Here is a 57,671-nt window from a genome sequence, read left to right on the forward strand (position 1 = left end):
GAGCACGGCGATGCGTGGCTTCTCGAAGCCGAATTTCGTGCGCAGCTCGTTATGCACAATGCGCAGCGTTTGTTCCAGCGAGGCAGCGGTGATTGCAGAAGAAACGGCGTTCAACGGCAAATGCGTGGTCGCCAGGGCAACGCGCAACTCCGGGCTCGCCAGCATCATGACCACGTCAGCGTGGCTTCGCGCAGCAAAAAACTCGGTGTGGCCGCTGAAGGGGACACCTGCATCGTTGATCGAGGACTTTTGCAGCGGAGCGGTTACCACCGCGGCGTAACGCTCCTGCATGCATCCATCGGCAGCCTCGGCCAGCGTCGCCAGGACGTGCTGTGCGTTGCGTGGATCCGGATGCCCCGGCGTTTCTTCTGCGACAAGCGGGATATGGCGCACGCGCAGGCTGCCGGGCGGGCGCACGTCGATATCGCCGCCGTCGTCATCAACGAGGCGGATGGCCACGCCGCAGCGTGCCGCCGCGCGCTCGAGCAGATCTTTATCGGTTATCGCAACGAAATTGGCCGCCAGCGAGGTGGCGGCCAATCGGACGAGAAGCTCGGGACCGACACCCGCTGGCTCGCCTGCTGTCAGAGCGAGCCGGGGCAGGGCAGATCCGTTCACGGGCTGTTCGCGTGTCGTGCAGGGATCACGGGGACGGGGATGCCTTGATGCCGGCGCCGCCGTTGTCCGTATCGGTGGGCTCCTGCAGCTCAGGCGCCAGAATTTTCACATAGGCATCGGAACGCAGCTGGCGCAGGAAGTCGTCGTAGGCCTGGTCGGCTTTGCGGTTGCCGATGGCCTGACGAGCCTGGTCGCGGGCCACTTCCGTGGTCATATCGGTGTTGCGTGTACCGAGACGCTGCAGGATGTGCCAGCCGGCTTCGCTCTGGAACGGCTGCGAGATCTCGTTGTCCTTCAAATCCGCCACCTTCTGGCCGATCAGCGAGCCCCAGTCACCTTGCTGGAACCAGCCCATGTCGCCGCCGGCGTTGGCGGTCGTGTCGTCATTGGAATTGTCCTTCGCCAGCTTGGCGAAGTCTTCATGCTTGTTGACGATGCGGTTGTAGAGATCCTGCGCCTTCTGCTGAGCCTGGGTGGGTGAGAGCAGTTCGCTCGGGCGAATCAGGATCTGGCGGGCATGGAACTCAGGCACCATCTGCTTGGACGGCGCGCGCGTGCCGATCAGCTGGATGATGTGGAAGCCGGTGGGGCCATGCAGGATACCGCTGACTTCACCGGGCTTGAGCGAATCGATGGTGTCGACGAAGGCCGGCGGCACTTCGTCGATGCGGCGCCAGCCGAGGTCGCCGCCGTCCAGCGCATCGGGCGCATCGGAGAAGCGGATCGTGGCAGCCTTGAAGTTCATGCCGCCCTTGATGGCGGCCAGTGCCTGCTCGGCCTTGTTCTGTGCGGCCTGGATATCGGCTGCGGTGGCACCGCTGGGGATGCTGATCTGGATGTGGGCCAGATGCACCTCACCTGCCTTGTAGCTGGGGCTGTTGAGCAGGTTGTCGATTTCGCTGTTGGTCACCGAGACCGAATCGCGCACCACGTTCTGGTGCAGCTTCTGCACGACCAGCTGGTCGTGGAGCTGCTGGCGGAAGGAGGCATAGCTCAGGCCGCTCTGTTCCACGGCGGCGCGCAGCTGGTCGGGGCTCATTTTGTTCTGGGCCGCCACGTTCTGCACGGCCTGATCCACTTCGGCATCGGACACGCGGATGCCCTGGTCGTCGGCGCGCTGCAACTGCAGCTTCATCAGCACCAGACGGTCAAGCACTTGCCGGCGCAGCACGTCGATGGGCGGGAGCTGCCCCGGCTGGCTGGCGTACTGCTGCTGGATAGCGGCAACGGCGTCGTTCAGCTCGCTCTGCAGGATCACATCGTCTTCAACCACAGCAACGATCCGGTCGATAGGCTGCAGGCCTGAGCCGGCATCCTGCGGCGACAGGAGCTGAGCCTGGGCCAGCGACGGGATCGCCGAGACGATCGTCAGCAGGAACAACGCAAAAATCTGCTTCATCAGTGAACAGCCTTCTATCGCCGGTGGCGAGGGAAATGGTTGGTAATCCTGGACAGGAGCCTGGCCGGCCACCGCCTGGAGAGCGCCCGAACCAGCCTGGGCGCGGTTATTGATAGCCAAGGATATCACGCCGCAGGATGCTGTCCGTTTGGCCGCTGAAGGCACCCATACCCTTGAATTCCAGCTCGAACATGACGGCGGTATCGCTGCCTGGTGCTATCTGGCCGGCTGGCAAGGTCGAGATGACGCCGTCGTAACCTGTCACGTAGCGGCGGGCGACAACGCTCATTTTCACGCAGCAGCCCTCGTACTGCACGCCGGCCACCGCCTCCACCGTACGCTTGTCCATGACCGAATAAGTCCAGTCACCGATCAGGCGCCAGCGGGCGGTAAGCGGATAGACCGCCGAGATGTCATATTGTTCCAGCAGGTTCTGGCGGAAGCGGTAAGAGAAGTTGAGCACGCCGTCGAAACCCAGGCGCCGTTGCACCGTGAACGTACCTAGCTCGGTCTTGCGGGTGTTCGGGTTCCAGAGGTACTCAGTGCTCATGGTCCACTGATCGTTCAACTGGCTGCTCAGCTCGGCGACGTAGTCCGAGCCAGACCAGTCGGTAGCCTGTGTACCGGGTGTTTGGACCAACTGGGGCGTGAAATAACGGATTTGGCCGAAGGTTGCGGACAGCCGTTCCACGCCGCCGTCATCAAGCAGTCGAGTGGTTACTGCTGCGGTGAGGTTATTCGCATTCATCTGGCGGTCCGCGCCAGAGAACTGGTTTGGTGCGAACAGCATCCAATCGTCGAACGCCATCAGATTGGTATCGAACAGCGGCAGATTGGTCTGGTTGCGGTAGGGGGCATACAGGTAATACAGGCGTGGTTCTAGCGTCTGCGTGTAATCCGTACCGAACATTGATGCAACACGATCGAAAATCAGGCCTTGGTCCAGGCTGACGATCGGCAGCGAGCGGCTCGGATTAGCATCCGTGAATGGTGTGATCGTTGTGACTCCCGACAGCGAGGTGTAGGAAGTGGAATAGTTCCGGTAACCGCTGTCGAGCGAGTAAGTGGTATAGCGGTAGGCCACCTTGGGTCGAATGAACCACCACGGCCCCTGAAAGTCCGCGTCGATATACGGGTAAAGGTCCAGTCGGCTGCCTTCTACGGCTTCGGATTTATGGAACGAATCCGCCTCGCTGGTCAGGCCTATGTCATACCAGCGCCAGAATGGAATATCCATATTGAAGGTGGCGCGCGGCAGTCGCTTGTAAGGCTCTACGGCGTTCGATTCCGCTGGGTCGACGTTCTGCCACATGTCGCCACCCACCTGGGCGCTCCACCAGTTACCCGATCCATTCAAGTAAATGCTTGAGTACAAAAGTGCGGTGGAGATGTTGAAGATATCGTCGCCGAAATCGTGCAGATAGTTCTGATCCGATGCACGCATGATGTCGGTGCTGAGCCACCATCCCTTCCATAGCGTCGTGCTATTGGTGAATCTGAATAGGTAGCGCTGCGTACCTTGAGTGTCGAAAGAAGTTGGCGTGATCTTCTGGTCGTTGTACAAATCGTTGGGCAAGAATTCGAAATCGAAAGTGCCTTTCGTTTGAGGGAACAGATAGCGCGCTTCGCCCGAAAGCATGGAACCGCGCAAACTGTAATAACGCGGCGTAAGCGTCAAGTCGTAATTGGGTGCCAGATTGAAGTAGTACGGAATCCTGAACTGATAACCGGCCTCGCCCGTATGCTCGAAGTACGGATACAGGAAGCCGCTCTGGCGATCGTTGTTGAGCGGGAACGACATGTACGGCGTATAGAAAAACGGAACGCCGTACATGGACATGGTCGCGTCGTGCGCTATGCCGCGGCCGGTGTTTTGGTCGGTATCGATCTTCTTGGCGCGGATTTCCCAGATATGACGGCCGATATCGCAGGTCGAGTAGGTGGCGACGGAATAGCGGCTGCGATTGGCGTCGAACTGCTGTCCTCGCACGGCGGTGCCGTTGCCATGCGAATCGAGCATCTGAAAGCGCACGTTGCCGGTGGCCAGCGTCGTACTGTTGTCGGTATTACCGACCACATGATCGGCGGACACCAGTTGGTTGTATTCCTGGTAGTGGACATTGCCGCGTGCATCGTAATCGGAGGTGTCGCTGTTGTAGTCGGCGACATCGGCGTGCAATTCCTGGTCGGCGCGGATCGTTTTCACGTGGCCGGTCAGGTGATAGATGGTCTGGTCCGGGCTCTGCACGTGGTCGGCCCAGACATAGGTCTTGGCGGTCTGACGCAGCGACGAGTCCTTGCTCAGGAACGGGTCATAGAACTCGAGCTGGCCGTTGGGTCGGCACAGTGCGAAGTTGTCCGGCCTGGGTGCACAGATAAAGGTCCCCAACGGGCAAACCACCTCCGAGCCATCCAGCGAGGCCTTGGGCTTCTTGTTCTGGCTGCCGGCGTAAACGGCTGGGCTGCTGAGCAAGGCAGCAGAGGCAGCGATTGCCAGCAGACGGCGTGGAGGCAGGTGACGCAAGGGCGGCGTAGGCTTCACGGAGGGCGCAGTCAATCGGAGACGAAGGGGCGTTAAGCTATCAGAAAGGCCCTTCGGTCGGCACGCATCCCGCATAAGGATTCAGCATGAATGAGCACAAGCCTGAAAAATCCGACGAACAATGGCGTGCAAACCTGAGTCCGGAACAATATGCGGTGTGTCGCTGTTCGGCGACCGAGCCGCCTTTCAGCGGCAAGTGGTATCGGCACAAGGAGCCGGGCACCTACACCTGTGTGGCCTGCAAGGCCCCGCTTTTTGCTTCGGAGACCAAATACGACTCGGGTTCGGGCTGGCCCAGTTTTTTCCAGCCGGTGACCCGGTCGGCGGTGAGCCTGCTGCAAGACGACAGCCACGGCATGCATCGCACGGAAGTGCGATGCGCGGCCTGCGAGTCGCACCTGGGGCATGTTTTTCCGGATGGCCCCAAACCCACGGGGTTGCGCTATTGCATCAATTCGGTGGCGCTGGACTTCGTGCCGATGAAGTGATGGCTTTTTGCTTTCCCTTCCCGAAGGGGAGAGGCTTCACACGCGCGTGGTAGACCCAACCATCATGACTCTAAAAGCGCGCCGACATGCGCACTGACGCTTGCGGCCAGTGCGTTCAGTTCATACCCCCCTTCCAGCGTGGATACCAGCCTGTTGCCGGCATGTGCACGGGCCAGATCGGCAAGCCGCTCGGTGATCCAGGCGTAGTCCTCGGTTTGCAGGCGGATATCGGCCAACGGGTCATTGCGATGTGCATCGAAGCCTGCCGAAACGAGTACCAATTGCGGCTTGAACGCATGTAATCGCGGCAGTAGCGCGCCATCCCACCATTCGCGGAATTCGTAAGAACCATCGCCTGGAGAAAGCGGTGCGTTGACGATATTGCCCACGCCACGCTCGTCTTCCTGCCCGGTTCCCGGGTAGAGCGGCGACTGGTGGCTTGAAATGAACAGCACGCGTGGCTCGCGCTGGAAAATGTCCTGTGTGCCATTGCCGTGATGCACATCGAAATCAGCAATGGCCACCCGCTTCAGGCCGTGGGCTGCCAAGGCATGCGCTGCGCCGATGGCGATGTTGTTGAACAGGCAGAAGCCCATCGCCGTATCGGGTGTTGCGTGATGGCCCGGCGGGCGCACCGCACAGAAAGCGTGTGAGACGGTGCCCTGCATGACGGCATCGACGGCGGCGATGACGGCTCCGGCCGCACGCAACCCCGCTTCGGCCGATGCGGTAGACATCAAGGTGTCTTCGTCCAGGCGGACCGTTCCCGAATCGGGCGCTATAGCAAGGATGCGATCGACGTGCGCGGCCGTGTGTACACGCAGAAGTTGTTCGCGCGTCGCCCTCGGTGCCTCGATGCGATCGACAATCGCAAAGCGATCCTGATCCAAGGCTTGCAGCACGGCACGCAAGCGCGCGGGTGATTCGGCATGGCCTGGTCCGGGATCATGCTGCAGGCACACAGAATGGGTGTAGAGCTGCAGCATATCTACGCTTTGGGTTTGCGGCGGCGCTCGTGTTGCCAGAGTACTTCGCCGTGACCGCCAGCGCGGGCCAGGACGCGCCCCAGCACAAACAGCAGGTCGGACAGGCGATTGAGGTAGCGCTGCGCCTGTGGCCGTATCTCTTCTACGCGCCCCAGCGCGATCACTTGCCGCTCAGCCCGGCGGCAGACGGTGCGCGCCAGATGGCAGCAAGACGCCGCCATGCCGCCGCCCGGCAGGATGAAATCCTTCAGCGGCGGCAGGGGATCGTTGAAGCCATCAAGCGATGTTTCCAGCCGGGTAATGTCGGCATCCTCGATCATCGCCATGCCGGGGATGCACAGCTCGCCACCCAGGTCGAACAGCTCGTGCTGCACCTGGGTCAGCGTTTCACGCACGGCATCATCGACACCTTCGCACGCGAGCACCATGCCGATCGTGCTGTTGAGCTCGTCGACCGTGCCGTAGGCATCCACACGCAGCGAATCTTTGGGTACTCGCGAACCGTCACCGAGGCCAGTCGTGCCATCGTCGCCGGTGCGGGTGTAGATCTTTGAGAGCCGGTTACCCACGATCAGTTCTGCATCTGGCCGTGATGCTCGGACGTACGCGCCATTTGCACCGTCAGCACATGCAGCACGGCCCCGAGGCCTGCATACAGCGCGGTGGTTTGCAGGAATGGCAGGTACCAATCGCCCAGGTTCGCGAACCACGCGGTAAAGCTCTTTGGTGTGGGCACATGGCTGCTCAGCCAGTAGAAGCTGCCGTTGGAAATCACGTAACACGCCGCCTCGCTCACCAACAGAACGGCGACCGCCATGCCCAGCGTGGAAAGCGTAAGGCCGCGCTGGCGCTTCGCCAGCCAGCTGCCACCCATCCATAGCGAACCGTAGGCGGGAATCAGGAACCAGTAGCCAGCCGATACGCAGTAATGGCTCCAGAAGCTGATGCCCATATTGGTGATCACGATGTAATCAATCAGCACTGCCTCGGCCATCAGCAGCGGGAACGCCCAGCGGGCAGAGCCACGCAGCCAGAAGCCGGCCAGGAAAAAAATGCCCCATGACGCATCCCAGATGTCGTGATGGAACAGCGACAGGTGGATGCGGGTCGCCGCCATCACCAGGGCTAGCGCGGCAAAAACGCCGTAGCGCTGGGTCTGTGTCATAGCCATAAGAAACTCCCTGGAAACCGGCAACCGAAGGTAAGACCTCAAGTTTAGCTCAGCGCATCCTCGACATGCGAAGAATGGCGTTCCAGCGCGTATGATCTCGCGCATGAATCCCTCAGATCCCTTTAACCCCAACGGCAATGTTTTGATTGTTGGTGGCGGCTTGGTCGGCGCCAGCCTGGCCATTGCGCTGGATGCTGCCGGTTGCCCGGTGACATTGGTCGAAGCCGCTGCGCCGCGCGTAGATGCCCAGCCCAGTTATGACGAACGGAACCTCGCCCTGGCGCGGGCGACGGTCAATGGATTGACAGCTATTGGTGTCTGGCCGCAGGTTGCCGCACAAGCCACGCCAATCCGTCATATTCATGTGAGCCGCGCCGGTGAGTTTGGTACCGCCAGACTGGATGCGGCGCGCCATGGGGTGGATGCGCTCGGCTGGACTTTGCCAGCACGCGAACTTGGTGCAGGTCTGTTACGTGGGCTGGATGCCTGCACGCGGCTGGTGCGCCTGGCACCTGCCAGCCTTGTCGGGCTGGAAAAATATTCGGATGGCTGGCGCGCACGAATCAAGACACCGCAGGGTGAGCAGTTCATGGATGCCGCACTGCTGGTGGGCGCCGATGGCACCGAATCTTTCGTGCGTGCGCAACTCGGCATCGGCGTGGATACGCACGATTATCATCAGACCCTGTTTGTCAGCACGGTGACGCCGGAGCGTGATCCGGCCAACCGCGCCTGGGAGCGTTTCTCCGACGAAGGGCCGATTGCGATGCTGCCGCTGGCCGAGCGCCGTTGCGGATTAGTGTTGACCGTGCCGTCGGAGATGGCAGAAGAGGTGATTGGCCTGGATGATGCCGGTTTCATCGCGCTGGCTCAGCGGCGCTTTGGCTGGCGTCTCGGGCGGCTTCATCGGCCCGGCAAACGGCACCCTTATACAATTCGACGCGTGGCCGCGCAGCAACTGATGGGTACGCGCGCCGTGCTTGTCGGCAATGCCGCGCAGACGGTACATCCGATCGGTGCACAAGGTTTCAATCTTGGTTTGCGCGACGCGCTGACCCTTGCCGAATTGATTGCAGGTGCTGCCGATCCGGGTACACCGGCGCTGGTGGAGCGCTATGTTGCGCGACGTGCGCCCGATCGCGAAGGCACCATGGCGATGAGCCATGATCTGGTGCGTTTTGCCTGCATGCCGCAGCCGTGGCTGGCGCCGTTCCGTTCGCTGGCTCTGCTTGCGTACGATCGCGTACCGCCTTTGCAACACGTGCTGGCACGACGCGGCATGGGTTTTCGCGGCGAACCGCCGCGTGCCGTGTTGGAGCGTTTGCCATGAGAACTGTCCCGGCTATCCAGCGTCGCGGACCCGCTATAGATATCGCCGTCGTGGGCGGCGGCATGGTGGGTGCGGCCGCTGCACTGGCACTCAGTCGCGCCGGCTTTAGCACGGCCTTGCTGGAGGCGCGCGCTCCGCTGGAGTGGCAGGCGCAGGATGACGTGGATTTACGCGTCGTTGGTCTGGCTCCCTCGTCCATCGAGTTGTTGGACGGCTTGGGCGTCTGGACGTCCATACGAAAAGCTCGCGCCTGCCCCTATACGCACATGCATGTGTGGGATGCGGAAAGCGGAGCGGCGATCGATTTTGATGCGGCAGACGAAGGCCGCGATCTGCTCGGCTATATCGTCGAAAACAATCTGGTGCAGTGGGCGCTCTGGCAGGCACTGGAGCCGGCTGGCGTGCAACGCCTGTGTCCTGCCACGGTGAAGGATTTCGAGGTTCGTTCGGATCGCATCGTGCTGGACCTTGCTGATCAGGAAAGTCTCTCCGTGCGCCTGCTGGTCGCCGCCGATGGTGCGGGTTCACCGCTCCGCCAGCGCGCTGGAATCGCCACGCATGGGCATGATTACGGACAGCGCGCGATCGTTGCGCATGTCACGACCGAACGGGCGCATGAAGGCACCGCCTGGCAGCGTTTTCTACCCACCGGACCGTTGGCGTTACTTCCCTTGGCGGACGGCCGCAGTTCGGTGGTGTGGTCGTTGCCGGAAGCCGAAGCAAGGCGGGTGCAGGGGCTCGATGAAGCAGCATTTCTCGCCGAGCTGGGGCTTGCCAGCGACTTTCGGCTCGGCCGCATCATTGCAAGTACGCCACGCGCCGCGTTTCCACTGAAGCTGCAACTGGCAGACACCTATCAAGCCGATCGCTTCGTTCTGCTTGGTGATGCCGCGCATGCCGTACATCCGCTGGCCGGGCAGGGTGTGAATCTGGGCTTGCGCGATGTGGCCGAACTGCGCGACACGCTGGTTGCTGCGCGTGATGAAGGGCGCGATATCGCCGGTGCACATATCTTGCGCCGCTACGCACGCCGCCGTCGCAGCGCGGATACGCTGGATGCGTACGGCTTCGACGCGCTGGCACGAATCTACGCATGGCAATCCATGCCGCTGGTGACGGCGCGCGGATTCGGCGTGCGGCTGCTTGATCGTCTGACACCTTTGAAACGACGGATTGCCGCGCACGCTGCGGGCCACTGACGGCGTAGCGGCGAGGCGCTCCATCCATCCTTCAAACCTGAGGAATTACGCCATGCGCTTTGTTCGATTGGGTTGTCTTGCTTTGCTCGCTGTTTGCAGCTTTGCCGCACAGGCAAAGATGGTTCACCGCACCGTCGAATGGACCTTGGACGGTACGCATTTCAAAAGCGTTCTGGTTTACGACGATGCCACCAGCGCGAAACGTCCGGGTCTGGTGATGGTGCCAAACTGGTACGGTGTGAATGATGCGGCGGTACAGAAGGCGGACATGATTGCCGGTAAGGATTACGTGATCCTCCTCACCGATATGTACGGTGAAAACGTGCGCCCGCAGTTGGAAAACGCCGACCAGGCCAAGGCGGCCACTGCGCCGCTTTATACAGATCGCGCGCTTATGCGCAAACGTATCGACGAAGCCCTGGCGCAACTGAAAGCGCAAGCCGGCACGGCGCCGATTGATCTGACCAAGCTGGCAGCGATCGGTTTCTGTTTTGGCGGTACAGCCGTGCTCGATCTGGCGCGCAGCGGTGCCGATGTGGCAGCTGTGGTGTCATTCCATGGCGGCCTGACCACGGATAATCCGTCGCTGGCGAAGAACATCAAGGCGCGCGTGCTGGCCATGAACGGTGCCGATGACAAGGGCACCATGCCGGACGCGGATAAATTCCTGGATGAGATGCGTGACAGTCCGAGTGAATGGCAATTCGTGGTGATCGGCCACGCCGTCCATTGCTTTACGGAAGTAGGTGAAAATTCGCCCGGATGCAAATATGACGCCGTTGCGGCAGCACGCAGCTATCGTTTGATGCATGATTGGCTGCGCGCGGCGTTTGCCGGTCAGCCTTGATGCAAGGGGTTTGCGCTAATGGCCTGTGAGAGACATGGGGAAAGCTCCAGGCCAGTCTTATAAAACGCTGTTTGTGGTGCCTATTTTGCCGGCGTTGTGTGGTCTTGTCAGATTGGACAGACAGAGGGAGACACATGTCATGAACACGTATTCCAAGGCGATGCTTTGGTGTTTACTGCTGGTTTTGGTTTCATCGGGTGCATGGGCGGGGCCGTTTCCAGAAACGGCGAGTCATGGGGGAGAGCTCATGTACCGCACCGGTCAACCTGTTCCATCTCAGTACCTTGCCGATAACAATGTCATCCAGAACTATCATCACTACCATCTGGACAAACCCCTCGATGGCTACGAGTGGGTGCATGGCGTAGAGAACGAATATCTGCTGGTTTCAGCCAAGTCCGGCATTCTGCGGCGAATCGAGTATCGACTGAACATTCCGCGGGATCCATCAGAGAGCAAGTAGGCATAAAAAAAGACCCATGCAAGTGCATGGGTCTTTTTAAAGGATGCGCTCCGCCGCGTAATGCTTCGTCGTCAGAACGTACGCTGCACCGAATAATCCGCCAGCGTGGCCAACGCGTCGCGATACGAGGATGCCGGCAAACCGGTTAGAGCGTCGCGCGCAGCATAAGCATGCCGCAGTGCGCATTCACGTGTACTTTCGATGGCACCCGATTCACGAATGGCGGCCAGGATGTGATCAAGCGAGTCGAGCCCGCCGTGTTCAATGGCGTGGCGCATTTCGCGCGCCTGTTCCGCGCCGACGCGTTGCATGGCGTAGATCAGCGGCAGCGTGGGTTTGCCTTCAGCGAGGTCGTCGCCGATGTTCTTGCCAAGGGTGCCGGCATCGCTGACATAGTCGAGCAGGTCGTCGGCAATCTGGAAGGCGTAGCCGAGCTGCATGCCATAGCGGCGCAGCGCCGTGATCTGTGCTTCCGGCAGTCCGCCGAGGATGCCGCCCAATTCAGTGGCGGCGGCGAACAATACGGCCGTCTTGCGTTCGATCACGGCCAGATAGGCCGCCTCGTTGACGTCAGCGTTACCGATGTTGAGCAACTGTAGCACTTCGCCTTCGGCGATGGTGTTCGTGGTATCGGCAAGGATGCGCATGATGCGCATGTCGTCCAGTTCCACCATCAGCTGGAACGAACGGGAATAGAGAAAATCGCCGACCAACACGCTGGCGGCGTTGCCCCATAGCGCATTGGCAGTCTTGCGACCGCGGCGCAGATCTGATTCGTCCACCACGTCGTCATGCAGCAGGGTGGAGGTGTGAATGAACTCGATCACCGCCGCCAGCTTGAGGTGCTTGTCGCCGGCATAACCGGAGGTGCGGGCGGCCAGGGCGTGCAGCATGGGGCGCAGGCGCTTGCCGCCACCGGCGATGATGTGGTCGGCAATCTGGTTGATCAGCACCACGTCCGAGGCCAGCCGTTGGCGGATCAGGGCATCGATGCGCTGCATATCGCCTTCGGCTAGCGCGCGTACGCCGGCATAGTCGCGTACGGGATCGATGGTCTGGAGAACAGAAGAGTTCATGCGGCTGGAACTGGACATAGATCCCTGATTATAGAGGCGGAGGCCGCATCCCGTGTGGATTCCACCCGAATTTCAACCGATTCAGGCGTGGGGGAGGGGCCGGGCGGTACCTGCTGCGCTAAATGGGACGTTGCGCCATCGGGCCTGTCCGCGCTCACGCTACCATGTCGCCAGGTGTCCCGACGGAAGCAACAATGAGCGATCTGGTACTCAACCGCAGGCAGGAACAGCTCGTGGCGCGTGTGCGCGAGGAGGGCTTTGCCACGGTAGAGGATCTGGCCGGACACTTCGATGTCACCCAGCAGACGATCCGCCGCGACCTGGCGGCACTGTGCGATGCCGGCCTGCTGCGCCGCTATCACGGGGGTGTCAGCATGCCGTCCAGCGTGGAGAACCTCACCTACGCCAAGCGTCAGAGCTTGTGGCAGGAGGAAAAGATCCGCATCGCCAACCTGTTGGCCACCCACATTCCCGACGACGCCTCGCTCTTCATCAACCTCGGCACCACCAACGAGGACGTGGCACGTGCCCTGATGAACCACAAGGGCCTGCGGGTGATCACCAACAACCTCAATGTGGCGATCATGCTCAGTGAGAACCCGAGCTTCGAAGTGATCGTGGCTGGCGGGGTGGTGCGCGGACGCGATCATGGCGTCACCGGTCAGCCGACGATCGAGCTGATCCGCCAGTTCAAGGTCGATTTCGGGGTGATCGGCATTTCCGGCATCGATCCCGACGGCACCTTGCTCGATTTTGATCTGCATGAAGTGCGCGTGGCGCAGACCATCATCGAGCACTCCCGCCAGGTCTTTCTGGCTGCCGATCACAGCAAGCTTGGACGCAATGCCCTGGTGCGATTGGGCCCGGTTTCGCTGGTCCATGCCTGGTTTACCGATCGCGCGCCGCCCGCGGAGATGGAGGCGGTGTTGGCAGAGGCCGGCACCCAGGTCCATGTCGCCTCGGCCGACTGACCCCCTCGCTGCGCTGCAGCGTGCAATCATCGAAAATGTTCGAATACGCTCACGTCTCCGAGCGATATTGAGCAATTTATGTTGCTTTATGTTCGATTGTTCGGATCTGGTTTTGCATTAAGCGAAAACGAAAATTTTCGCTAAACCGAGAAGGATCGTAACGATGAAGTCTCCCAAGGTGGATTACGGGGCATCCGATGACTGAGCAGTTCGATCTGCTGGTGGTTGGCGGCGGCATCAATGGCGTCGGCATTGCCCGTGATGCGGCGGGGCGCGGGCTGTCAGTCTGCCTGTGCGAGCGGGACGATCTGGCCGCGCACACGTCGAGCGCCAGCACCAAGCTGATCCATGGCGGCCTGCGCTACCTGGAGCAATACGAGTTCGCCCTGGTGGGCAAGGCGCTGGCGGAGCGTGAAGTGTTGTTGCGCGCCGCGCCGCACATCATCTGGCCGCTGCGCTTCGTCCTGCCGCATCAATCGCACCTGCGTCCGGCGTGGATGATCCGCCTGGGCCTGTTCCTTTACGACAACCTCGGCCGCGGCCGTCGTACCTTGCCGGGTTCGCGGCGCGTGGCCTTGAAGCACCATGAGTCGGGTCCGCCGCTGCGGGATGAATTCGTCACCGGCTTCGTCTATTCCGATGCCTGGGTGCAAGACGCTCGCCTCGTCGTGCTCAATGCGATGGACGCGATGGAGCGCGGCGCAACGATTTTCACGCACACCAAGTGTCTGAGCGCCAGTCGCGACGCGGATGGCTGGACGGCGCAACTCGAATCAGCCCATGGTGAAGTTTCCACCATCCGCGCCAAGGCGCTGGTCAATGCCACAGGCCCGTGGGCCGTGCAATTTCTCGATCAGGTGGCCAAGGTCGGACACGATCACTCGCTGCGTTTGGTGAAAGGCAGTCATATCGTGGTGCCGCGCCTGTTCGAGCACCAGCACGCCTACATTTTCCAGCAGCCCGATCGCCGCATCGTGTTTGCGATTCCCTACGAGCACGACTTCACCTTGATCGGCACGACCGATCTGGACTATCGCAGCGATCCCTCTGCGCCGCATATCGACGAGGACGAAACGCGTTACCTCTGCGACGCGGTGAACCGTTACTTCAAGCGCAACATTGCACCTTCTGACGTGGTGTGGAGTTACAGCGGCGTGCGCCCGCTGCTCGACGACGAAGAAGGCAATGCCTCGGAGGTTACGCGCGATTACCTGTTGGAACTGGATCAGCAGGGCGCGCCGTTGCTCAATGTGTTCGGCGGCAAGCTGACCACCTATCGCAGGCTGGCGGAAGAAGCGATGGATCGGCTGGCACCTTTGTTTCCGAATGCGTCGGAAGCGTGGACATCCAAAGGTCATCCGCTGCCGGGTGGTGAGCGGAGGGATGTCGACACGTTGCAGCGCGAGTTGCAATCGGCGCATCCATGGCTGCCCGAAATGCTGGCGTGGCGTCTGGTGCACAGCTATGGTAGCCGGACCATGCGCATTCTCGGCCAGGCGCGTTCGCTGCAGGATCTGGGCGAACGCTTCGGCGCCGATCTGTATCAAGCCGAAGTCGATTACCTGCGCGCACTCGAGTGGGTGGTTGATGCGAAAGACGTCCTCTGGCGACGTAGCAAGCTCGGCTTGCGCTTCAAGCCGGAAGAGGTGGCACGCCTCACTGCGTATCTGGCCGATGCGCCACCACGCCGTGCGTCATTCACCTGAAACGAACCATTCTTTTGCATAAAGCAGGAGCGCAGTAAACAACACAACAGATGGCCAGTTGATCGGCCCATGACATCGTCACCGCGGGAGCAGAGTTATGTCGAACCATGCAGTCAGCGCATATGTCGCAACGCCAGTCATGTGGCAGATGCCGGAGGTACAACCATGAATCGGCAAGGGATTGGCGAGCTGATTTCCGAAGCGGTCGCCGTGTTCATCATCATCGCTTTCGGCGATTCGGTGGCCTGCATGTATGTGCTGTATGACCCCAGCCCCTATGTGAACGCCTATTGGGGCGTGTGTATCGCCTGGGGTCTTGCCGTGACGATTGCCATCTACGTAACGGGTTCTGTTTCTGGTACCCATGCCAATCCCGCGGTGACGTTCGCGCTGGCACTATTCCGAGGGTTCCCTTGGAAAAAAGTGATTCCCTACAGCATCGCGCAAGTGATTGGCGGGTTTATTGGCGCAGCAGTGGTCTACCTGCTGTTTTCGCCGGTCATCGATCATTACAACCAAGTGCATCAGCTCACGCGTGAAGCGGGCGGCGCCGCGGGTGTGTTCTTTACTCATCCTGGATTGGCCATCACGCCCATGCATGCGCTGATGGATCAGGTCGTGCTGACTGCTTTCCTGCTGTTCGGCATCTTCGCCATTACCGAGCAGTACAACGAAATGGCGCCGGGCGCCAATTCCGGTGCGCTCATGATCGGTTTTCTGGTGGCTACCATTGGCGCATCGATGGGCTATCTGGAAGCGTGGGCCATCAACCCCGCGCGCGATTTCGGTCCGCGCCTGTTCGCCTATTTTGCCGGTTGGGGTTCGTCGGCATTGCCTGCACCGGACAACTACTGGTGGATTCCCATCGTTGGTCCGCTGATTGGCGGTGTGATCGGCGGTGCGGCGTATCAATGGCTGATCTACCCGTTCTTGCCCGCGCGCCAGCGCGCGCTGCAAACACAAAGCGGGAAAGCTGTGTAGCGCGTCGTCGCCGATCCACCCGCTGAACTTATCGATAAGGCGGGTCGCGCACGAAGCGCCCGACCCGCAACTGACTTTCACAGGAGCCGTTTCATGGACAAGTCCTACATCCTGGCGATCGACCAGGGCACGACAAGCTCACGCGCGATCCTGTTCGATCGTGCAGGAAGCATTGTCGGCATCGCGCAGCGCGAATTCGGGCAGATCTTCCCGCAGCCGGGCTGGGTCGAGCACAACCCGCGCGAGATCATGACCAGCGTGCTCACTACCATTACCGAGGTGATGAACAACGCCCAGGTGGATGCGCGGTCGATTGCCGGCATCGGCATTACCAACCAGCGCGAAACCACCGTCGTATGGGATAAGGCCACCGGCCAGCCGATCTACAACGCCATCGTGTGGCAATCACGCCAGACGCGCGAGATTTGCGATGAACTGATTGCTGCCGGCCATGACAAGACGGTGCGCGCAAAAACCGGCTTGCTGATCGACGCTTATTTCTCCGGCACCAAGGTCAAATGGATACTCGATCATGTCGAAGGCGCACGTGAACGCGCCAAGCGTGGCGAACTGCTGTTTGGCACCATCGACACCTGGCTGATCTGGAACCTGACCGGCGGCAAGGTGCACGTTACCGATTACACCAACGCCTCGCGCACACTGATGTACAACATTCATGAGCAGCGCTGGGATGATGATTTGCTCGCGATGCTCGACGTACCAAAAGCTATGCTGCCCGAGGTGCGTTCCTGCAGTGAAATCTACGGTAAGACCTTGGGTCAGCACTTCTTCGGTCAGGAAGTGCCGATTGCGGGTGTGGCGGGCGATCAGCAAGCCGCGCTGTTCGGCCAGGCCTGCTATGAGCCGGGCATGGCGAAGAACACATACGGCACCGGTTGCTTCATGCTGATGAACACCGGCAGCAAGGCGGTGACATCGCACAACGGGTTGCTCACCACGATTGCTTGGGGCCTGGATGGCAAGGTGGAGTATGCGCTGGAAGGCAGTATTTTCGTCGCCGGTTCGGTGATCCAATGGTTGCGCGATGGTCTGCGTATGCTCGGCAAGTCCAGTGATTCGCAGGAATACGCCGAACGCGCAGGGACCAATGAAGGTGTCTACATGGTGCCGGCCTTTGTCGGCTTGGGCGCGCCTTATTGGCGCAGCGATGTGCGTGGCGCAGTGTTTGGTCTCACGCGCGGCACCACCAAGGAGCACTTCATCCGAGCGGCCCTTGAATCGATGGCCTATCAGACACGCGATGTACTGGCGGCGATGGAAAGCGATGCCGGTTTGAAGTTGAAAGAGCTACGTGCCGATGGCGGTGCAATTGCGAACGCATTCCTCGGTCAGTTTCAGAGCGACATTCTCAACGTGCCTGTGTTGCGACCCAAGGTGGCTGAAACCACGGCGCTTGGCGCTGCGTATCTGGCGGGTCTTGCCACGGGTTTTTGGCCAAGCCGCGAAGATATTGCACGCCATTGGGCGATCGATCATCGCTTCGAGCCAACCATGCCAGAGGCAAAGCGCGAATCGCTTTATGCAGGCTGGAAGCAGGCCGTGGAGGCAACCATGGCTTTCAAAATCTGAAATTTATTGAGTAGGTGAGCAGTCAGGGCTACCTCTCGTGTCATCTCGGCGAAGGCCGGGATGACTGACGTAGAACGAACTCCTCGCTGATTAGCTTTCACGCTGACCCGATAGCGCAACGGGCGGGCCTCCGCACGCCTGCAAGGCCCCCTTGTGCCTATCGCCAGCCATTCAAGTCGTTGCACCGACGTTCCAGGAGAATCAGCATGCGCCAGAAAATCATTGCCGCGATCGTGATGGCCGGATGCACCGCTGCGATCAGCGGGAACGCCGCCGCCGATAGCGCCCCCGACTATGCCAATACCACGCTCACCGGCGATTGGGGTGGTGCACGTCAGAACCTTTACGATCAGGGCGTTGATCTGGGGTTCGACTACCTTGGCGAATACGCGCACAACACCAGTGGCGGCGTGCGCCAAACCGATGCCTACGCGGACCAGATCCATCTGCATGCCGCCTTCGATTTCCAGAAGCTGTTTGGCTGGACCGGCGGCTCATTGCACGTCGACATCAACAACCGCAATGGCAGCCAGATCGACGAAAAGGCCAAGCTCGGCACCTTGCTGGAGTCCCAGGAAATCTACGGCGGCGGCAGCGTCACGCGCCTGACGCGTTTCTACCTGGAACAGTCGTTATGGAATGGCCTGGTCGATCTGAAGTTCGGCCGCATGGACATCGGCGTCGACTTCTTTCCGTTTTCCTGCAACTTCCAGAACCTGGGTTTCTGCGGCGCGTTGCCAGGCTGGATTTCCAAGGGTGTAGACGCCTGGCCGCTCGCGCAAACCGGCGGCGTCATCGCGATCAATCCTTCCGCGGCCTGGACCATCAAGTTTGGCGGCTTCGAGGTCAACCCGAACAACGCTTCCACCTCGCAAGGGCTGAAGCTATCCACATCCGGTCCCAACATCGGCACGCTGATGTTGGCCCAGGTGGATTGGCATACCAATCTGGCTGCCGGACAGGATGGACAGCCGTTGGCCGGCACCTGGCGCGTCGGCGGCTGGCGCAACACCGCGCAGTACAACGATGCGTACCTCAGTGTGGATGGCATCGAGGACGTCATTGGCGGCAATGCTCCCATGATGCAGAGCAGCGTGTCAGGCAGTTACTTCATGGGACAGCAGGAGATCACCCATAACGGTACCGGTGGTGGCCTCAGCGTGTTCGGCAATATCGTTCAGGCCGATCCCAATACCGATCTGATCGATCAGATGATCGACATTGGTCTGCTGTTCAACGGACCGTTTTCCTCGCGTCCGGACGACCGTCTTGGCTTCGCCATCGGGCGCAACCGGGTCAGCAGCCAGGTCGCGAACGCCGAGCGGTTGATCAATGCAACCGGGCTGGGGTCACTGCCGGTGCAGGGCTACGAATACGTTACCGAGCTGAACTACCAGTTCCAGCTCTGGCACGGCTTGGCGCTGATGCCCAACGTGCAGTACATCCGCCACCCGGGCGGTACCAGCGCCAACCACGACGCCACCGTGCTGGGGCTGCGGTTTGTAGCCAAATTCTGAGCCACCGGGCCTCGGCTGACAGGCATGGCTGGGACGAAGACGCCAGCCATGTATCATGGTGCCATGAGCCTGAGCTAGAAGGCTCTGCAGGAACCGGATCAGCACCTGACACCTGCCGTATTCTCCAGAGTCATCCCGGCACAGCCGGGACCGGCGGCTTTCCCGCCCTATGAGACGCTGGTGCGGCAAGATGGGAGCATGGCGCCATCCGGAACGCCTTTGTCCAGATTCAGTTTTTGAGGTCATTCATGCCACGCGGTATCAATAAAGTCATCCTGGTCGGCAACCTCGGCGCCGATCCCGAAGTCCGTTACACCGGCGGCGGCACCGCGATCGCCAGCCTGAGTATCGCCACCTCCGAGCAATGGACCGACAAACAGAGCGGCCAGAAGCAGGAGCGCACCGAATGGCATCGCGTGAAGCTGTTCGGCCGCCTGGCGGAAATCGCCGGCGAATACCTGAAGAAAGGCCGCCAGGTCTACGTCGAAGGTTCGCTGCGCACCGACAAATACACCGGCAAGGACGGCGTCGAACGCTACTCCACCGACATCATCGCCAGCGAACTGCAGATGCTCGGTGGCGGCGGTGAAGGTGGCGGCACAGGCGGTGGTGGCGGTAACTATCAGCGCTCGCAAGGTGGCGGCGCGCCACGCCGTGGCGGTGACGATTTTGGCGGTGGCGGCAACGCACCCCAGCGCCAGCAGCCCGCGCCCGCACAGGACAGCGGTCCTGCGTTCAACAACAATAACTTTGATGACGACGATATTCCGTTCTGATTTCTGCCACGGGATCAAAGTAATGAATGTCGGAAAGAAGCCCCCGATTCATCGGGGGCTTCTTCATTTCAAGGTCTGCTCATTAGTTTTTGAACGTGGGCGAGGGCCTGGCGAGATCGCAATTTGATCATGGGTATGTTTCGAAGCAGGCGCAATGCGACTGTCACTCGTCAAATCAGAACGAGTAGGTAAGGCTTAGATGCGCCGCCTGATCGTTGACACGGTGAGCGAACTGCCCGTTGTAGGTGGCATCCAATAAAAGGTTCGGCGTAACAAGGAAGCGGAAGCCTGCAGTGATGGCTGTGGCATCGCGTGCTACCGGTACGCCCTGCACAGTGAACGCATTGCTGCCGCTGATCAGCTGCATGGTGGCGGTGGCGTTCGCATTGTCCCATGCATGTTGCCAGCCCAGGCTGGCATGTGCCTGCACCCTGCCTTCCGGATCGATCTGCAAGGCGCCACGCAAACCCAGTGTGCCGTAAGTCTGGGTGCTGTCTTGCGCAAGACCACTGAGCGCCGCCGTCGAGCCGGACTCAGAGAAGGCGTCGGTATGTAGCTGCTGTGCTGCCACGTTCACGAATGGCGCCAGCGTGCCGCGGCCCATCGTGAATGCATAGCTGCCGTCCAGGTAGCCTTGCATGGTGTTGGCGTTGTAGCGAGTAGTGGTGGCGCCGCTCACGCCGCTGAAGGCAATGTTGCGGTCGGTGCTCAGGCTTTGCCAGCCGTAAAATGCACCGCCCATCAGATGGAAGTTGCCGGTCTGCAGGCTGGCGTAAAGGCCAGCATGGCGAGTGTGCGTGTGAGCCGATGAGTCCAGTGCGCCGATGCTGTCGGAAAGATTGCCTGAGCCGATCAATCCACCCACGCGGGCGACGTCGCCGATCGGCGTATCCACACCCAGCAGCGTGCCGCTGCCGTTGGCATCGAGCGTGGATGCATTGCCATCGTCCTGGTGACTACTGCTGCGGGCGGTTGCCGCTGTCCATACGGAGGTGCCGTTGTCCATCTTGCCTGTTTGGCCGCCGGTATCCTGCGTCCAGTCGAGCAGGTGATCGGTGACCGCGTCGCGCACATCCTGCTCGTCATCCATGATTGCGGTGCGGACCGACGCGTGGATTTCACCGCTGATCTGGTTGAGCGCCGTGCGCGCAGTATCTGCATTCGACAACAGCAACGCATCGTAAATGGCATTGCCATAGTGGAGCGCATTCAGGCTGGTAGCCACGGCAAACTGGTTGGGTGTCTGCGCCACGGTATTGAAGTTGATGTTGTTTCGTTGCAGCGTCAGCGTCACATCGTGGGCGCTGTAGCTGAGCGTTGGCGTCAGGAAGGTGAAGTTGCTGTTGGCGGAGGCGAACTGGCCGGCCACGCCGCCCACAGCACTGACAATGGTGTAGCTGCTGCGTGCTAGCCAGTTGCCGCTGTCGGCCAGCACCAATGCACTGCCGGCCAGATGGGCGGTGCCGCCCACGCTCAGCAGGCTGGCTTGTCCGTTTGGTGTTGCTTCTACTTCCAGCGTGCCGTTGGCGGTCTGTGTGTAGTTGCCTTCCACGGTGAGGGTGCCGATCGAGCCACCGGCCCACACCGTGCCGGCATTGCTCACGTTGCCACCGATGATGCCGTGGCCGCGCAGCGTGGCGCCGCCATTCACCACGACATTGCCGCCAAGGAATGCCGATGGCGTCGCAGCATCGCCGACTTCCAGCGTACCGTTCTGTACGGTGGTGGTGCCGGTGAACGCGCTACTCATGCCATCCAGAACCAACGTGCCTGTACCGTTCTGGCTGAGTGAGCCACTGCCGACGATCGCGCCGGAGAAAGTCACCGCATCGCCACGGTCGAACACCATCGCGGCGTTGTCGTTGACATTGCCATCGATCGAGCCGCTGGTACTGCCGTTACCTATCTGCAACGTTCCTGCGTTGATGATGGTGATGCCGGCATAACTGTTTGCACCCATCAGGGTGAGAGTGCCGGCGCCCTGTTTGGTTAGCGATCCGCTGCCGGAAATTACACCTTCGAAGCTCACTGCATCGCTGCGGTCGAAGACCAGCGTGCCATTGTTGGCGACATTGCCGGTTACCGCACCAGCGGTACCGCCGTTGCCGATCTGCAAGGTGCCTGCGCTGATCGTGGTGCCGCCGTCATAGCTGTTGTTGCCGGTAAGGACGACGGTGCCTGCGCCGGACTTGCCCAGCGCACCGCCGCCGCTGAGCGACTGGCCGAGGGTAAACGTGTTGGTGCTGTCGGCAATATCCAGCGTGCCGCCGTTGCTGCCCAGTGTGATCGCGCGTGCCGTGCCGGTGAATGTATTGCCGGTGACATTCAGCGTGCCGCCGCTGAGGCTCAACGCGCCGTTTGCCGCACCGAGATTGGCATCGCTGGAGACTGACAACGTGCCGTTGTCGATGGTGGTGCCGCCACTGTACGTATTGGTGCCGGCAAGCGTGGTGTTGCTACCCGACACAACCAGTCCGCCCGTGCCCGCGATGGTGCCGGCAAAGCTGCCGCCGCCCATGGTCAGCATGCTGCCCAGCACCACCACGCCGTCACCGCTGAGGTTGCGTATGGACACCCCCGTCGCGCTGGCGGCTACATCCAGCGTGCCGTGATCGATGCTGCTGCTCGATGCCAAGCTGCCTGCCAATGTCAACGTGGCGCTGCTGTCGATGGTGGTGACGCCCGTATAGGTGTTGGCACCGGACAGCACCTGGTTGCCGTTGACCAGCGTGATGCTGCCACTGCCGCTAATGACGCCGCTGAAGTTGCCGTTGGCCTGAGTGAGGGCTAGCGTCTGGTTGCCCAGGTTGACGCTGCCGTTGCCATTCAGTGAAGCAATCGATGCACCACTGGTGGCAGCGCTGATATCGAACGTTGCACCATTGGCTACGCTTACGCCGCTGGAATTGGCAATGCTGCCGTTGCCCGACAAGGCCAGCTTGCCGGCGCCGACCGCGGTGCTGCCGGTATAGGTCTCGGCGCTGGTAAGCGTCAGCGTGCCGGAGCCAGATTGGCTGAGCGAGCCGCTGCCGGAAATCACGCCGCCGAAGCTGACGGCATCGCTGCGATCGAACACCAGTGCGCCATTGTTCGCGACATTGCCGACGATCCAGCCGGTGTTGCCACCTTGGCCAATCTGCAAAGTGCCACCGCTGATCGTGGTGCCGCCGGTGTAGCTGTTGTTGCCGGCGAGCACCAGCGTGCCGAGATCGCTTTTCACCAATCCATCGCTGCCGGTGATTACGTTGTCGATGATGGCCGTCATGCTGGCGCTGGCACTGCTGCCATCGCCTACACGAATTACCGGCGCGTTGCCGTTGCTGCCGACCAATGTCAACGTATCTCCGGTGAGCGTGTAACCGCCAACATCGAACTGCAGGCCGGCAGCGCTGACATTGCCCGCACTGTTATCCACCGTCACCGTGCCGGGCGTGCCGCCGAACACGGCGAAGCCCGGCTGCGGCTGGATCACTACGTTCGGAGTATCAGCGTTGGCATCGGTCCACATCTGCGACGTGACCGACCAGGTACCGCTGCCGCCGCCCATCTGGCTGCTGGTGGCCTGGCCATTCGCATTCCAGATATCGAGCATGAGGCCGCTGGTGTCGATCAGATTGATCTGCTTGCTGTTGGCGAGGTTCTGCAACTGCAGCGTCTGGCCCGCAGGCGTGCTGCCCAGCGTGATGCCGCCGTTGCTTTCGCTCAGCGTGCCGCCGTAGCTGAAGACGTTGTAGATGCCCGGCCCCATGCCGCCGGCATCGGTCACATTGAGAATGACACCGTTGAGCGTCAGGTCGCCGCCCACAAGAACGCTGGTGCCGCTGCCATAGGTGTGGAAGTTGGCAGTGGGCGCGCCGAACGATTCGTTCAGGACACTGTTCTGCGCGGCAGTGAAGTTGCCGTTGACGGTAAGTGCACCGAACGCACTGCCGGGTGTGACGATGCCGCCGGACTGCACGTTCACGTCGCCGCTGATAGTGCCGAGACCGGACAGCGTGGCGCCGTTGTCCACCAGCACGTTGCCGCCCAGCGTGGCACCGTTGCCAATCACGCTGCCTACCACCAGGCTGCCGTTCGCTACTGTGGTAGTGCCGCTGAAGGCGCTGTTGTTGCCATCCAGCGTCAGGCTTCCGGCACCCTGCTGGATGATGGCGCCGCTGCCGGAGAGCGTACCGCCATAGTTCACAGCATTGCTGTGATTGAACACCAGCGTGGCGTCGTCTTCGATATTGCCGGCCACCGAGCCGGTGGTGCCGCCGTTGCCGAGCTGCAGGGTGCCGTTGCTGACAGTGGTGACGCCGGTGTAGGTATTGGTGTCGGTCAGGGTCAACGTGCCGGTACCGATCTTCGTCACGCTATCGCCGGCGCTTACTCCGCTGTTGATGGCGCTGTCATCGATGACGCCGCCGATGGTGTCGTTCTGGTTCAGGCCGCCAAGGGTCAAGGTCAGCGGAAGAGGATTGTTGTTGGCGTCGTAGTTAGTGCCCAGCAGTACGTCACCACCGCCGGACAATGAGCCCATCGAGAGCGCGCTGTTATCGCCGGCGATGCCGGTGACAAACACTGTACTGCCCGCGTTGTTAACCACCGTGGCACTGCTCATGTCGTTGTTACCCAAAAAGCCGAATATGCCGTTGCCGACATTGGTCAGCACAGCATGACCGGCGTTGGCGTCTTGCACGACTACTTCGCCACTGTTGTTGATCTGGGCATCGCCGATGGAAGCGCCACCGATGGTGCCCTGTGCACTGCTTGCCAGGTTGAGCGTGACGGAGCCGAGCGTACTGTCATTGCCGAAACTGATGTTGCCGCTATTGTCGACGGTGATTGTGCGGGAACCTGCACTGACGATGTTGCCACTCGTGCCGATGAAGTCGAGGGCACTGGATGCGCCCACCGTGACGTCCCCGCTGCCCAATGCCCCGGTCGCTTTCACTTCGAGCGTGGTTATGCCACCCAGCTGGTTGCTGATGGTCGTGCCGCCCTGATAGCTGTTGTTGCCGTTAGTCAAGATCAGGCTGCCGCCGCCGAGGCCGATGAGAGCGAGGCCGCCGCTGCCGCTGACCTGGCCATCCAGTTGCACGGTGTAGGGTGCAGCGACGCCGATGGTGTTGGTGCCGGCGCCCAGCGTCATCGCGGCGGAGGTGGTGAGGCTGCTGCTCATCACGTCCAGCTCGCCGCCGTTGAGCTGGAATGCCGTGGTACTGGTCAGCGCCTGCGCGTTCTCGGACGTCACATAAGCGCCGCCGTTGATAGTGGTGCTGCCGATATAAGTATTGGCGCCGTAGAGGAGCAGGTTGCCGGCATCCACAGTCAGGTTGCCGCCGCCGTTGATGCTGCCGTAGAACTGGCCGCTGGCGTTGGTGACGGTAAGCGTCTGGGCGCCTAGATTGACGTTGCCGCTGCCCGCCAGCGCAGTGACCGAAGCGCCATCGTTGGTGGCACTGATATCGAGAGTGCCGCCGCTGTTTATCGTCACGCTGTAGGAGCCGGCGATGCTGCCGTTGCCCGACAGTGCAAGGGTGCCACCATTGATCGTCGTGAGACCTGTGTAGGTATTGGCGCCGGTGAGTGTTTCCGTGCCGCTCGACACAGCGAGTGCGCCGTAGCCACCGATGATGCCGTTGAACGTGTCGGCCGCGTTGGCCAGCGTCAGCGTCTGCGAGGGCAGGCCGGTGTCCACGTAGCCGTTGCCTTGCAGCGAAACGATCGATGAGCCGGTGTTGGTCAGCGTGAGGCTGAAGATGCCTCCGGCAAGCACGTTGACGGTGGAGTCGACGATGCTGCCGTTATTGAGCAGGTCCAGCTCAGCCCCAGCGTCAATGGTGGTGGTTCCGGTGTATGCGTTAGAGCCGGTGAGCTGCGTAGTGCCGTTCGTGAGGGTCAATCCTCCAATTCCCTGGATGAAACCGTCAAAGCTGCCGGCGCTGGTCAACGTCAGGGTCTGGGTGCCCAAGCTGACCGTGCCGTTGCCCTGCAGCCAGGGAATCGACGCGCCATGCGCGGTATTGCTGATATCGAAGATCGCGCCGCTATCCACTTCCACATAAGTCGTATTGGCGATGCTGCCGCTACCGGCGAGTGCCAATGTACCTTGCTGGATGGCGGTATTGCCGGAGTAAGTGTCGACGCCGGCCAGGATCAGCGTGCCGTAGTCCGTCTTGACCAAGCCGGAGTTGCCCATCAGTACGTTATTGATGGTCGCCGTCGTGCTGGCACTGGCGGTGGTGCCATCGCCCACGTTGATGGTGGCTGGATTACTGCCGCTCTGCGCGATCAAAGTCAGCGCATCGCCGTTCAATACATAGCCGTTGGTAAAAAACTGCATGCCGGTAGCGATGACCTGACTACTGCTGTCATCCACCGTTACCGTGCCTGCCGTGCCGCCAAACACGGCGAAGCCGGGTTGCGGTTGCATGGCCACATTCGGCGTATCGCCCTTGGTGTCGGTCCACATTTGTGACGTGGTGGACCAGATGCCGCTGCCGCCACCCATCTGCGTCGCGGAGGCTTGGCCGTTCGCGTTCCACACATCCATAGTGAGACCGGTGGTGTCGATCAGGTTGATCTGCTTGCTTGCAGTGAGGTTTTGCAATGCCACCGTTTGACCGGCGGGTGTGCTGTCTAGCGTGATGCCGCCGTTGCTTTCGTTCAGTGTTCCACCATAGATGAACACGTTGTAGATACCTGCGCCCAGGTTGCCGACGTTGGTGACATTGAGCGTAAGACCGTTGAGCGTGAGGTTGCCGTTCACCTGCATGTTGGTGCCGGTGCCGAAGGTCTGGAAGTTGGCGCCGGGGGCGCCGAGAAACAGATTCAGCACACTGCTTGGCGCGGCAGTGAAGTTGCCATTCACCGTCAGCGTGCCCGTCGTGCTGCCGGGTGTCACGTTACCACCGGATTGCACCGTGACGTTGCCGCCGATCGTGCCGAAGCCGCCGAGCGTGGCGCCGGTGTTCACGATTACATTGCCGCCGAGCGTAGCGTTGTTGGCAGGGGAATCACCCACCTGCAGCGTACCGTTTGCCACGGTGGTGGTGCCGGTGAAAGCGCTGCTGTTGCTGCCGTATAAAATCAGCGTGCCGGCACCTTGCTGGATCAGGTTGCCGTTGCCGGAGATGGCATTGCTGTACTGCACTCCATTGCTTTCGTTGAACACCAGCGTGCCGTTATCGACGATGTCGCTCGTGATCGCACCGCTGCTGCCGCCATTGCCGATTTGCAGGCTGCCATTGTCGATGGTGATGCCGCCACCGAATCTATCGTTACCGGTAAGCAGCAGCGTGCCTGCGCCGGACACATCAAGGTGGCCGTTGCTGCTGATCGACTGACTCACAGTGAAGGCATTGGTTGCATCGGCAATGTCGATCACGCCGCCGTTGCTGGTGAGGTTGATCGTGCGGTTGGTGCCGGTATAAGTATTACCGTTGATCTGCAGCGTACCGCCGTCGAGCGTGACGGCGCCGGTGGCGGCACCGAGGTTGCCGTCGCTGGATACCGACAAGGCGCCGCCGCTGATGGTGGTGCCGCCGCTGTAGAGATTGGCGCCGGCAAGCACCAGCGTGCCGCCATCGGTTTTCTGCAAGAGACCAGCAGTACTGCCGTCGCTGATGACGCCAGTGATCGTACCGGTTTGGCCGTTGGCAACGTCGAAGTTCGCTGCGCTACTCAGGCTGAAGTTGTTGGCGACGGAAAGTCCCTGCGTGGCGAATGTCACCGTGGTGCCGGATGCCATGCTCACCGCGCCAGTACCCAGTGCGCCATTGCTGTCCAACGTCAGGGTGCCGGCATTGATTTGCACGCCGCCGCTGAAGGCATTGTTGCCGGTTAGGGTCAGCGTGCCACTGCCTTGTTGTACCAGCGAACCGCTGCCGGTGAGGTTATTGCTGAACGTGACGGTATCGCTGTGGTTAAAGACCAGCGTACCGTTATCGATGACGTCGCCAGTGATCGAACCCGCCGTGCCGCCGTTGCCGATCTGCAAGGTGCCGCCGGTGATCGTGGTGCCGCTAGCGTAAGCATCCGCGCCGGTGAGAATCAACGTGCCGCTACCTTGTTGCACCAGGTTGCCATTGCCGTCGATCGTGCCTGCGAAGGTAAGGGCATCGCTGCGATTGAACACCAGTGTACCGTTGTCGGTGATGTCGCCGACGACCGAACCGCTGGTTCCGCCACTGCCGAGTTGCAGCGTGCTGCCGCTGTCGATGGTCGTACCGCCGGTATAGGTGTTGGCACCGGCGAAAATCTCCGTTCCGCCCAACAGTACGAAACTGCCGGTGCCGCTCATGATGCCTTGGTAGGTGTCATCCTGGGCACTGGTGAGCGTCAGGGTCTGGCCGCCGAGCATCACATTGCCGCCGCCGGCGAGTGTGGTGATCGACGCGCCGCTATCGGTGCCGGAGATATCCAGTGTGCTCGAACTGCCGACCAGCACCGAGTTGGACATGGCGATGCTGCCGCTGCCCGACAGCACGAGATTGCCGCCGTTGAGCACGGTGGCGCCGGTATATGTGTTGACGCCCTGGAACGCGACGTTGCTGCCGCTTTGCAAGGTCACGTCGCCACCGCCGGAGATGACACCGGCCAGCGGGATGCTGGTGCTATTGACGAAGGAAATCCCACCGATGTTGGCAAGATTGCCGACGATCGCGCTGCCCGTTTCGACCTGCAACAAGCTGTTCGAGGTGATGGTGCCCGACGAACTCAGCGTGCCGAACAGATCGGTGAAGCCATTGGGCGAAAGCGTGATGTTGGCGCCGGTGACCGTGGCACCTTGATTGACGGAAATGTTGCCGCCGGTGGTTGAAAGCGACACGCCGCCCGCACCGCCATCGAGCGTGGAATCATTGATGACGGCCAGATTCTGACCATTGACGAGACTGAAGCCATTGGCGGAAAACGAACCGATCTGCTGAATGGCGTTGGTGTTGGTGTCGAGTGTTGTACTGCCCGTCGAGCTGCCAGAGAGCAGGTTGGCGGATAGCGCGGCGTTGGACGCTTCGGCAATTTCGCCGGAGCTGGTCAGCGTGGCGGTGCCGCTGATGTTCCATGACTGGTTCAAATCGATGCCGCCGCTTGTGACGGTGATGTTGTTCAGCGCTGCCGTGCTGCCTACCGCCCCTTCGAAAGTGCTCATGCCGGCGGTCGAGATCGTCAGATCATACGAACCATCGATCGTCGAGCCGAAACCGATGTTGCCGTTCTGGTTGTCGCTGAGCGTTACATTGTTGGTTATGCTAACTGCATTGTTGAAATTCTGGCCACCACCGTTACTGGTGACGTTGTTGTCGAGTGTTGTCGATACGTTGCTGTTCAACGCACCGATGTTCACCGCGCCCAGCGTGATCGCGTTTCCGGTGTCCGCAATAGTGAGTGTGCCGCTGCCGCTGATGTTTCCCGAGATGGTGAAGGTGGGCGTATTTACGTAGACATTGGCAGCGCCATTGACGATCAAAGCGTTGCTGCCGAGCGTGCCACCGGTGAGATCCAGCCCGGCAGCGTTAGCGTCGATGTTGGCGGTGCTGCCGCTGTCGATCTCCACCGCGCCGTTCAATACCGATCCGCTTAGGAGCGTGAGCGTGTTGCTGCCACCTGTGAAATGCACCGCATCGCCGCTGGTGCCAGGCTCACCTGGCGTCTTTTGGTTGGCACTGTTGCCGGCCGCGCCTGCCTGGCCGCCACTGATGCTGCCGACGTTGGTGATCGCCAGGTTGCTGCCCAAAATACCCGCGCCGCCTGTGCCACCGTTGCCGGACGTTCCGTTTACAAAGGCGTAGCCGCCTCTGCCACCCGCGCCGCCGGCAATGCTGCCCGCGTTGTAGAACACGAAGCCGCTGCCGGTAACGCCTGCACCGCCGGTGCCGCCAAGACCAATGCCGTTGTACCCCTCGCCGCCTAGGCCACCCGCGCCGCCGACGATGCTGCCGCTATTGAAGATATTGCTGGTGCCGGTGCTGTTGATGGCCGCGCCGCCTTGCCCCCCCGTGCCTGCATTACCCCAATGGGGGTCGTGGAAACCGGCATGACCACCCATGCCGCCCGCACCACCGGTAATGGTGCCGGTGGTGGTCAGAGTGAAGCCGGTGCCACTCAGCGCCGTACCGCCCGCACCGCCGTTACCACCATTCCCGCTGTAGCCGTGTACACCTTCGCCGCCACCGCCACCGTTGCCACCCGCTCCGCCGGTGATGCTCCCGTCATTGCCGAGCTGGAAGGCTCCTGTGCCACGGATGCCATAGCCACCGTTGCCCCCGTTGCCCCCGTTGCCACCAATGCCAGGGCCTCCTCCAGCGGTCCCCGAGCCGTCGCCACCAACGCCCGCAGTGCCGCCAATGCCGCCCACGACCTGGCTGCCGGTACTGATGCAAAGCGCCTGGCTGGAGCCGGCCGCCGCAGCGTCGCCACCGTTGGTGCCATCGCCCCCTTTGCCGCCATTGAGACTGTTGGTGCCAGCGCTACCCGCCGTTCCGGCCGTGCCGGTCACCGAAGCGATGAGAGTGCAGTTGGCGGCTGCCAGGACCGGTGTGAACGACAGTACCAGGCCTAATGCCGCGGCGCAGGCCATCGCCAGCGCGCGGTTGCGCGGTAGTGGGGTGTCCGACGTGCTTTGTGCGCCGCCGCGCGGTGCGTGTGCGAGTTCGGAGGCCACCTGCACGGTGCCCAGGGCACGGTTCCAGACCAAACGGTAGATGTGGTTCACGGTGTTGCCCCTGTCATGGATGGCGACGCGGATCGGTGCGTCGTTTGCTGGTTTGTTGATGTGCTGTGCGGGCGTTTGGCTTCAAACGATGCGAACGCCACGCGGATTGAGCTGCGGATCGCGCCAGAACGGATCGTTCTCGAAGCGGCGGAACACGTCCGGCGGCAAAATGGTTTGTCGCGCGGTCGCGCCGACACGCGGACGCACGTGATGCAAACCCGGCGTGCCGGCGCGTTTGTCGAAGCCCCTGTCGTCAAAGCTGACGTGCTCGAAGTCGTGCGCGTAGAGAGGCTCGCCGATGAAGTCGTACACCGCGGCTAGTGCACGCGCTGAATCGTTTACCAGCGTGTCGTACTGCAGCAGCATCAGGTTGCTGGTGTCTTCACTGAAGTACGCTTCTTTCAGCGCGTTGTAGGCATAGCCGACCATGCCATCACCATTGACGAGTGCTTCGGTGCGCGAATACACCGTGCCGCCGGTCTGATAGTTGAAAATCGAGGAAGGCTGGAAGGTGTTGCTGCGGATCAGCCGTTCGATGCTGTCGACGATCCAGGCGGTATCCCGCACGCAGGCGATGACGCGTGCATCGGGAAACAGGTTTTTTAGTGCAGGAAGCCGCGTGCACCACGCCCGGCTGGTGTCGAACACCACTTCGGCACCAACCTCGCCGTCGTAGTAATTGGCGAATAGCCCGCGCAGGACGCGCTTGCGTTGCGCATCGTTGATGAAAACCGAGAATTCGTTACGCTCGCTCAGCTCGCCGAGCATGGTGGTGAACATGCCGGCGACCGGGCTGCTCATGCTCGCGTGAAGGCGCGGGTTTTGGCTCAATATGGCCGACAGCAGCGTAGACCCGGACCTGGGCAGGCCCGAGATGAAGTGGATGCGGCGATCCATGTGTCCCCCCGTGGATAGCGGTAGAGCGTTAGTCGGTGACGGCTACCCACCCTTGCAGCAAGGCATTCCGGACCAGACGGTCGACGCGGTTCATGAGTTGCCCCTGCAAAAATGGGAGCGCAAAGTGGGAGCGCTCGGCCATGGCTGCGTATCGTGAGGACAGCGCGCTAAGCTGTCTGTAGAACAAAGACGCTACACGCGCCCTTGCCTATCGCGTTGCAAAATCACGTTCTTTTGGAATCCTGGACTTTTCATGGAATCACCGGCCGCCGGCCAGACGGCACCCTTGATCCACGTAGCCATCGTGGAGGACGACCTCGGTTTCAGGCGCGCCCTGACCGAGGCGATCGAGGGTGCGCAAGATATCCGGCTGGCCGGCATCGCTGGCACGCGCGCCGAAGGTCTGAAACTGCTGCAGGGTGCGCCGACTGATGTGCTGCTTGTGGATCTGGGTTTGCCGGATGGCTCCGGCATTGATGTCATCAAAGCCGCCGTGCAGCAATGGACCAGCTGCAGCGTCATGGTCGCCACCAACTTCGGCGACGAGACCCATGTCATCCGTTCGATCGAGGCCGGAGCATCGGGTTATCTGCTGAAGGACAGCTCCCCCGCAAAAATCGTCGATGAAATTCGCAACCTGGCCAGCGGCGGCAGCCCGATCAGCCCTATCATTGCGCGACAGGTGCTTGCACGGTTTCGGCAGATCGGGGTAGGGGGCGCAAGTCCACCGATCGCGCCGGACGAAACGCCGCAACTTCTGTCCGCTCGCGAGAAAGAAGTGCTTGAACTCATCACCAAAGGTTTTACGGCTAATGAAATCGCCAGGTTGATGTCGTTGTCGCCTTTCACCGTGCGAAGCTTTGTGCGGCGCATCTACAGCAAGTTGAACGTAACATCCAAGGCGGAAGCGATTTATGAAGCCAGGAATCAGGGGATTCTGGACGGCTAATTCGGTTCGAGCATCGACATCAGGGGAAGCGGCGAGCGAAAAGACGCCCCTTCGTCTTTTGAAAAACCTTCCCGCCATCGCCGCACTCGTTTTCTCGGTGGCGTTGCTGGCTGCCCTGAGCGTCTTCCTCTCGCTGGCGGTAAGCGGCATCCAGCGATCTGGCGAATGCCTGCACCTGACGCAGGCCCGCTGGCAGGAAGTGGAAACACCCGGCTTCAGTGCGCCACCGGCTTCGTTGGACAGCCGCAGCTTGCCGCAGACGTGGCATGCCGCGGCGTTGCCGTTGTCCCTGCATCCGTCCGCCAAGGCGCTGGCCACTCCTGCAGCCGTCATCACATGGGTCAGGCTCGATGTGGATGGAGCGCAGTCGGTTGCGGAATCGAGGGTGTTATATGGCGCGCGCCTTAAAACCGACGGCCCCATCGCCATCTATATCAACGGCAAGTTGATGTATCGGGCGCAGCAACGCGGCCAGCAATGGAACAGCCTGTTCACGCCACTATGGGTATCGCTGGAGCCTGGCATCAACGATGCACCGGTACGGGAAATTTTGATCAGGCTTGAACGTACACCGTCCTACGCGGTGGCAGTGTCCTCGCTATGGCTCGGGCCGGCGGATGCTTTGCGCGGCCGCTATCAGATCCGGCGATGGTTGCAGCAAGGATTGCCGGGCATGTTGAACGCGGCGTTTCTGGCGGTCGGCATTTTTGGCCTGTTTGTGTGGTTGAGGCGCCGCCATGATCCGGGTTACTTGTTGTTCTTCAATCTATCCGCCATCGCCTTTGCCGCACACCTGCACTACTACGTGGATTTGCCGATTGCCCACGATTGGTTCGGCTGGGTCGTGCTCAATTCCTTTTGCTGGTTGCTTACGACGGTGCATTTCTTCCTGCGGCTGTTGCACGGCCGTCCGTTGCGCTGGCTTGGTCGCGGCATGATTGCGGCGTCGCTGTTGATTGGCGTTGCAAGCTTGCCGCTGCCATGGGCCTTGCCCAACACCGCGCCCCTGCTGGCGATGTTCTACGCGGTGGAACTGCTGATGGCGATGGTCGTCGGCATCGTGGGCGGCATCTGTACCTGGCGTTCATCGCAGGAAGGACGGCTAATGGTCGTCGGACTCGCCATCTGCGTTCTGCTCGGCATATCAGACTGGGCGATGCACAACAATGTCGCCAGTCCGGAAGGCTGGTTCCTTGGTGCTTACACCAATGGCGTCACCTTCATCTTCTTTGGCTTGTTGATGTATCGGCGCTACGTGAACGCCATCGAAGAGGTGGAGCAGGTCAACGCCAGTCTCGCGGAACGCTTGCGCTTGCGTGAGGCCGAACTGGAACAAAGTCATCAGCGGCTACGCGAGATCGAGCAACGCCAGTTGCTGAGCGACGAACGCCAGCGCCTGATGCAGGATATGCATGACGGCCTCGGTTCCACCCTGATCAGCGCCATTCGCTCGGTAGAGCAGGGACGCATGCGCGATACCGAAGTGTCGCAACTACTCAAAGACTGCATGGATGATCTGAAGCTGGCGATCGACTCCATGGAGCCTGTCGAAGCGGATCTCCTGCTGTTGTTGGCCACATTGCGCTTCCGATTAGAGCCGCGCATGGAAAGCGCCAACGTCGCGTTGATCTGGGACGTGAAGGAGTTGCCCGCGCTGGACTGGCTGGACCCGTCGAGCGCGCTGAACATCCTTCGCATTGTCCAGGAAAGCGTGGCCAACATATTGCGTCACACGCGCGCCACTGCCATTCGGGTAGCCACTGCTGTCGACGGTACTGGCGTGCAAGTGGTCATTGACGATAACGGCCAGGGCTTCGATGTAGCAGCCACTCTTTGGCGAGGCGGCGGACGCGGTTTGCAGAATCAACAGCGCCGTGCGCAGGCTATTGATGGGCGGGTTGCGTGGGTGTCGGGAGAAACCGGCACGCGATTTACATTGTGGTTGCCGCTGCAACGTGGGGATTTGGTGTCGACGTGAGGGCACACATTGCTTCGTTGCGTTTTAGAGTATTTGATTGGGAAAACGCAACAATCTAGCCACTTGTTGTAAGTTTCCTCGGTGCTAGTTTGGCCTAAACGCTGGATTTGTCTCCGGTTTGATGGGCTCTCAGGTGGTAAGAACCGTTCTAGGACATATCTCTCAAAGCGTAGAGAAAAATTTGAAAGAGCCCTCGTTGCGAGGGCTTTTTCTTTTTCAACTGCTTGCCGCCGGTGGACTTCGCTACGTGATTCAGTTCAGCCGTCAGGCGCATCGATTTTGTGTGTTTACACCCCGAGGCCACCGTTTGCTTTGATATATCGACATATGTAGACTTAGTGCATGATGCAGTTCAGAGCCCCCTCAACGCAAACCAGGAAGCTTCTGGTGGCACTGCTGTCGCAGCGTGCTCAATGGCAGCACGGGTATGACTTGTCCGAGCAGACCGGACTTCCCTCAGGAACGCTTTATCCCATTCTCATGCGGTTGAGTGATAGAGGCATGGTTGAATCCAAGTGGGAGCCGTCTCCGCATCAAGGTCGTCCGCCTAGAAAGTTATATCGTCTCACTGCCGAAGGGGCGGTCTACGCCATCGAGCACTCGCGGCCAAGTGGCGCGAAATGGCGATCGTTGTCGCCGGGGCGAGTTTGATGGCCAACGGCGATGTGAAATCCGCAATCTTGACTGCCGCGGTTCGATTCGCGACTTGGATATTGCCGCCGCATCGTAAAGATTGGGCCAGAGCCATGCTCAACGAGATGGCTTATGTTGGATCGCGCCGGGCGGCATGGTGTTGGATGCTTGGGTGCACGTTATTTGCGATCAGAGAAAGAGCATCCTTCGAACTGATGAGGCCGTTTACGGCCCGAAGAATGCTGAAAGTGTTCATCGGGCTGAGTGCTGCGTCGGTCATTGGCATGGTTGGCGTATACACCATACAAAAGCCCTATCAGCGAGAGCGCATCCTGATAACTGTTTTTCACCGTGTCGGAACGACCGTTACGCGCCACATTGGAACCGTTCAATAACTGATTTATCGATGATCAAACATGGTGGGCTTCCGGAAACATGAGTCACGAACTGGTCGTTGAAACTCACAGCCTCACCAAGCGTTACGGCACAGTCGAGGCGGTGCGCGACCTGAGCCTGACAGTGGAGCGCGAGCGTATTACGGGATTTCTCGGGCGCAACGGCGCCGGCAAGAGCACCACGATCAAGATGTTGCTCGGCATGATCCGACCCACATCCGGTACGGGCCGAGTGTTGGGATACGACATCGCCGATCCCGCACAGAGTGTGGAGATTCGTCGGCGCATCGCGTATGTGGGCGAAGACAAAGGTTTGTACGGTTACATGACCGTCGCCGATCTCATTCGTTTCACACGCTCTTTCTATCCGGATTGGCAGCCAGACATCGAGGCGAGCCTGATCAGGGAATACCAGTTGCCGCTCGGGCGCAAGGTCAAGGCCATTTCCAAGGGCATGCGCACCAAGTTGGCACTGCTGCTGGCGCTGGCGCGGCGGCCCGAGCTCATCATTCTCGATGAGCCCACGGAAGGACTCGATCCGGTATCCATCGAAGAGCTGCTGCAGACATTGCAGGAAGTGCGTGCCGCAGGCACCAGCATCTTCTTTTCCTCGCATCATTTGAGCGAGGTGGAACAGATTGCCGATCGTGTGTTGATGATCGATAAGGGACAGCTGGTCATGGACACTCTGCTCAGTGACTTGCTGAACAACTATTGCAACATCACCTTGGAATTTTCCACGCAAAGCGCGATGCCGGCGTTCGATCTCGTCGGTATAGAACGCACTCGGGTCAAAGGACGTCAGGCCTGGGTACTCGCCAGCTCCAATGTCGAGGGCATCGTGGCCCATGCACGGTCGCTCGATGCCGTCGTGCAGGTGACGCCGGTGAATTTGCGCGATGTCTTTCTCGACATCGTCAGGGAAGCGTCCTGATGCTCTGGTACAAGATGTGGCGGGAGAGCCAGATCCGTTTTGTCATCAGTGCCGTGGCGTTGCTGTGGATGTGCGGCGCCGTGGTGGTGTTGCGGCAGCAAGTGCGTGCGCATGCCGATGAGCCGATGAGTTATGCGCACTACATTTGGAGCGCGGTCTATAAGGCCAATGTGCTGGATCTATATATCTTGCTCGTAATCGTGCTTGGACTCGGTGGCGTATTACAGGAACGTGCTCAGGGCACAGCGGGATTTACGCTGTCATTGCCGATGAGCCGATGGCGGCTGAGCGCCGTCAGAGCCGCAGTGGGATGTGCACAGGTTGCGATATTGGCATTGCTGCCGGCGCTGCTGATTCCGCTGTTGTCCCCCTTCGTCGGAGAAGCTTATCCGCTCCCGCGTGCTTTGCAGTTCAGTGTGTTGTGGGCTGGCTGCGGCATGGTGGTTTTTGCGCTGACGTTTTTCTTTTCCGTCGTTTTGCCGGGAGCCTACTCACCGGCGATCGCTTCCGTGGCAGGGCTGACCGCTTGCTCGATGGTTGCCAGGCTGCCGTTGTTCGAACACCAACCGGCATTCAATTTGCTCGAGACCATGCATGGCGAGCGGCTTTCGACCATTCATGGAGGGGCATCACTGGCCACCATCGCAGCTCCGTTACCTTGGTTGCCGTTGGGCGTATACGCTCTGGTGGCGCTGTGTCTGGTGGGGGCGGCGAGTGCAGTCATGGCACGCAGGGATTTTTCATGAATGCCATGGTTCCATTACTGTACAAAGCGTGGTGTGAGAGCCGCGGACGATTCCTGATCAGCGCCGCGCTATTGTCAGCGCTCTGCGTGTTCGGCGTGTTCTGCCGCGACAGCCTGATGAAGGTGATCGTGCCGGATGGATTGTTTATCGGCGACCGCTATATCGGCTACATCTATGAGCTGGTGTATGCCGGAAAGGGGCGTGGTTTGTTCGCCATTATGGTCATGGTGCTTGCACTGGGCGGCCTGCAGCGCGAGCGCTTGCACCGAACCGTCGGATTCACTTTGGCGCTCCCCGTGAGCCGCGCGCAGCTGGTGTCGGCACAGGCGCTGCTCGGCTTGGTGCTGGTTGCGGTGCTGTCGGCGCTACCTTTGCTGTTGCTGACGGTGTGCTCGCCGTTGACACACGTTTCGTATCCTCTGGAACAGATGACTCGCTTTGGTTTGTTGTGGTTCGTCAGTGGCGCGGTGTTCTTCGCCGTAGCTTTCCTGGCGTCGACGCTGTTCGGCAGCGAATATGCAGCGCTGGCCGTTTCGTTCGTCTTCATGATTTTCTATCCCATCGCGACGCTCTTTCCTCCGTTGAACCGGCTCCCGCTGAATATCCACCACATCATGAGCGGCATGGCGATGCCGTATTTCGATGGGCCTCACGCGCTCTTGGTGGGAACGCCACCTTGGACGCTACTCGCTTCAATGCTGGCTATTGCAGGCCTGTTAATCGCTACGGCTGTTCAAATCACCAAGCGCCGGGACTATCCATAACGATGGATGTGCTGTACGAAGCGCTAAATGCGCGCACGACGTCTGTGCGAGATTGAGTATCAAGCAGCTTTAGCGTCCCACTCCAGCAAGAAGCCGATTCCCGGTAAGTGATTTGTGCAAGCAGACGGTCTCGCTGGCCAAATGCCCGCGCATCCTGTTAGTCCACTTACTATTATAAATTCACTACTTTACTAATAAGGCTCGCACGACCACATTTTGCTCCAGCGAAACCTGGAGATGTTGCTCATGCGCGTGTTTGTTACTGGTGCCACTGGATTCATCGGCTCGGCCGTCGTCAAGGACTTGATCGCGGCTGGTCATCAAGTGCTTGGCCTTTGTCGTTCGAACGACAAGGCGGCAGCTCTGGCGGCTGCGGGTGCTGAGGTCTATCACGGGTCCATCGATGACGCGGACAGCTTAAAGAAGGGGGTGGCTCAAGCCGATGGTGTCATCCATCTGGCTTTCAAGCACGACTTCTCGACATTCGTGGCGAACTGTGAGGACGATCGCCGTGTGATCAAGGCGCTAGGCGCGGCGCTCGCCGGCTCTGACCGACCTTTGATCGTGACTTCCGGAACGGGACTGGCCAACACCGTGCCGGGTCAGCCGGCCGAGGAAGACAATGCAATTGTCGGTTGCGACGTGCATCCCCGCGCAGCCACGGAGGAGACGGCAGTCTCCGTCGCGGCGGATGGGGTGAATGTGTCTGTGGTGCGACTTCCGCAAGTTCACGACCCGGTAAAGCAAGGTCTCATCACGCCTCTGATCGGGATGTATCGCGAAAAGGGCGTGTGCGCGTATATGGGAGATGGGCACAACCGCTGGCCGTCGGCGTACGTTCTCGACGTGGCCCGCCTCTATAGGTTGGCGATCGAAAAGGCTGAGCCGAATGCCAAGTATCACGCGGTCGCGGAAGAAGGTGTGTCGATACGTGCTATTGCCGAAGCGCTTGGTCGACGCCTGAAACTGCCGGTCAAATCCATCACTCCGGAAGAGGCTCCCACCTATTTCGGTTGGCTCGCCAGATTTGCCGGGCACGATGTACCTGCCTCCAGCGCGCAGACGCGGAAAAAGCTGGGATGGGAACCGACTGGCCCTGGGTTGATCGCCGATCTCGAAGCGTTGCAGATCTCCGCCACTTGAAAATCTCTGCCGAATGCCCCGCCGTCGTTGATCAACGATTGCGGGGCACTCGAATGGATCCATCACGCAGCAGCTTTGAGCTTGCCGGGGGCCTTCCATTCGGCACCCTTCATGAATCCATCGAGCGGCGTTTCAGCAAGGTGATTGGTGTAGTTGGAGATGAGCTTGGTGGCGGCAAGCACGAGTACATCCAGTACAGAGCGGTTGTCATAACCGGCTGCCTTGAACGCTTCTACATCGGCCTGGCTCACAACGCCGCGGTTGCGCGTCACCAAGGCCGCAAAATGGCGAAGGGCTTCCAGCTTGACATCAGCGATCGGACGGTCCTCGCGCACGGCAGCAATCGCTTCGTCCTCCACCTTGGCCATCCGTGACAAGTTGGTGTGGCCTGCCATGCAGTAGACGCACTCATTCTCATAGATGATCGACAGATAAGCGATGTTGCGCTCCACCGGCGTAAAGCTGGTCTTTTCGGCAATGCTCCACAGCGTTGCGTAGGCCTCAAGGGCCGCGGGGCTTTCAGCGAGAACACGATGCAGGTTGGGAACAAACCCCCATGCTTCCTGGACGCTTTTCAAAATGTCCGCTGAGCCGGCGGGGGCTGTCGCGACGTCATGAACCTGGAATGCATTGATAGTCATGAGACTTCTCCTTGGATGTGCAGATGGGTACTGAAAGAGGGTGAGTGTTGTTTTCGGTACTGCAAAACGGGGCGCTTCACTGCGCCGTATAGCCGCCATCCACGGCAATGCTTTGGCCGGTGAGATAGCGGGCCTTATCGCTGGCGAGGAAAAGAATGGTCTGGGCGATTTCGTCGACCGTTGCGGCACGCTTGGCTGGCATGGAGCTGAGAAAATTGGCTTTCGCCTCCTCATTGCCACCGGAAAATCGATCCAGCATCTCTGTGGCGACGGGGCCGGGTGCCACCGCATTCACACGTACGCCTGCTGCGGCGCCTTCGAGCGCGACACTTTTGGTGAGACCTTCGACCGCGTGCTTGCTGGCCGCGTAGATCGAAGCACCAGGAATACCCACCTGACCGGCGATGGATGAGAGGTTGATGATGGAGCCGGAGCCCTGTGGCAGCATGACGCGCATTTCGTGCTTGAGCGACAGCAAGGTGCCAAGCACGTTGGTGGAAAAGGTGTTTTCGTATGCCTCGGGGGTTTGGTCCACGACTGGGCCGAGTTCACCTTCGGTACCAGCGTTATTCACGGCAACGTCGATGCGGCCAAAACGTTTGATTGTGCGCTCGATGAGATGCTGCACATCGGTTTCAAAGCGCACATCGGCCCGAACGAATTCGGCATCTGCACCGAGGGCGCGCAATTCATCGGCAAGTGCATGACCGGCCTCTTCACGACGGCCGCTCACGACCAGATGGGCGCCTTCTTTGGCGAATGCTATGGCGGTGGCACGGCCAATACCTGCGAGGGCACCTGTGATCAGGACGACTTTGGTGTTCATGTTGTGACTCCGTCAAAGTAGGAAAGGGGACGGAACGCACTTTGGCCGAGTCGTTGCGCTTCAACTAGAAAGCAGCGGGGAATACCAATTAGTCCCGAAGGGAATGGGGATGCTTGGCTGGCTGTTCTCTTGCCTTATCCCGTCCTCGTGGAAGCCACCGGGCGGCATTCGGATGTCCAGGGATCGGATATGCGCCGGGAATTCCCCACAGGAATGGCAGATATGCATACGTCACGGGTTCCGCCTTCGGTAACCCATCACGAAGATGGATGCCCCCGAACTCAAAAAAGGTGCCTAAGCCATGTCTCTGCAAGCCACTCTCGATGCCTTCAAGGCGGATTTTCGCGCGGGCAAACCGCCGTATAACGCGCCGCCTGACATTCATCCCATCATGGAGCGCGCGACGCAGGAGTTGATCGCCTCCGGCCAAGCCACCCGCGCGCTGAAAGCTGGCGAAAGGGCGCCTCATTTCGTCTTGAATGACGCACATGGCCAGCCCGTTTCCTCACGCGAATTGCTCGCGCAAGGGCCGCTCGTCATCAGCTTCTATCGCGGTGTGTGGTGTCCTTACTGCAATTTCGAATTGCAGGCGCTGGAAGCTGCGCTGCCTGCCATTCGCGAGGCCGGTGCCAACCTCGTGGCGATATCACCGCAGATCGCGGCGAACAGCCTCAAGTCCATGCGCAACAATCATCTGACGTTTCCGATTCTCAGCGATACGCACAATGAGGTCGCCGCTGCGTTCGGTATTCGCTACGCATTGCCGAATTATTTGGTTGAGCTGTACAAGCGGCTGAAGAACCATCTGCCGGCATTCAATGGCGATGATAGCTGGACCTTGCCTATTCCAGCCCGCTACGTGATCGCGTCGAACGGCACTATCGCGTATGCCGAAGTGAATCCGGACTATACCCATCGTCCGGAGCCGGAAGAGCTGTTGCCAGTGTTGAGGCCATACAGCGTTGCATAGTGCTTCACCGCTTATGTCGAGGCGGTATCTTTCAGTATCGCCTCGACGAAATCAGCAAATGTGCGCGCCTTGGCACTGACCATGCGCCCGGTGGGGAACACCGCCCATAGATCGATGACGGGAAGCTCCCAGCCCGCGAGCAATATCTTCACCGCGCCCTTTTTTATTTCTTCGGCAAACATCCATTCCGAAGCAATGGCGATGCCCATATCCGCCAGCACCGCTGCGCGCACGCCCTCCGCTGCGGTGACCTGCAAGCGGCCGGAAACGGCTACAGAAACTTCCGTTTCACCACGCCGGAAATTCCAGGCGGCCTGACTGTTGCCGGGGTTGTAGACGATCGCCTGATGCTGGGCGAGATCCGCCGGTGTTTTCGGTTCGCCATGCATCTTCAGATACGCAGGTGTGGCGAGAACAAAGCGCTGTGACTGCGCCAGGCGACGAGCAGTCATGTTCGAATCGGCCAATGTGCCCATGCGCAGGGCCACGTCAATGCCATGCTCCAGCAAGTCGATCTGCCGGTCGTCCAGCACGATGTCGATGTTCAGATCGGGATGCGCCTCGAGAAACGTTTTGAGCTGCGGCACCACGTGCAGGCGGGCGAAGGTGACGGCGCCGCATATACGCAACTTGCCCGAAAGCCCCTTACCGGCTCCGCGTGCGACCAGTTCGGCTCCGTTGGCTTCCTCGATGGAGAGCTTGGCGCGCTCGTAGTAATGCTGCCCGGCCTCGGTAGGCGTGAGTCCGCGCGTCGACCGCAGCAGAAGGCGTACGCCAAGATGGTCCTCAAGCTGTGCAATGGATTTGGAGACCGCCGGCTGACCGACGTTCAGACGTCTTGCCGCCGCCGAGAATGAGCCCGTCTCCACCACACAGATAAAGGTTTCCATGACTGCGAATCGGTCCATAGTCCTCGTTCTCGTGCAGAGGGATGTGGGCGACATCAACCTTTTGAGCGCTGCCTTGCGATTGAAAACGGATATATCCGTGTCGATGCCATGGGACGCTTCTCGGCATCGCCCACGCCATAGTGTCGCGCCGGTTGCGCGAAAGAATACACCTTACGGCTATCGCACTCACCGACATTGCCTTCGTCGGTGCCACGGCTTGGGAGCGATTGGAGGACGTGTTTAGCTTATAAGCTCGCGCTGAAACGTTGCCCTGTGCCGGTAGCTGAAAGGAAGATCGGCAAGAGCAACCCAATTCATGTTTCGGGTTTTCCGGCATGGGCGACCTTGCTCGGGCGTAGCGCAGCATCAATGGTATTCAACAACGTGCCGGAGGCGTCGTCGCCAGAATATTCCCAGAACATGACGCCGGCGAGGTGATGGTCGATCACATATTTGCCTTTCAGGGCGAGAGACTGCGGATCTTCGTAGGAGACAAAGATCTGCTTGTCGGCGTTGTAGAGATAAGGCACGGACGAGGCATTGTCCCAGTAGCGTGTGTAGCCTTGCTGGCCGAGCATGGTGCGGGTGATAACTCCATAATCGGCAAAGGCGTTCGGCACAGGTTGGCCGGTCTGGAAAAGTCCGTGGTTTTTGGGTGGTACCTGACCCCATACGTGTCCGTAAAACGGCACGCCAAGGATGATCTTTGTCGCGGGGACACCCGCACGTTCGTACTCATGCACAGAGCGGTCGATGGAAATGCCCTGTGGGTCGGCGGAGTTGGTGAATAGCGGGGCGTGATTGCCAGTGATCTTTTCGTCACCCGGCTCGTAGTAGTCGTAGGCCATCAGATTGACATCGTCGACGTATTTCTGGACTTCTCTCATCTCTGTGTGATCGAGGAAATCTGTCGTCGCACCAACGGCGACGGTGAGGTAGAGGTGGCGATGAAGTGACTTCTGCATGGTATCGAAGCGGATGCGCAGCTCTTTAATCAGCAGGGTGTAGTTCTGCTGGTCCTCGTGGCGAAAGGCATGTCCGGCACCGGCCTGACCGGGGAACTCCCAATCGATGTCGAGACCGTCGAGGTTGTAACGCGTAAGAAATGCCGCAGCGCTGTCGATAAATGCGGCACGGCTGGCCTGGGTGAGAGCCATGTCGGAGAAGCCTCCGGACCACAGCCAGCCACCGACGGAAATGAGCACCTTCAGATCGGGGTTGTCGTGTTTAAGCGCGGCCAGCATGGCGAGATTTTTCGCAGTTTCGGGTGCGCCCTCCACCATGCGACCTTGTTCGATGTTGGCGAAGGCGTAGTTCACACAAGTCAGTTTATGCGGGTCGACCTGGCCCTGAGTGAGGGTTGCTCCGTGAGTGAAAACGTACGCGCAAATGACGGGTGTAGTGGTCCTGCAAAAAGCGTTTGACCCGAAGGCGAGTAAAGCGAGTGCAATGAGCGTCTTAGCCGATGTTTTCATCATCCGTATTACCCCTTCGATGGGTGCGGGCTTCGCTTCAGGCAGCATCACGGGACCAAGCACTAAAGCTGCAGGCGTATACGCCACCGGGTGAGCAGGGCGGACACGGCGAGAATCAAGGCAGTAAAGCAGACAGCACGTAGTACGCCCGGAATTCCGAACGTCAGGTGGTTGTCGAAATAGGTGAAACCGATAAAGGCGGCAAGAGCGTAATAGATATCCGGTAGCAGGTACGTCAACAGCGTGTTCTCGCCTGCGGATTTCACGAACGCCGCCCAGCGCGTGCGGCCCTTCATGTCGCAGGTCCAATAAAGCAGCAGGAATGCGAGGACTGCCGCCCCCGCGCTTGCAAGCACCCACGTGGGCGTTGCCCGGATTTTGGAAATGCCGAGCGGTGCAAGTAACCAAGCCGCAGCGAACATGGATGCCGCAAAGGTCAACGCTAACAGGATTCGGCGGTTGGTCGTTCGACTGGGATCGGAACGCAGGAAGAGAGTGGATGTGACGATGCCCGCCATGGTGATCGCCGGATGAGCTCCATTACTGAATGGCCACACATAAAGTGGAAGCTTCGCAGGCCAGTCGATGACGTGCGCAACTGCAAGTGCGCAGAAGGCGATGAGCACGGCAAACCAAGCGAGGGGAGCCCACGTCCAATGCCGGCTTGGAATGTAGAGCAGCGCGACGGCGAAATAGGTGTATCCGATCAAACCGAGGATTTCAGGATACGAACCGTCGATCCACGCCGTGCCGCCACTGTCGGTGGCGCGACGGAAGATGGTGTAGACGAAGATCAGTAGGAGTAGGCCGACGCCTCGAAGAGCGAGATAGACCCGGCGGTGCTGAGGGTTGCGGCTGGGAACGAGCCAAAACAGTATGCCGCCGACGAGTCCCATGAGCGTCCACGCCGCGCCTGAAACCGGTACGAGCATGAGCTTGGGGTCGACACTGTCGGCGTTGGCGAGGATCAACCCCAGCACGACCAGGCCGCATGAGCGTGATGCCACGTGTAGCCATAGCGAAGCGCGGGACGGATTCTGCTGCAGTCTCCGCTCCACTGCCAGCGGCATCGACATGCCGACGATGAACAGGAAGAACGGAAAGACCATGTCGACGTAGGTCATCACGTCCTGCTCCGCATGCGCGTGATACGTCCACCAGGGAAGTCCGTGCACGCCGGCGAGCTCGTTGACGAAGATCATGACCGCCATCGTAAGTCCGCGAAAAATGTCGATGGAGGCGACACGCTGCGCTGTGGATATCGTCGCCATCGTTCGTTGCTCCAGTCTTTGAAGGGATGTTTATGCCGAGAAACCCCTCTCTCGTCGGACACAAGAGAGGGGGCGTCTCAAATCAATATTTTCAGAACTTCTGGGAGTAGCGGATATACACCATCCGACCGTAATCGTAGGCCGGGTTGTAGACGTAGTTGGCGTCGAATCCGTTATAGCTACCGTAGGCATACGGACCAATGCGATTGAAAATATTGTTCGCACCCACCGAGATCGTCGCGTGCCACGGTGCATTCCAGTACACCTGCAAATCATTGAAGGTGACCGATGGAACCTGCTGCATCGGATTCACGCCGACGCCGGGAGCGTAATAGTTCGGCAGTTGGCACGGAACAGCCGTATCCAGCACGTTGTAGCATGCGTCCTTAAGGGGCGAGAAATAGCGCATCGTCCATTGCGCGCCGACGTTATGGTATGACCATGACACCGTGAAGTTGGAACGTAGGCGCCAGTTGGACAACATGCCCGCTTCGTTGCTGACGGGAACGCCCTCATACTGGAGCACGTTGTACTTCGTCATGTAGGTAGAGTGCGAGTCAACCTTGAATTGCCCGAACGAAAAGCCGGGAAGCGTGTAGGAAAGATCGACGTCGTAACCGGCGGTGTCCAGATAGCCTTGGTTTTCCTCGCCCATGAACAGGCCGCTCACCTGGAAGTTGTTGGCAGCCGATCGCTGAAACAGCGCGCAATCAGCTGCGATGCCAAGTTCGTAGCAATTATCCAATACCTCGTTGGGCTGGATGCTCGAAATGACATTCCGTACGATGTATTTGTACCAGTCAATCGTTGCGTTGAAGCCCGTGAGATAGCTGGGACTGTAGACAAAACCGATCTGCGTGCTGCTGGACGTTTCCGGCTTAAGCTTCGGATTGCCGCCCTGTATGAACGGCCCGTACACGGGGATGTTGCCTGGCGTCGTGATCAACTGGCCCGGTGATTGTTCTTGCCCAAAGCCATTGGCGTATTCGGTACCGAGGCCTGCCGCAGTCAACGCGGCGATACTCAATGGCGGCTTTCCGCCGACGCCGTTGGCACAGTTTTTTGCCACCGTGCTGTTGTAGCGAGCCAAGCCATAGGTGACATCGCAAGGGTCGGTGAAGTAGGGATAAGTGGTCGTATCGCCCGCGTACAAATCGCCAATCGTCGGCGCACGGAAGCCGGTGCCGTAGCTGGCGCGAACCAGCAGGTCGTCAATCGGCTTCCAGGTGAGCTTGAAAGAGCTGTTGTTCGTATTACCGAAGTTGTTGTAGTGCGAGAAGCGCTTCGCGATATCCAGATTCAGCGATTGTGCCCCGGGAAGATCCTTCAGCAGAGGCAGATTGATTTCGCCGTACGCCTCGCTGACGTTATACCCGCCGCTTGTCGGCTGCCCCGCCAGGTTGGTGGTGTAGCCCTCCGATGAGGGAATGTCGGGCGTGTCGTAGCCCGACACACTGCGATGAGACAAACCCATCGCCACATTCACGTCACCCGCCGGCAATTGGTAGACATCACCGCTGATATCCACCTGTGGACCTTTTTCCTGACTGCCATACACCTCGTGACCGAACGCTTCGATGTAGTTAAGCATGGCGGGGGTGTAGCCGCCGGGCCCGGCTAGCGCGTTCAAGGGTACGCAGCCCGCGATGACATTGCCCGGCGTGCCGCACTGCACGGCACCGTTGGATCCCATGAACGATGGGCCCAGTGCATTCATCAGGTTCGGCAGATAGATATTGCCGCTGGTGTAAATGTTGCCTTCGTATTTGGTCTCGTAATAGTAGGCGTCCCAATTGAACATGTGCTCGCCTACGTTGAAGAACCCTTCCAGGCCAAGGCTGTAACGGAAGTTCGTGACCTTGTTGGCGGTAATGCGCGGCATTTCGATCAGATAGCGCTGAAAGGACACGTCCTGCGGCGTTTGTCCCGGCGTGTTGTACGGGTTGTAATAGCTCTGCGCCGACAACATGGGGTTCGTGAATTGCGGCTGCTGCGGATCGACGATACCCGGCGTAGACAAGGGCAGGCCGCCCAGCATCGATGTGTTGCCTTGCTGGTTATAGCTAGCACTGAAGGTGGCGGTAAGGTTGTTCTCGATATCGTAATGCCCCTGCGAGAACAGGTTCTTCATGCTGGTCGCGCTAAGCAATGAATATTGATTGTTGTAGTTGTACGTGTCGCCCGGTGCGATCACGTCGCCGTTGGCGCCGATGGTCGGCGCTACCTGCACATGGTAGTCGTTGTAGTTGCGCGGATTGCCGCCGTTGTTGAGTACCAGCGTATTACCGCTGGGATCATTGAGGATTTGTCCAAATGCGCCCTGCGTTTGCCAGGCGTCATAAGGAAATTTACAACTCAAAGGACAGGCGCTGTAGTTGCGGTCAGCCGCGTTGATCGCGTCCTGATTCTGGTACTGCCCGGTGAAGACGATCGAACCGTGCTGGGTGGTCTTGCCGAGCGTTAGGGCATACTGCTGCTGCGTGCCGTCGCTGCCAGGCTGATATTGGCCGTCGTAAGTGTCCAGTTGCGCGCCGTTGAAATCTTTTTTGGTGATGATGTTGACGACGCCGGCGATAGCGTCTGAGCCGTAGACCGCCGACGCACCGTCCGCCAGTACGTCGACATGGTCGATGATGGCGACAGGAATGGTGTCGAGGTTGGTGAGGCCATCATAAGAAGTGCCGACGCGCTTGCCATCGATCAACACCAGGGTGCGCTGCGCCCCGAGGCCGCGCAAGTCGACGAAGCTCCCTCCGGCATCTGGGCCTGAGTCATAGGGGTCGGATTTGCTCATATCCGAAGAGCTATTGCCGGACGTCACGTTCTGCAGAAACTGACCGACCGTGGCAAAGCCCTGCTTCTGAATGTCCTGCGCCGTGATGGTTACGACGGGCTGTGCCATTTCTACATCCACACTGCGTATCAGCGAGCCGGTAACCTGCACACCCTGCAAGGTCTTGGCATTTTTGGAGCTGCCCTGTGTCGATGACTGATCCGTGCTCGACGTTTGCGGCGATGACGCTGTGGATTGTGATGCTGCATCCTGCGCCACTGCTGCGCCCGAATACCATGCTGCAGCGCTGAGCACTGCGCAGATCAAAACCGACAATGGCTTCTTTTGTTGCTTATACATGTCTTCCCCCATCCAGGCTCTTAGGCATGCCTGACGCGTTCGTTGTGATGACACCGGGACGGGATTGCCCGATGCTCCTCCCCTTTTGCAGATAACTCTTATGCGTCAGAGCTTTGCATACCAACCCTGACGATCCATTGCCCAAACGATGACCCACCAAACCGCAACAAACGCGACGGCAAAAGCCAGCGACGCGATGTAGGGACCCGCCATCGGCGTGATCCAGTTGGAGAACAGATGCTGATAGAGCGGATCCTGCCAACCCAGCGCGGGCAGGATGACTTGCAGCAATTCCGAACCCGCGTACGCGGCGATGGCATTGACGCCAAAGCGTCGCCCGATGGCCGGCCAGCCACGTTGATCAATGCACACGTGGAACAGCACCAGAGCCAGGGTGGACCAGCCAGCGCACCAGAGCACAAACGATGAAGTCCACAAATTTTTATTGAGTGGCAACACCATCGACCACAGGGCACCGGCAAGCAGCATGATGACGCCTGCAACCAGCAGCGCCTTTTGATTGCCTGCGCGCAGCCAGCTCCCCATGCGCAAGCCAAGTAACGCCGTACCGATGGATGGAAGGGTGCTGAGCAGGCCTTCCGGATCGTGCCCGCGACCGGTAGCCGGATCGATGAGATAGACGAAGTGACCGAACACCGCCGTATCGGTGCGGCTGACGATGTTCACCCAACGGTCCAGCGAGCCGCCCAGTATGAGGAGCCCCCAATAGCCCAGTAGCAGTACAGCGATCGCGCTCCATTGCGTGCGCGGCTTCGTGTACAGCGCAAACAGAGCCGTTGCCGCGAAGCACACGCCAATGCGCTGCAACACACCCGGGAAGCGCATGTGCTCACCGGGATCCCACCACCATGCCAAGACATGCAACAGCAAGCCCAGGCCGATGATACGCAACGCGCGCCACAGTGCTGTACGCGCCAGTTCGCCTGCTGCCACGCCCTGTTCGTGACGCGGCACCAGCGAAAAGGCCGTCGATACACCGACGACAAAAAGGAAGAACGGAAATATCAGATCAGTAGGCGTGCATCCGTTCCATGGCGAATGATCCAGCGGTGCAAAAACATGATCCCAGTCACCTGGATCATTGACCAGCAACATGGCAGCGACGGTGCAGCCACGCAGGGCGTCGAGAGAGGCTAGGCGTTTGGATGGCACGGTCATGGGTTCACCTGTGTTGCGTGGATATGCCGACGCTGTTTCCATTTCTCGCAAGCAAGAAGGGATGAAGATGCGTGGTGTTGCTGTTTGCGTTGTTCGCTGGTCATTTTTCAGGCAGCCATTGAATGCGATCCAGCGCGTAAAACGATCCTTCGGTCGGAGCGGTGAAGATCAAGCACAGGCCGTGTGTGCCTTGTTGCGGTGGCACACTTGCGTCAAGTGAAAAACGTCGCTCGCTGCGTGCGGGATCAGGCAACGGCATGCTGGCGATGACAGCGCCAGTGCAAGTGTCTCGGTGGATGACCAGTTCGCCGTAAGGCGTAGCGTGAGGATGTGACACCACCAGCTTCTGGTCGTGTGCCAAGGCATAGTTGCGTTCCAGCCTGACAACGTCAGCGTGGACCTTGCCGATACCATTCAATCGTGTCGCCGGATAAAGCTGGCAAGCGTTGAAGCTGTTGGTGAGGAAGACCGGCGCCAGGCTGTTCGCATCGGGCATCGGTTGCATGCGCATCAGGTCTTGGTCACCCGGGCACTGCGGTAGCTCCACGCCTTTGTGGCTTAGCAGGGTGGTGCGATCCAATACGCGTGTTTCCATCGCGCCGAGCAGACTGCCATCGTCGGCGTACGTGGCGGCACGCAACGTGGCAGGTAGCTTGACGTTGATGGGCTTGGTATACAGCGTCGCGTTCGGGTTGGGCGCGCCGCCATCGAGTGTGTAGCGGATATGACCGTATTGCGCCTGGTTTTGTAGCGTTACCTGTGCGCTCCCGCTATCCAATGCAGCGTTAATGTCCAATACGGCTGATGGTGCAAAGGCGCTATTGGAATAACTGATGTGCTGTGTCGAGTAACGCGCGAATTGGGCTGGTATGCGAACCAGGAAGCCTTGCCAGTTCCGCGTTGCGGCGGGGGACCACACTGCTTCGCTTAAAGCGTCCAGGCGAGGAAAGATCGCTTGCTGCACGTGCTGCATGCTGGGCAGGTGCTCGGTCCATACGTTGGCTTGTGCGCCCAATACGTGCGCAGCCTGTGATGGATTCAGAGCCTTCGGTACGGGATCAAACGCGTAGACGTTGGTGAGATCGAGTTCGGGGGCGCGCCCGGCGATCTCCTGTGGCAAGTCGCTTTGCACGTTATCGAAATACACGTCGGGCGAGGGCGACATCACCACGTCGTGATTCATCTTTGCGGCTTTGATGGCGCCATCGGCACCGCGCCAGGACATGACGGTGGCATCAGCCGGTACGCCGCCATCGAGGATTTCATCCCAACCAATCAGCCGGCGTCCGTGGCTGGTCAGATACGCGCCCAGCCGGCCCATGAACCAGCCCTGCAAAGCGTCTTCGTCTTTCAGATGCAAGGCGTGCATCTTCGCCTGCACGGCTGGTGATGCTTGCCACTGATCCTTGATCGCTTCGTCGCCACCAAGATGGATGTAGTGCGATGGGAACAACGCCATCACCTCATCCAGTACGTTTTCAATGAACTGGAAGCTCGCATCGTCGACGTTGTAGAGATAGGGATTGATGCCCCAATCGGCTGACACATTGGGTCGACCGCCAGTCACGCCAACGTCGGGATACGAGGCGATGACCGCTTGCGCGTGGCCAGGCATGTCCAGTTCCGGCACGATGGTGATCTGGCGCGCGGCGGCATACGCCACCACTTCACGGATCTGCTCCTGCGTATAGAACCCGCCGTAACGCTGCGGCTCGCCATCGTGCCCAGCATCGGGTGGCGTGCGCCAAGCACCGATACGCGTCAGCTCGGGATAACGCTTGATTTCGATGCGCCAGCCTTGATCATCCGTAAGATGCCAATGAAACACGTTGAGCTTGTGCTGGGCCATTTGATCCAGCAGTTGTTTCACGTCCGCGACGGACTGCATGTGTCTTGAGGAATCCAGCATCAGTCCACGCCAGGTGAAACGTGGTTGGTCCTGGATGTTCAATTGCGGCACGTTCACCGCGCCCTTTTGCGCGTTCGGTGTAAGTAGTTGCCACAGTGTGATCGCGCCGTAAAACACGCCAGCTTCGTCGCGGGCATTGATGCGTATACCCTTGCTGGTGATGACCAACGCATAGCCTTCGTGCGCGAGCACCGGGGCCTGTGGATCGCGACGAAGCACAATGGCGTTGATTGGCGTGGTGCCGTCGGCGTCTTTCACCGTCAGTGACAAACCGCGCGTGCGACGAAGCAGATCCGCCAGATAGTTGGCCGTGAGCCGTGTTGCGGGATCATGGTCGGCGATCACGATGGGCGTATGGGCACTCACCGGGAACTCGCCCTTGCCGATATCCACCTGCGATGGCCATGGCATGAGTGGCAGCATCGGCTCGGGAGTTGTTTGGGCGGCAACGATGACATCGCTCAGCACCAGGCACACGAGCAAGCTTGTCAGGCGCGCAACGCAACGCCATCGCCTGGCAAAGGCCGTCGCGCTGGGTGTCTTGCGGTGCTGCATGATGTGTTCTCCCCTCCAGTAATGAACCTTCAATCCCGGTTGTTGGTGGCAAGTACGGCTCCCCAGCCGCGGCTTGCCCAATCCGGATTGCTATGGGTATTGCGTAGCTTTGTGTAGCCCTTTCGGCGATGGATCCTCATTTCTGTCAGCGTCATCGCTGGATGCTTCGAACATCGTTGAAGGCAGTGCCGGGGTACCTGCTGCGCGACGCGCCAGTTCCAATGCACCCCACAGTGGCGCGTCGTTGACGAATCGCGCGCTCACCAATGTCGGCGGGAAAGGCACCAGCCGCTGAAGCAGCTTGGTCAAATCGGGTTCCAAAACCGGGTATTGCTGGCTGACACCGCCGCCGATGGCGATGCGTTCCACATCCAAGGCGATCGACAGATTTACTAACTGCGATGCCAGCGCATGAAGTCTGCGCTGGAGTTCAAGCGTGGCTTTAGGGTCGGTGCTGCGAAACAGATCTCTGGCATCCCGTTCGGGACCCCAAAGATCGCGCGCCAGGATATCCAGCGAGGTGCCGGAGAACATCGCTTCCATCGGCGCGACACCTTCGCGCAGACCGCGCCAGTCCGTCGGTGCAAGGTGATCCAGAAACGGTGTCAGCTGATAGCCAATTTCCAGCGCAGCGCCGTTGCGTCCGCGGTACACCTCGCCGTGGATGATGGCTGCGGCGGAAAGCCCCGTGCCGATATTCACGTAGAGCGCATGGTCTGCGCCATGCAGACTGCCCCAGGTGTGTTCGGCAAGAGCACCGGCTTTTACATCGTTGTCCAAGGTGATGACAGGCGTGGCAAACGCTGCGGCGAGTTGTCCATACAGATCCAACCCTTCCAAGCCCGGGGTGTTGGGCGCCATCAACAAGTGGTTATCACGCACCACGCCGGGAAAGACTGCCGCTACCCCGCGCAGGTGAGGAACGTTATCGAGCTGAGCACATTGTTTCGCCGCCACGATGATTCGGTGCAAGGCGGCAGCGCCCGTCAGTCCGGGAGCGTGTGTATCCAACAGGGTACGATTCAATTGCCCTGTGGACGTGTCGTAGCACGCTATTTGCGTCTTGGTTCCACCGACATCGATCGCGATAAGCACGCCATGCGACGGAGTGGATGAGTTGAGGGGGGCGAGTCGGCTCATGCGTGCTTCACTCGCAGGTGATGGGTACGCGACCACCACAGATAGGCAATGGATCCGAGCAGCAGCCACGCCAGCGACCACTGGATCGGGTACGCACCCGGTGCGTTTTGATTCGACGCGACGTAGATGTAGATCCAGCCGATCAGTGCGATCAGCGCCGGCACGGGATAGAGCCACATTTTGTACGGCCTTTCGAGATCGGGTCGCTTGCGGCGCAGTACGAGCAAGGCGCCGATTTGCGCGATCGACTGCACCAGGATCATGACTGTCGTGAGCAACTGGATGAGTGTCGTTAACGACGTGAGGCGGCCAATGGCGAAGCCGAGTGATGTCAGCACGCCCATCGACAGCAAGCCCCAGGTCGGAAAGCCCAGGCGCGGATGGATCTGCGAGAACGCACGAAAGAACACGCCGTCACGGGCGGCTTCATAAGGCACCCGCGAACCGCCGAGCAGGCCGGCGAACACCGATGCGGCCGCCGTGATCAGGATCAAAACGGTGACTATGCCAGCGGCCTTCGCGCCCCAGGATTCATTGAGAACCACGGACGCCACGGAGGTGAAGGCGGCGGAATTCTGGTCCAGCATGCGATGCCAGTCGACAACGCCGAGCACGCCGACCTGCATGGTGAAATACACCACGCACATGCCGAGGATCGACAGCACGATGGATGCCGGAATGACTTTGCCCGGATTTTCCACTTCGGCCGCGACGTACGCGGAGGTGTTGTAGCCGAGGTAATCGTAGGTGCCGATGGTCAGGCTTCCCGCCAGCCCAAACCAGAACGCGCTGCTGCCCAGATCGAACGCGTTTGCCGGAAAACTGAAGGCGCGTGCGGCGTTGAAGTGCGACAGCGATGCAGCGATCAGGCAGATGATGCTGACCAGCATGACGATCCACAACACGATGCCGAGGCGGCCGATCGACCGGGTCGTGCGCCACAGCAGGCCGATGGTGATCCATATCAGCGCCAACCCGGCAAGATTCCCCTGCAGCGCGGTCATTTGCGGAAGGAACCAGCCCAGATACTGGATAAAACCCATAACCCCGGTAGCCATGGTCATCGGGATGAAGAGCATGGCTGTCCAGACAAACAGGAAGGGCAGCAAGGCCCCGGTCCGCTTGCCAAAAGCTTCGCGCAGATAGATGTAGGTGCCGCCGGCGCCGGGCAGGGAGGCACCCAGTTCGGCCCACACCAGGCCATCGCACAACGCCAGAAGCGCACCCAGCAACCATCCGAGGTACGCCTGCGGGCCACCCATCACCACGATCATCGCGGGGATGGTGATGAAAGGGCCGGCGCCGCACATCTGGCTCATATTGAGCGCAACGGCAGACGCCAATCCCAGCCGTCGCTTCAGCTGAGGCGCGTCGCGTGTTGCCTGCGTCTGGTTTTGCATACCCCTGGTAGTCTCCGGAAACCGCGCGATCGGGCGGACTGGACTGGTGGGGCAAGAAAACCACAAGTTTTATATTAATTCAAGTTGAAGAAATTAACTAAAGCGGTGGTAGGGTATGTCACGGGGCTCGGGCATGCGTCCTGTGGGTGTGGTCGTCGATGACGGCCGGCGATGCCAGGGCTGGTCAATAGGCCGTCGAGGTGGGACATATAGAATCCGGGCGCGTTTCGATTTCAGGCAGGCCATTCGCGGTGGCCAGCGCATCATTAAGATTCCAGCGGCTTCCTCCCCGCCGCATGTCCCACCTCTGACCCATTCCAAGTAGCAAACGGCCAGCAATGCAGACCTCATCGAAGTCGAACAAGCCAACGACGGGTACCAATCTCGAGCACGCACGTTTGCACAACCGACGCGTTGTGCTGGAGGCCATTCGGCAGGCCGGACGCCTGACCCGCGCGGATCTCACGCGGCTTACGTCACTCACGGCACAGACGATTTCCAACATCGTGGCCGAGCTGCTCAGCGAATCGAAACTGTCGGTGCATGCGCCGGAGAAAACGGCGCGTGGACAGCCACCCATTCCGCTGTCGATCAATCCGGATGGCGGTTTTTCGATCGGCTTTCATGTGGAGCAGCATCAGATCGTCGCCGTGCTGTTGGATCTCAAGGGTGTTACGCGAGGACGGCGTGTCCATGCTGTGAGCTATCCGACGTTCGCCGAGGCGTTGCCGCTGCTCCTCAAATGCATCGAGTGGTTCCGACGCAAAGTCTCAGCAGAGCGACTGCTTGGCATCGGCATCGCCTTGCCGGGTCCCTTTGGCGTCGCGGGCATGAGTGCCGTGGGCCCCACCAGCATGCCGGGTTGGGATGACGAGCAGAGCCTGGCCTTGCTGCGTGAGCGAACGGGGCTCCCGGTATTGATGGAGAACGATGCCACGGCGGCTGCGATGGGCGAGCGTTTGTATGGCGTCGCGGGTGGACTGCGGGATTTCGCCTACCTGTTCGTGGGACATGGCCTGGGTTCGGGCTTGTACCTCGACAACCGGCTTTATTCGGGTCACTGGCGCAACGCCGGTGAAATCGGGCACGTCATCGTCGTCCCTAACGGCAAGACCTGTTACTGCGGCAAACGAGGGTGTCTGGAACGTTACGTTTCTGGCGCATCCCTGTTGGAGCATCTGGGAGTTGGCGCAGATCAGAATCTGAGCGATCTGGACTTGACCGATAACCAGCACGCTGCCGGCATCGAACGCTGGTTGGCCGAAGCGGTGCCCGCACTACGTCATGCGATCAACGTCTTGGAATCGCTGCTTGATCCAGAAACCATGTTGGTGGGTGGCATGCTTTCCAACGACATTCTCGCGCGTCTGATCGATCAGTCGTTTCCGTTGTACCCATCTGTGAGCGGCAGAGAGGATCGCGCCCATGCACGATTGCAGCTGGGTACCGCAGGTCCGGACTGCGTTGCGCTTGGTGCCGCAGCCCTGGTGGTGCTCGCCGAACTCAGTCCCGATTATCAGGCGTTGCTGAAAGCCTGATATTGGCAGGAAGGGAATCGTTAGTCATTTGCTGCATTTGCAGTTTCTCGCAATGCGCGCCAGCGCGCTGAGCCCCGAGTGGAGGGCTCAGCACGAATGCCACAAGAGCAGAGTATTCGTCGTATTTCAGGCAACGGTCGGGATGGACATCGCCGAATTACCACGTGGCGTCAAAATGCTTCTGTACCTCTTGCGGCTGAGTAATGCCGTTGGCAATCAGAAGTTGAAGCAGGACCCTCGCCTTTTGCGGATTAAGGTCCAGGGAAACGACGAAGCCGCGTTTGTCGTCATCCACTTCGACATTGCGATTGACAAAGCCAGACCCAACGCGCGTGGAACGTACGACCACAATGCCTGCCTTTGCGGCGGCCTGCAGCGCATCGATGGCTTCCTTGGACGTGTTGCCGTCACCAACGCCTGCAAGCACGATGCCCTTGGCACCACGCTTTACCGCATCCTCTACCGGAAGGCCATCCATGTTGGCGTGCGCATACACGATATCCACGCGCGGCAGAGGTGGAGCGTCCGGAAGCTTCAATTTGGAGCCGTTGTAGGGACTCGCTGCCCGAAGGAAGCGTACCGGGCCCATGTCGACGTAACCGACGGGACCGGCATCGCGCGACTCGAAGGTCTGGACATTCGTGGTATTGGTTTTTTGTACCCAGCGAGCGCCATGAATGGCGTCATCGAGCACGACCAACACGCCGCGGCCACGCGCATCCGGTGACGCTGCAACCTTCACCGCTTCGTAAAGATTAGCGGGGCCATCCGCACCAATCGCCGTGGAGGGACGCATGGAGCCCACCAACACGACGGGTATCCTGGTATCAAGCACGGTCTGAAGGAAGAAGGCCGTCTCCTCCATCGTGTCCGTGCCATGGGTAATCACGATGCCGTCTGCTTCCTTGTTCCTGATGGCGAGCTGGATGCGTTTCACAAGATCGAACCAGACCTTGTCATTCATGTCCTGGGAGCCGATCGAGGCAACCTGGTCGGTGGAAATCTGCGCGATCTTGTCTATGCCGGGAACTGCGGCGATGAGATCGGCAGCACTGACCTTGCCGGCGTTGTACGCGCCGCTTCCGCGTGTGCTGGCTTGGCCGGCGATCGTGCCGCCGGTGCCAAGCACCAGTACGCGCGCGGCAGGGGCTGGAGCATTTTGCGTTGTGTTCGCCGCGGTTTGGGCGCTGGCGGGGACTGCTGCAACGGCAAGAGCCATGGCAAGACCGAAGTACCCAAGTACAAGGCGGCTGGTTTCGAAAAGGGAAGTCGGCTTCATCTTTGTTCCTTTATGGGCTGGAATGAGGCTGTCAAAGCTCATGACAAAGCTGGAACGGTGTTTGAGCCAGAGGCAGTCAAGTGGCCTACTTCTTTCCCTTCTTGAATTGTTCGTAATATTCAGCGGCAAGCTTGCGCAGCGCGGTGCCGATCGCGGCGTACTGATACTCGTTGAGGTTGGCTAGTGATGCGCGTCCGGAGGGATGTAGTACGCCGAAGCCGCTACCCGGGAGCAGAACAATACCGGTGTCATTGGCAATGCGGAAAAGAATATCCGTCGGGTTTTGCGTCTTCAGAACCCATTGCGCGAAGGCATCACCATAGAGGTTTCTGGAAACCTCTTCGAGATTGATCAGGGTGTAATAGTCAACACTGTTGGTGTCTTCCTTCTCTGGCATGCCGAGCTTGTTGTAGAGCTCCGCATCCCTTCGGCGGACGAGTGCCTTGAGTGCCTTGTTGTAGTCCTGGCGGGAGTCCATCAGATTGAACAGCGCAAACAACACCATCTGTGCCTGTTGCGGTGTGGAAAGACCGGCGGTGTGGTTGAGTGCGACGGCGCGGCTGTCGGCAACCAGCCGGTCAATAAATTTGACCTTTCGGGGTTCGGTGGTCAGTGAGGAGTAGCGTGTGTCCAACTCCTTCTTGGCTTTTTCCGGCAGTTTGCTAAT

42 protein-coding genes (2 of these 42 only partly in view) are annotated in these 57,671 nt (G+C 59.9%); 21 read left to right on the plus strand and 21 right to left on the minus strand.

Going from position 1 to position 57,671, the window contains the following annotated elements; translation table 11 throughout:
- The 3 genes from pdxA to ISN74_RS02475 form a co-directional block, all read right to left on the minus strand.
- Positions 1-618, minus strand: partial view of a 4-hydroxythreonine-4-phosphate dehydrogenase PdxA gene (gene pdxA, locus ISN74_RS02465; RefSeq protein WP_188797077.1) — the 5' portion only. The gene continues 390 nt to the left of window position 1, outside the view; 618 of the gene's 1,008 nt are visible here — the first part of the coding sequence; it begins with the start codon at positions 616-618; its stop codon lies off the left edge, out of view.
- A 25-nt stretch (positions 619-643) separates the two neighbouring features.
- Positions 644-2,017: a peptidylprolyl isomerase gene (locus tag ISN74_RS02470; RefSeq protein ID WP_188799463.1), complete on the minus strand. Its 1,374-nt coding sequence runs from the start codon at positions 2,015-2,017 to the stop codon at positions 644-646.
- Between the two features lie 106 nt (positions 2,018-2,123).
- Positions 2,124-4,559 carry an LPS-assembly protein LptD gene (locus ISN74_RS02475; protein ID WP_229678957.1) on the minus strand — a complete coding sequence of 812 codons (2,436 nt, stop codon included), beginning with the start codon at positions 4,557-4,559 and terminating at the stop codon, positions 2,124-2,126.
- An 86-nt stretch (positions 4,560-4,645) separates the two neighbouring features.
- Here ISN74_RS02475 and msrB point away from each other — a divergent pair, with 86 nt between their 5' ends.
- A complete protein-coding gene (gene msrB, locus ISN74_RS02480; RefSeq protein ID WP_188797088.1) occupies positions 4,646-5,047 on the plus strand; it encodes a peptide-methionine (R)-S-oxide reductase MsrB in 402 nt (133 codons plus the stop codon).
- A gap of 62 nt (positions 5,048-5,109) precedes the next feature.
- On the opposite strand, the gene ISN74_RS02485 is transcribed toward msrB, so the two are convergent.
- From ISN74_RS02485 to ISN74_RS02495, 3 genes are read right to left on the minus strand one after another with little or no spacing between them, the layout of a single operon-like run.
- A complete protein-coding gene (locus ISN74_RS02485) occupies positions 5,110-6,033 on the minus strand; it encodes a histone deacetylase family protein (protein WP_188797089.1) in 924 nt (307 codons plus the stop codon).
- A 2-nt stretch (positions 6,034-6,035) separates the two neighbouring features.
- Positions 6,036-6,602 (minus strand): cob(I)yrinic acid a,c-diamide adenosyltransferase, encoded by a 567-nt coding sequence (locus ISN74_RS02490; RefSeq protein ID WP_188797091.1) that lies wholly within the window; start codon positions 6,600-6,602, stop codon positions 6,036-6,038.
- Positions 6,603-6,604: 2 nt separating this feature from the next.
- A complete protein-coding gene (locus ISN74_RS02495) occupies positions 6,605-7,204 on the minus strand; it encodes a hypothetical protein (RefSeq protein WP_188797093.1) in 600 nt (199 codons plus the stop codon).
- 103 nt (positions 7,205-7,307) lie between these two features.
- On the opposite strand from ISN74_RS02495, the gene ubiH reads away from it, so the two are divergent.
- From ubiH to ISN74_RS02515, 4 genes are all read left to right on the plus strand, one after another.
- On the plus strand, positions 7,308-8,534 hold the full coding sequence (gene ubiH / locus ISN74_RS02500; RefSeq protein WP_188797095.1) for a 2-octaprenyl-6-methoxyphenyl hydroxylase: 1,227 nt from the start codon (positions 7,308-7,310) through the stop codon (positions 8,532-8,534).
- Positions 8,531-9,733, plus strand: a complete 1,203-nt coding sequence (locus ISN74_RS02505) for a UbiH/UbiF/VisC/COQ6 family ubiquinone biosynthesis hydroxylase (RefSeq protein WP_188797096.1) — start codon at positions 8,531-8,533, stop codon at positions 9,731-9,733. Before ubiH ends, ISN74_RS02505 begins: the two co-directional genes overlap by 4 nt.
- Positions 9,734-9,785: 52 nt before the next feature.
- Positions 9,786-10,580 (plus strand): dienelactone hydrolase family protein, encoded by a 795-nt coding sequence (locus ISN74_RS02510; protein WP_188797098.1) that lies wholly within the window; start codon positions 9,786-9,788, stop codon positions 10,578-10,580.
- Between the two features lie 139 nt (positions 10,581-10,719).
- Positions 10,720-11,043, plus strand: a complete 324-nt coding sequence (locus tag ISN74_RS02515; protein ID WP_188797100.1) for an RcnB family protein — start codon at positions 10,720-10,722, stop codon at positions 11,041-11,043.
- A 71-nt stretch (positions 11,044-11,114) separates the two neighbouring features.
- Here the strand turns inward: ISN74_RS02515 and ISN74_RS02520 are convergent, their stop codons facing one another.
- Positions 11,115-12,119 (minus strand): polyprenyl synthetase family protein, encoded by a 1,005-nt coding sequence (locus ISN74_RS02520; RefSeq protein ID WP_188799464.1) that lies wholly within the window; start codon positions 12,117-12,119, stop codon positions 11,115-11,117.
- Between the two features lie 194 nt (positions 12,120-12,313).
- Between ISN74_RS02520 and ISN74_RS02525 the strand changes: the two genes are divergently transcribed.
- From ISN74_RS02525 to ssb, 6 genes are all read left to right on the plus strand, one after another.
- A complete protein-coding gene (locus ISN74_RS02525; protein WP_425488826.1) occupies positions 12,314-13,090 on the plus strand; it encodes a DeoR/GlpR family DNA-binding transcription regulator in 777 nt (258 codons plus the stop codon).
- Between the two features lie 197 nt (positions 13,091-13,287).
- Positions 13,288-14,796 (plus strand): glycerol-3-phosphate dehydrogenase, encoded by a 1,509-nt coding sequence (gene glpD, locus ISN74_RS02530; RefSeq protein ID WP_188797104.1) that lies wholly within the window; start codon positions 13,288-13,290, stop codon positions 14,794-14,796.
- A 165-nt stretch (positions 14,797-14,961) separates the two neighbouring features.
- Complete coding sequence (locus ISN74_RS02535; protein ID WP_188797105.1) at positions 14,962-15,777, plus strand: MIP/aquaporin family protein; 816 nt, start codon at positions 14,962-14,964, stop codon at positions 15,775-15,777.
- Between the two features lie 93 nt (positions 15,778-15,870).
- Positions 15,871-17,367, plus strand: a complete 1,497-nt coding sequence (glpK, locus tag ISN74_RS02540; RefSeq protein ID WP_188797108.1) for a glycerol kinase GlpK — start codon at positions 15,871-15,873, stop codon at positions 17,365-17,367.
- A gap of 206 nt (positions 17,368-17,573) precedes the next feature.
- On the plus strand, positions 17,574-18,884 hold the full coding sequence (locus tag ISN74_RS02545) for a carbohydrate porin (RefSeq protein WP_188797110.1): 1,311 nt from the start codon (positions 17,574-17,576) through the stop codon (positions 18,882-18,884).
- 248 nt (positions 18,885-19,132) lie between these two features.
- Entirely contained in the window at positions 19,133-19,660 is a 528-nt protein-coding gene (gene ssb / locus ISN74_RS02550; RefSeq protein WP_188797112.1) for a single-stranded DNA-binding protein, read from the plus strand.
- Positions 19,661-19,835: 175 nt separating this feature from the next.
- On the opposite strand, the gene ISN74_RS02555 is transcribed toward ssb, so the two are convergent.
- Positions 19,836-30,359, minus strand: a complete 10,524-nt coding sequence (locus ISN74_RS02555) for an autotransporter-associated beta strand repeat-containing protein (RefSeq protein ID WP_188797114.1) — start codon at positions 30,357-30,359, stop codon at positions 19,836-19,838.
- A gap of 81 nt (positions 30,360-30,440) precedes the next feature.
- Positions 30,441-31,256 carry a sulfotransferase family protein gene (locus tag ISN74_RS02560; RefSeq protein WP_188797116.1) on the minus strand — a complete coding sequence of 272 codons (816 nt, stop codon included), beginning with the start codon at positions 31,254-31,256 and terminating at the stop codon, positions 30,441-30,443.
- 253 nt (positions 31,257-31,509) lie between these two features.
- Between ISN74_RS02560 and ISN74_RS02565 the strand changes: the two genes are divergently transcribed.
- The 8 genes from ISN74_RS02565 to ISN74_RS02600 all read left to right on the plus strand — a co-directional run bounded on the left by ISN74_RS02565 (position 31,510) and on the right by ISN74_RS02600 (position 38,798).
- The gene (locus tag ISN74_RS02565; RefSeq protein ID WP_188797118.1) at positions 31,510-32,205 is read left to right on the plus strand and encodes a response regulator; all 696 of its coding nucleotides are present in this window, start codon (positions 31,510-31,512) and stop codon (positions 32,203-32,205) included.
- A gap of 58 nt (positions 32,206-32,263) precedes the next feature.
- On the plus strand, positions 32,264-34,183 hold the full coding sequence (locus ISN74_RS02570; RefSeq protein WP_188797119.1) for a sensor histidine kinase: 1,920 nt from the start codon (positions 32,264-32,266) through the stop codon (positions 34,181-34,183).
- A 345-nt stretch (positions 34,184-34,528) separates the two neighbouring features.
- Positions 34,529-34,834 carry a PadR family transcriptional regulator gene (locus ISN74_RS21315; protein WP_188799465.1) on the plus strand — a complete coding sequence of 102 codons (306 nt, stop codon included), beginning with the start codon at positions 34,529-34,531 and terminating at the stop codon, positions 34,832-34,834.
- The gene (locus ISN74_RS02580; protein ID WP_188797121.1) at positions 34,804-35,211 is read left to right on the plus strand and encodes a hypothetical protein; all 408 of its coding nucleotides are present in this window, start codon (positions 34,804-34,806) and stop codon (positions 35,209-35,211) included. Before ISN74_RS21315 ends, ISN74_RS02580 begins: the two co-directional genes overlap by 31 nt.
- Positions 35,212-35,251: 40 nt before the next feature.
- Positions 35,252-36,145, plus strand: coding sequence for an ABC transporter ATP-binding protein (locus tag ISN74_RS02585; RefSeq protein ID WP_188797123.1), 894 nt, complete (start codon positions 35,252-35,254; stop codon positions 36,143-36,145).
- The gene (locus ISN74_RS02590) at positions 36,145-36,891 is read left to right on the plus strand and encodes a hypothetical protein (protein WP_188797125.1); all 747 of its coding nucleotides are present in this window, start codon (positions 36,145-36,147) and stop codon (positions 36,889-36,891) included. Before ISN74_RS02585 ends, ISN74_RS02590 begins: the two co-directional genes overlap by 1 nt.
- A gap of 86 nt (positions 36,892-36,977) precedes the next feature.
- Positions 36,978-37,655: an ABC transporter permease subunit gene (locus tag ISN74_RS02595; RefSeq protein ID WP_203546689.1), complete on the plus strand. Its 678-nt coding sequence runs from the start codon at positions 36,978-36,980 to the stop codon at positions 37,653-37,655.
- A 237-nt stretch (positions 37,656-37,892) separates the two neighbouring features.
- Positions 37,893-38,798: an SDR family oxidoreductase gene (locus tag ISN74_RS02600; RefSeq protein ID WP_229678958.1), complete on the plus strand. Its 906-nt coding sequence runs from the start codon at positions 37,893-37,895 to the stop codon at positions 38,796-38,798.
- Between the two features lie 62 nt (positions 38,799-38,860).
- Here ISN74_RS02600 and ISN74_RS02605 read toward each other — a convergent pair whose 3' ends face one another.
- Complete coding sequence (locus tag ISN74_RS02605) at positions 38,861-39,439, minus strand: carboxymuconolactone decarboxylase family protein (RefSeq protein WP_188797129.1); 579 nt, start codon at positions 39,437-39,439, stop codon at positions 38,861-38,863.
- A gap of 76 nt (positions 39,440-39,515) precedes the next feature.
- On the minus strand, positions 39,516-40,265 hold the full coding sequence (locus tag ISN74_RS02610) for an SDR family NAD(P)-dependent oxidoreductase (RefSeq protein ID WP_188797131.1): 750 nt from the start codon (positions 40,263-40,265) through the stop codon (positions 39,516-39,518).
- A 301-nt stretch (positions 40,266-40,566) separates the two neighbouring features.
- On the opposite strand from ISN74_RS02610, the gene ISN74_RS02615 reads away from it, so the two are divergent.
- The gene (locus ISN74_RS02615; protein WP_188797133.1) at positions 40,567-41,235 is read left to right on the plus strand and encodes a peroxiredoxin-like family protein; all 669 of its coding nucleotides are present in this window, start codon (positions 40,567-40,569) and stop codon (positions 41,233-41,235) included.
- A gap of 11 nt (positions 41,236-41,246) precedes the next feature.
- Here the strand turns inward: ISN74_RS02615 and ISN74_RS02620 are convergent, their stop codons facing one another.
- The 8 genes from ISN74_RS02620 to ISN74_RS02655 form a co-directional block, all read right to left on the minus strand.
- Positions 41,247-42,125 (minus strand): LysR family transcriptional regulator, encoded by an 879-nt coding sequence (locus ISN74_RS02620; RefSeq protein ID WP_229678960.1) that lies wholly within the window; start codon positions 42,123-42,125, stop codon positions 41,247-41,249.
- Positions 42,126-42,439: 314 nt separating this feature from the next.
- Positions 42,440-43,648: a glycoside hydrolase family 18 protein gene (locus ISN74_RS02625; RefSeq protein WP_188799468.1), complete on the minus strand. Its 1,209-nt coding sequence runs from the start codon at positions 43,646-43,648 to the stop codon at positions 42,440-42,442.
- Between the two features lie 14 nt (positions 43,649-43,662).
- Positions 43,663-44,871: a DUF5009 domain-containing protein gene (locus tag ISN74_RS02630; protein ID WP_188797135.1), complete on the minus strand. Its 1,209-nt coding sequence runs from the start codon at positions 44,869-44,871 to the stop codon at positions 43,663-43,665.
- Positions 44,872-44,962: 91 nt separating this feature from the next.
- On the minus strand, positions 44,963-48,004 hold the full coding sequence (locus tag ISN74_RS02635; RefSeq protein ID WP_188797137.1) for a TonB-dependent receptor domain-containing protein: 3,042 nt from the start codon (positions 48,002-48,004) through the stop codon (positions 44,963-44,965).
- A gap of 105 nt (positions 48,005-48,109) precedes the next feature.
- On the minus strand, positions 48,110-49,183 hold the full coding sequence (locus ISN74_RS02640; protein ID WP_188797139.1) for an acyltransferase family protein: 1,074 nt from the start codon (positions 49,181-49,183) through the stop codon (positions 48,110-48,112).
- 100 nt (positions 49,184-49,283) lie between these two features.
- Positions 49,284-51,647, minus strand: a complete 2,364-nt coding sequence (locus tag ISN74_RS02645) for a beta-N-acetylhexosaminidase (RefSeq protein ID WP_188797141.1) — start codon at positions 51,645-51,647, stop codon at positions 49,284-49,286.
- A 90-nt stretch (positions 51,648-51,737) separates the two neighbouring features.
- Complete coding sequence (locus tag ISN74_RS02650) at positions 51,738-52,787, minus strand: ROK family protein (RefSeq protein WP_188797143.1); 1,050 nt, start codon at positions 52,785-52,787, stop codon at positions 51,738-51,740.
- Complete coding sequence (locus tag ISN74_RS02655) at positions 52,784-54,187, minus strand: APC family permease (RefSeq protein WP_188797145.1); 1,404 nt, start codon at positions 54,185-54,187, stop codon at positions 52,784-52,786. The genes ISN74_RS02650 and ISN74_RS02655 overlap by 4 nt, the downstream gene beginning before the upstream one ends.
- Before the next feature lie 338 nt (positions 54,188-54,525).
- On the opposite strand from ISN74_RS02655, the gene ISN74_RS02660 reads away from it, so the two are divergent.
- Positions 54,526-55,725: an ROK family protein gene (locus tag ISN74_RS02660; protein WP_188797147.1), complete on the plus strand. Its 1,200-nt coding sequence runs from the start codon at positions 54,526-54,528 to the stop codon at positions 55,723-55,725.
- 157 nt (positions 55,726-55,882) lie between these two features.
- On the opposite strand, the gene ISN74_RS02665 is transcribed toward ISN74_RS02660, so the two are convergent.
- Complete coding sequence (locus ISN74_RS02665; protein ID WP_188797149.1) at positions 55,883-57,004, minus strand: asparaginase; 1,122 nt, start codon at positions 57,002-57,004, stop codon at positions 55,883-55,885.
- 85 nt (positions 57,005-57,089) lie between these two features.
- A protein-coding gene (locus tag ISN74_RS02670) for a bifunctional aspartate transaminase/aspartate 4-decarboxylase (RefSeq protein WP_188797151.1) crosses the window boundary here: on the minus strand, positions 57,090-57,671 show its 3' portion. 1,011 nt of this gene lie beyond the right edge of the window; 582 of the gene's 1,593 nt are visible here — the last part of the coding sequence; its start codon lies beyond the right edge, outside the window; its stop codon occupies positions 57,090-57,092.

Origin of the sequence: Dyella caseinilytica (assembly GCF_016865235.1) — a bacterium.
GTDB classification, from domain to species: Bacteria; Pseudomonadota; Gammaproteobacteria; order Xanthomonadales; family Rhodanobacteraceae; genus Dyella_B; species Dyella_B caseinilytica.

Excerpts from the sequence above, each read along its gene's own strand:
- ISN74_RS02470 (WP_188799463.1), bottom strand. The coding sequence starts at position 2,017 with ATGAAGCAGATTTTTGCGTTGTTCCTGCTGACGATCGTCTCGGCGATC.
- msrB (WP_188797088.1), top strand. The coding sequence starts at position 4,646 with ATGAATGAGCACAAGCCTGAAAAATCCGACGAACAATGGCGTGCAAAC.
- ISN74_RS02485 (WP_188797089.1), bottom strand. The coding sequence starts at position 6,033 with ATGCTGCAGCTCTACACCCATTCTGTGTGCCTGCAGCATGATCCCGGA.
- ISN74_RS02495 (WP_188797093.1), bottom strand. The coding sequence starts at position 7,204 with ATGGCTATGACACAGACCCAGCGCTACGGCGTTTTTGCCGCGCTAGCC.
- ubiH (WP_188797095.1), top strand. The coding sequence starts at position 7,308 with ATGAATCCCTCAGATCCCTTTAACCCCAACGGCAATGTTTTGATTGTT.
- ISN74_RS02505 (WP_188797096.1), top strand. The coding sequence starts at position 8,531 with ATGAGAACTGTCCCGGCTATCCAGCGTCGCGGACCCGCTATAGATATC.
- ISN74_RS02510 (WP_188797098.1), top strand. The coding sequence starts at position 9,786 with ATGCGCTTTGTTCGATTGGGTTGTCTTGCTTTGCTCGCTGTTTGCAGC.
- ISN74_RS02515 (WP_188797100.1), top strand. The coding sequence starts at position 10,720 with ATGAACACGTATTCCAAGGCGATGCTTTGGTGTTTACTGCTGGTTTTG.
- ISN74_RS02520 (WP_188799464.1), bottom strand. The coding sequence starts at position 12,119 with ATGAACTCTTCTGTTCTCCAGACCATCGATCCCGTACGCGACTATGCC.
- ISN74_RS02525 (WP_425488826.1), top strand. The coding sequence starts at position 12,314 with ATGAGCGATCTGGTACTCAACCGCAGGCAGGAACAGCTCGTGGCGCGT.
- glpD (WP_188797104.1), top strand. The coding sequence starts at position 13,288 with ATGACTGAGCAGTTCGATCTGCTGGTGGTTGGCGGCGGCATCAATGGC.
- ISN74_RS02535 (WP_188797105.1), top strand. The coding sequence starts at position 14,962 with ATGAATCGGCAAGGGATTGGCGAGCTGATTTCCGAAGCGGTCGCCGTG.
- glpK (WP_188797108.1), top strand. The coding sequence starts at position 15,871 with ATGGACAAGTCCTACATCCTGGCGATCGACCAGGGCACGACAAGCTCA.
- ISN74_RS02545 (WP_188797110.1), top strand. The coding sequence starts at position 17,574 with ATGCGCCAGAAAATCATTGCCGCGATCGTGATGGCCGGATGCACCGCT.
- ssb (WP_188797112.1), top strand. The coding sequence starts at position 19,133 with ATGCCACGCGGTATCAATAAAGTCATCCTGGTCGGCAACCTCGGCGCC.
- ISN74_RS02560 (WP_188797116.1), bottom strand. The coding sequence starts at position 31,256 with ATGGATCGCCGCATCCACTTCATCTCGGGCCTGCCCAGGTCCGGGTCT.
- ISN74_RS02565 (WP_188797118.1), top strand. The coding sequence starts at position 31,510 with ATGGAATCACCGGCCGCCGGCCAGACGGCACCCTTGATCCACGTAGCC.
- ISN74_RS21315 (WP_188799465.1), top strand. The coding sequence starts at position 34,529 with ATGCAGTTCAGAGCCCCCTCAACGCAAACCAGGAAGCTTCTGGTGGCA.
- ISN74_RS02580 (WP_188797121.1), top strand. The coding sequence starts at position 34,804 with ATGGCGATCGTTGTCGCCGGGGCGAGTTTGATGGCCAACGGCGATGTG.
- ISN74_RS02585 (WP_188797123.1), top strand. The coding sequence starts at position 35,252 with ATGAGTCACGAACTGGTCGTTGAAACTCACAGCCTCACCAAGCGTTAC.
- ISN74_RS02590 (WP_188797125.1), top strand. The coding sequence starts at position 36,145 with ATGCTCTGGTACAAGATGTGGCGGGAGAGCCAGATCCGTTTTGTCATC.
- ISN74_RS02600 (WP_229678958.1), top strand. The coding sequence starts at position 37,893 with ATGTTGCTCATGCGCGTGTTTGTTACTGGTGCCACTGGATTCATCGGC.
- ISN74_RS02605 (WP_188797129.1), bottom strand. The coding sequence starts at position 39,439 with ATGACTATCAATGCATTCCAGGTTCATGACGTCGCGACAGCCCCCGCC.
- ISN74_RS02610 (WP_188797131.1), bottom strand. The coding sequence starts at position 40,265 with ATGAACACCAAAGTCGTCCTGATCACAGGTGCCCTCGCAGGTATTGGC.
- ISN74_RS02615 (WP_188797133.1), top strand. The coding sequence starts at position 40,567 with ATGTCTCTGCAAGCCACTCTCGATGCCTTCAAGGCGGATTTTCGCGCG.
- ISN74_RS02620 (WP_229678960.1), bottom strand. The coding sequence starts at position 42,125 with ATGGAAACCTTTATCTGTGTGGTGGAGACGGGCTCATTCTCGGCGGCG.
- ISN74_RS02625 (WP_188799468.1), bottom strand. The coding sequence starts at position 43,648 with ATGCTGCCTGAAGCGAAGCCCGCACCCATCGAAGGGGTAATACGGATG.
- ISN74_RS02630 (WP_188797135.1), bottom strand. The coding sequence starts at position 44,871 with ATGGCGACGATATCCACAGCGCAGCGTGTCGCCTCCATCGACATTTTT.
- ISN74_RS02635 (WP_188797137.1), bottom strand. The coding sequence starts at position 48,004 with ATGTATAAGCAACAAAAGAAGCCATTGTCGGTTTTGATCTGCGCAGTG.
- ISN74_RS02640 (WP_188797139.1), bottom strand. The coding sequence starts at position 49,183 with ATGACCGTGCCATCCAAACGCCTAGCCTCTCTCGACGCCCTGCGTGGC.
- ISN74_RS02645 (WP_188797141.1), bottom strand. The coding sequence starts at position 51,647 with ATGCAGCACCGCAAGACACCCAGCGCGACGGCCTTTGCCAGGCGATGG.
- ISN74_RS02650 (WP_188797143.1), bottom strand. The coding sequence starts at position 52,787 with ATGAGCCGACTCGCCCCCCTCAACTCATCCACTCCGTCGCATGGCGTG.
- ISN74_RS02655 (WP_188797145.1), bottom strand. The coding sequence starts at position 54,187 with ATGCAAAACCAGACGCAGGCAACACGCGACGCGCCTCAGCTGAAGCGA.
- ISN74_RS02660 (WP_188797147.1), top strand. The coding sequence starts at position 54,526 with ATGCAGACCTCATCGAAGTCGAACAAGCCAACGACGGGTACCAATCTC.
- ISN74_RS02665 (WP_188797149.1), bottom strand. The coding sequence starts at position 57,004 with ATGAAGCCGACTTCCCTTTTCGAAACCAGCCGCCTTGTACTTGGGTAC.